This is a genomic window from Campylobacter sp. IFREMER_LSEM_CL1097 (genome assembly GCF_025772225.1).
Classification (GTDB): domain Bacteria; phylum Campylobacterota; class Campylobacteria; order Campylobacterales; family Campylobacteraceae; genus Campylobacter_D; species Campylobacter_D lari_D.
The window spans coordinates 57,672-114,220 of the sequence record NZ_JAKMRT010000002.1 but is presented as its reverse complement, the minus strand read 5'-3'; the positions used below and the strand labels follow the sequence as shown (position 1 = coordinate 114,220).

General features: G+C 30.0%; 63 protein-coding genes and 2 pseudogenes (2 of these 65 cut by a window edge). 53 read left to right on the top strand and 12 right to left on the bottom strand.

Going from position 1 to position 56,549, the window contains the following annotated elements:
* The 9 genes in view from L8W64_RS01400 to L8W64_RS01360 are tightly spaced (at most 24 nt apart) and all read left to right on the top strand, a layout consistent with a single transcriptional unit that may run on beyond the window.
* Window positions 1-483, top strand: partial view of an NADH-quinone oxidoreductase subunit G gene (locus L8W64_RS01400; RefSeq protein WP_263672682.1) — the end only. The gene continues 1,971 nt to the left of window position 1, outside the view; the window shows 483 of its 2,454 coding nt (coding positions 1,972-2,454); its start codon lies beyond the left edge, outside the window; it ends in the stop codon at window positions 481-483.
* A complete protein-coding gene (gene nuoH, locus L8W64_RS01395; RefSeq protein WP_133319476.1) occupies window positions 480-1,478 on the top strand; it encodes an NADH-quinone oxidoreductase subunit NuoH in 999 nt (332 codons plus the stop codon). The genes L8W64_RS01400 and nuoH overlap by 4 nt, the downstream gene beginning before the upstream one ends.
* 9 nt (window positions 1,479-1,487) lie before the next feature.
* Window positions 1,488-2,120, top strand: a complete 633-nt coding sequence (gene nuoI / locus L8W64_RS01390) for an NADH-quinone oxidoreductase subunit NuoI (protein WP_133319477.1) — start codon at window positions 1,488-1,490, stop codon at window positions 2,118-2,120.
* Window positions 2,113-2,619: an NADH-quinone oxidoreductase subunit J gene (locus L8W64_RS01385; protein ID WP_263662753.1), complete on the top strand. Its 507-nt coding sequence runs from the start codon at window positions 2,113-2,115 to the stop codon at window positions 2,617-2,619. The genes nuoI and L8W64_RS01385 overlap by 8 nt, the downstream gene beginning before the upstream one ends.
* Window positions 2,619-2,930, top strand: a complete 312-nt coding sequence (gene nuoK, locus L8W64_RS01380) for an NADH-quinone oxidoreductase subunit NuoK (RefSeq protein WP_087699810.1) — start codon at window positions 2,619-2,621, stop codon at window positions 2,928-2,930. The genes L8W64_RS01385 and nuoK overlap by 1 nt, the downstream gene beginning before the upstream one ends.
* On the top strand, window positions 2,918-4,720 hold the full coding sequence (gene nuoL / locus L8W64_RS01375; protein WP_263662754.1) for an NADH-quinone oxidoreductase subunit L: 1,803 nt from the start codon (window positions 2,918-2,920) through the stop codon (window positions 4,718-4,720). The genes nuoK and nuoL overlap by 13 nt, the downstream gene beginning before the upstream one ends.
* Window position 4,721: 1 nt before the next feature.
* Window positions 4,722-6,194 carry a complex I subunit 4 family protein gene (locus tag L8W64_RS01370; protein ID WP_263672681.1) on the top strand — a complete coding sequence of 491 codons (1,473 nt, stop codon included), beginning with the start codon at window positions 4,722-4,724 and terminating at the stop codon, window positions 6,192-6,194.
* On the top strand, window positions 6,194-7,591 hold the full coding sequence (locus tag L8W64_RS01365; RefSeq protein WP_263672679.1) for an NADH-quinone oxidoreductase subunit N: 1,398 nt from the start codon (window positions 6,194-6,196) through the stop codon (window positions 7,589-7,591). Before L8W64_RS01370 ends, L8W64_RS01365 begins: the two co-directional genes overlap by 1 nt.
* Window positions 7,592-7,615: 24 nt before the next feature.
* A complete protein-coding gene (locus L8W64_RS01360; protein WP_263672678.1) occupies window positions 7,616-9,979 on the top strand; it encodes a tetratricopeptide repeat protein in 2,364 nt (787 codons plus the stop codon).
* Here the strand turns inward: L8W64_RS01360 and miaA are convergent.
* Entirely contained in the window at window positions 9,970-10,845 is an 876-nt protein-coding gene (gene miaA, locus L8W64_RS01355) for a tRNA (adenosine(37)-N6)-dimethylallyltransferase MiaA (RefSeq protein ID WP_263662758.1), read from the bottom strand. The genes L8W64_RS01360 and miaA overlap by 10 nt on opposite strands.
* Before the next feature lie 69 nt (window positions 10,846-10,914).
* On the opposite strand from miaA, the gene mqnP reads away from it, so the two are divergent.
* The 19 genes from mqnP (at window position 10,915) to trxB (ending at window position 24,069) form a co-directional block, all read left to right on the top strand.
* Window positions 10,915-11,790 carry a menaquinone biosynthesis prenyltransferase MqnP gene (gene mqnP, locus L8W64_RS01350; RefSeq protein WP_263659527.1) on the top strand — a complete coding sequence of 292 codons (876 nt, stop codon included), beginning with the start codon at window positions 10,915-10,917 and terminating at the stop codon, window positions 11,788-11,790.
* A complete protein-coding gene (locus tag L8W64_RS01345) occupies window positions 11,787-12,284 on the top strand; it encodes a hypothetical protein (protein WP_263659526.1) in 498 nt (165 codons plus the stop codon). Before mqnP ends, L8W64_RS01345 begins: the two co-directional genes overlap by 4 nt.
* On the top strand, window positions 12,277-12,798 hold the full coding sequence (locus L8W64_RS01340; protein WP_133319486.1) for a DUF6115 domain-containing protein: 522 nt from the start codon (window positions 12,277-12,279) through the stop codon (window positions 12,796-12,798). Before L8W64_RS01345 ends, L8W64_RS01340 begins: the two co-directional genes overlap by 8 nt.
* Window positions 12,799-12,807: 9 nt before the next feature.
* Entirely contained in the window at window positions 12,808-13,776 is a 969-nt protein-coding gene (moaA, locus tag L8W64_RS01335; RefSeq protein WP_263670056.1) for a GTP 3',8-cyclase MoaA, read from the top strand.
* Complete coding sequence (locus L8W64_RS01330; RefSeq protein ID WP_263670058.1) at window positions 13,776-14,525, top strand: 7-carboxy-7-deazaguanine synthase QueE; 750 nt, start codon at window positions 13,776-13,778, stop codon at window positions 14,523-14,525. The genes moaA and L8W64_RS01330 overlap by 1 nt, the downstream gene beginning before the upstream one ends.
* On the top strand, window positions 14,522-15,106 hold the full coding sequence (locus L8W64_RS01325) for a 6-pyruvoyl trahydropterin synthase family protein (RefSeq protein WP_263661505.1): 585 nt from the start codon (window positions 14,522-14,524) through the stop codon (window positions 15,104-15,106). Before L8W64_RS01330 ends, L8W64_RS01325 begins: the two co-directional genes overlap by 4 nt.
* Window positions 15,106-15,306 carry a cytochrome C gene (locus tag L8W64_RS01320; protein WP_133319490.1) on the top strand — a complete coding sequence of 67 codons (201 nt, stop codon included), beginning with the start codon at window positions 15,106-15,108 and terminating at the stop codon, window positions 15,304-15,306. The genes L8W64_RS01325 and L8W64_RS01320 overlap by 1 nt, the downstream gene beginning before the upstream one ends.
* The gene (locus L8W64_RS01315) at window positions 15,306-15,716 is read left to right on the top strand and encodes a hypothetical protein (protein WP_220566545.1); all 411 of its coding nucleotides are present in this window, start codon (window positions 15,306-15,308) and stop codon (window positions 15,714-15,716) included. The genes L8W64_RS01320 and L8W64_RS01315 overlap by 1 nt, the downstream gene beginning before the upstream one ends.
* Window positions 15,716-16,378: a 16S rRNA (uracil(1498)-N(3))-methyltransferase gene (locus L8W64_RS01310; RefSeq protein WP_263672677.1), complete on the top strand. Its 663-nt coding sequence runs from the start codon at window positions 15,716-15,718 to the stop codon at window positions 16,376-16,378. Before L8W64_RS01315 ends, L8W64_RS01310 begins: the two co-directional genes overlap by 1 nt.
* A 77-nt stretch (window positions 16,379-16,455) precedes the next feature.
* Window positions 16,456-16,656 (top strand): 50S ribosomal protein L31, encoded by a 201-nt coding sequence (gene rpmE, locus L8W64_RS01305; protein ID WP_039664588.1) that lies wholly within the window; start codon window positions 16,456-16,458, stop codon window positions 16,654-16,656.
* A complete protein-coding gene (gene rsmI, locus L8W64_RS01300; RefSeq protein ID WP_263672675.1) occupies window positions 16,656-17,474 on the top strand; it encodes a 16S rRNA (cytidine(1402)-2'-O)-methyltransferase in 819 nt (272 codons plus the stop codon). The genes rpmE and rsmI overlap by 1 nt, the downstream gene beginning before the upstream one ends.
* Window positions 17,475-17,493: 19 nt before the next feature.
* Entirely contained in the window at window positions 17,494-18,174 is a 681-nt protein-coding gene (gene rlmB / locus L8W64_RS01295) for a 23S rRNA (guanosine(2251)-2'-O)-methyltransferase RlmB (protein ID WP_133319494.1), read from the top strand.
* A complete protein-coding gene (locus L8W64_RS01290; protein ID WP_133319495.1) occupies window positions 18,167-19,039 on the top strand; it encodes a hypothetical protein in 873 nt (290 codons plus the stop codon). The genes rlmB and L8W64_RS01290 overlap by 8 nt, the downstream gene beginning before the upstream one ends.
* Window positions 19,033-19,839 (top strand): hypothetical protein, encoded by an 807-nt coding sequence (locus L8W64_RS01285; RefSeq protein WP_263659525.1) that lies wholly within the window; start codon window positions 19,033-19,035, stop codon window positions 19,837-19,839. Before L8W64_RS01290 ends, L8W64_RS01285 begins: the two co-directional genes overlap by 7 nt.
* A 12-nt stretch (window positions 19,840-19,851) precedes the next feature.
* Entirely contained in the window at window positions 19,852-21,054 is a 1,203-nt protein-coding gene (locus tag L8W64_RS01280; protein ID WP_220566550.1) for an LL-diaminopimelate aminotransferase, read from the top strand.
* A 1-nt stretch (window position 21,055) separates the two neighbouring features.
* Complete coding sequence (locus L8W64_RS01275) at window positions 21,056-22,309, top strand: homoserine dehydrogenase (RefSeq protein WP_220566551.1); 1,254 nt, start codon at window positions 21,056-21,058, stop codon at window positions 22,307-22,309.
* Window positions 22,309-22,647: a YraN family protein gene (locus tag L8W64_RS01270; RefSeq protein ID WP_133319499.1), complete on the top strand. Its 339-nt coding sequence runs from the start codon at window positions 22,309-22,311 to the stop codon at window positions 22,645-22,647. The genes L8W64_RS01275 and L8W64_RS01270 overlap by 1 nt, the downstream gene beginning before the upstream one ends.
* Window positions 22,648-22,698: 51 nt before the next feature.
* Entirely contained in the window at window positions 22,699-23,013 is a 315-nt protein-coding gene (gene trxA / locus L8W64_RS01265) for a thioredoxin (protein ID WP_039619298.1), read from the top strand.
* A 117-nt stretch (window positions 23,014-23,130) separates the two neighbouring features.
* Window positions 23,131-24,069, top strand: coding sequence for a thioredoxin-disulfide reductase (gene trxB / locus L8W64_RS01260; protein WP_263659523.1), 939 nt, complete (start codon window positions 23,131-23,133; stop codon window positions 24,067-24,069).
* Window positions 24,070-24,088: 19 nt separating this feature from the next.
* Here the strand turns inward: trxB and L8W64_RS01255 are convergent, their stop codons facing one another.
* Window positions 24,089-25,870, bottom strand: coding sequence for a PhoX family protein (locus tag L8W64_RS01255; RefSeq protein WP_263661501.1), 1,782 nt, complete (start codon window positions 25,868-25,870; stop codon window positions 24,089-24,091).
* Between the two features lie 135 nt (window positions 25,871-26,005).
* Between L8W64_RS01255 and dapB the strand changes: the two genes are divergently transcribed.
* A complete protein-coding gene (gene dapB, locus L8W64_RS01250) occupies window positions 26,006-26,734 on the top strand; it encodes a 4-hydroxy-tetrahydrodipicolinate reductase (RefSeq protein WP_263661500.1) in 729 nt (242 codons plus the stop codon).
* Window positions 26,735-28,075, top strand: a complete 1,341-nt coding sequence (gene purF / locus L8W64_RS01245; protein ID WP_133319503.1) for an amidophosphoribosyltransferase — start codon at window positions 26,735-26,737, stop codon at window positions 28,073-28,075.
* 3 nt (window positions 28,076-28,078) lie between these two features.
* Here purF and L8W64_RS01240 read toward each other — a convergent pair whose 3' ends face one another.
* The 4 genes from L8W64_RS01240 to ilvE are packed head-to-tail and all read right to left on the bottom strand — an operon-like array spanning window position 28,079 to window position 31,160.
* Window positions 28,079-28,567, bottom strand: a complete 489-nt coding sequence (locus tag L8W64_RS01240) for a DUF2393 domain-containing protein (protein WP_263672699.1) — start codon at window positions 28,565-28,567, stop codon at window positions 28,079-28,081.
* Between the two features lie 41 nt (window positions 28,568-28,608).
* On the bottom strand, window positions 28,609-29,145 hold the full coding sequence (locus L8W64_RS01235; protein ID WP_263666598.1) for a DUF2393 domain-containing protein: 537 nt from the start codon (window positions 29,143-29,145) through the stop codon (window positions 28,609-28,611).
* Between the two features lie 17 nt (window positions 29,146-29,162).
* Window positions 29,163-30,233: a prohibitin family protein gene (locus L8W64_RS01230; protein ID WP_133319506.1), complete on the bottom strand. Its 1,071-nt coding sequence runs from the start codon at window positions 30,231-30,233 to the stop codon at window positions 29,163-29,165.
* A 12-nt stretch (window positions 30,234-30,245) separates the two neighbouring features.
* The gene (ilvE, locus tag L8W64_RS01225; RefSeq protein WP_133319507.1) at window positions 30,246-31,160 is read right to left on the bottom strand and encodes a branched-chain-amino-acid transaminase; all 915 of its coding nucleotides are present in this window, start codon (window positions 31,158-31,160) and stop codon (window positions 30,246-30,248) included.
* A 100-nt stretch (window positions 31,161-31,260) separates the two neighbouring features.
* Here ilvE and L8W64_RS01220 point away from each other — a divergent pair, with 100 nt between their 5' ends.
* The 17 genes and pseudogenes from L8W64_RS01220 to bioD all read left to right on the top strand — a co-directional run bounded on the left by L8W64_RS01220 (window position 31,261) and on the right by bioD (window position 47,047).
* Window positions 31,261-31,467: a tautomerase family protein gene (locus L8W64_RS01220; RefSeq protein ID WP_263672674.1), complete on the top strand. Its 207-nt coding sequence runs from the start codon at window positions 31,261-31,263 to the stop codon at window positions 31,465-31,467.
* Window positions 31,464-31,925: a thioredoxin-dependent thiol peroxidase gene (gene bcp, locus L8W64_RS01215; RefSeq protein WP_263659520.1), complete on the top strand. Its 462-nt coding sequence runs from the start codon at window positions 31,464-31,466 to the stop codon at window positions 31,923-31,925. The genes L8W64_RS01220 and bcp overlap by 4 nt, the downstream gene beginning before the upstream one ends.
* Window positions 31,919-32,992: an epoxyqueuosine reductase QueH gene (locus L8W64_RS01210; protein ID WP_263672672.1), complete on the top strand. Its 1,074-nt coding sequence runs from the start codon at window positions 31,919-31,921 to the stop codon at window positions 32,990-32,992. Before bcp ends, L8W64_RS01210 begins: the two co-directional genes overlap by 7 nt.
* Window positions 32,993-33,060: 68 nt before the next feature.
* Window positions 33,061-33,501 carry a 3-hydroxyacyl-ACP dehydratase FabZ gene (gene fabZ / locus L8W64_RS01205; RefSeq protein ID WP_039619275.1) on the top strand — a complete coding sequence of 147 codons (441 nt, stop codon included), beginning with the start codon at window positions 33,061-33,063 and terminating at the stop codon, window positions 33,499-33,501.
* On the top strand, window positions 33,501-34,292 hold the full coding sequence (lpxA, locus tag L8W64_RS01200; RefSeq protein WP_133319571.1) for an acyl-ACP--UDP-N-acetylglucosamine O-acyltransferase: 792 nt from the start codon (window positions 33,501-33,503) through the stop codon (window positions 34,290-34,292). The genes fabZ and lpxA overlap by 1 nt, the downstream gene beginning before the upstream one ends.
* The gene (clpX, locus tag L8W64_RS01195) at window positions 34,285-35,514 is read left to right on the top strand and encodes an ATP-dependent Clp protease ATP-binding subunit ClpX (RefSeq protein WP_039619273.1); all 1,230 of its coding nucleotides are present in this window, start codon (window positions 34,285-34,287) and stop codon (window positions 35,512-35,514) included. Before lpxA ends, clpX begins: the two co-directional genes overlap by 8 nt.
* Window positions 35,515-35,516: 2 nt before the next feature.
* Window positions 35,517-36,554 carry a rod shape-determining protein gene (locus L8W64_RS01190; protein WP_012662095.1) on the top strand — a complete coding sequence of 346 codons (1,038 nt, stop codon included), beginning with the start codon at window positions 35,517-35,519 and terminating at the stop codon, window positions 36,552-36,554.
* Complete coding sequence (gene mreC, locus L8W64_RS01185; RefSeq protein ID WP_133319511.1) at window positions 36,544-37,287, top strand: rod shape-determining protein MreC; 744 nt, start codon at window positions 36,544-36,546, stop codon at window positions 37,285-37,287. Before L8W64_RS01190 ends, mreC begins: the two co-directional genes overlap by 11 nt.
* A gap of 162 nt (window positions 37,288-37,449) precedes the next feature.
* A complete protein-coding gene (locus L8W64_RS01180; RefSeq protein WP_412175209.1) occupies window positions 37,450-38,349 on the top strand; it encodes a catalase in 900 nt (299 codons plus the stop codon).
* Between the two features lie 97 nt (window positions 38,350-38,446).
* Window positions 38,447-41,710, top strand: coding sequence for a carbamoyl-phosphate synthase large subunit (gene carB / locus L8W64_RS01175; protein ID WP_263672670.1), 3,264 nt, complete (start codon window positions 38,447-38,449; stop codon window positions 41,708-41,710).
* The gene (locus L8W64_RS01170; RefSeq protein WP_133319514.1) at window positions 41,707-42,129 is read left to right on the top strand and encodes a Sua5 YciO YrdC YwlC family protein; all 423 of its coding nucleotides are present in this window, start codon (window positions 41,707-41,709) and stop codon (window positions 42,127-42,129) included. Before carB ends, L8W64_RS01170 begins: the two co-directional genes overlap by 4 nt.
* A gap of 132 nt (window positions 42,130-42,261) precedes the next feature.
* The gene (locus tag L8W64_RS01165) at window positions 42,262-43,527 is read left to right on the top strand and encodes an MFS transporter (protein WP_263660464.1); all 1,266 of its coding nucleotides are present in this window, start codon (window positions 42,262-42,264) and stop codon (window positions 43,525-43,527) included.
* 225 nt (window positions 43,528-43,752) lie between these two features.
* Window positions 43,753-44,529: pseudogene (locus L8W64_RS08950) on the top strand (cache domain-containing protein); the annotation flags it as partial.
* Between the two features lie 21 nt (window positions 44,530-44,550).
* Window positions 44,551-45,744: a methyl-accepting chemotaxis protein gene (locus tag L8W64_RS08945; RefSeq protein ID WP_404842198.1), complete on the top strand. Its 1,194-nt coding sequence runs from the start codon at window positions 44,551-44,553 to the stop codon at window positions 45,742-45,744.
* A 61-nt stretch (window positions 45,745-45,805) separates the two neighbouring features.
* Complete coding sequence (locus tag L8W64_RS01150) at window positions 45,806-46,153, top strand: DMT family transporter (protein ID WP_263661498.1); 348 nt, start codon at window positions 45,806-45,808, stop codon at window positions 46,151-46,153.
* The gene (locus L8W64_RS01145; protein ID WP_220566562.1) at window positions 46,153-46,467 is read left to right on the top strand and encodes a DMT family transporter; all 315 of its coding nucleotides are present in this window, start codon (window positions 46,153-46,155) and stop codon (window positions 46,465-46,467) included. Before L8W64_RS01150 ends, L8W64_RS01145 begins: the two co-directional genes overlap by 1 nt.
* Before the next feature lie 7 nt (window positions 46,468-46,474).
* Window positions 46,475-47,047 (top strand): dethiobiotin synthase, encoded by a 573-nt coding sequence (bioD, locus tag L8W64_RS01140; RefSeq protein ID WP_263661497.1) that lies wholly within the window; start codon window positions 46,475-46,477, stop codon window positions 47,045-47,047.
* On the opposite strand, the gene L8W64_RS01135 is transcribed toward bioD, so the two are convergent.
* Window positions 47,021-48,289, bottom strand: coding sequence for an adenosylmethionine--8-amino-7-oxononanoate transaminase (locus tag L8W64_RS01135; RefSeq protein ID WP_263661496.1), 1,269 nt, complete (start codon window positions 48,287-48,289; stop codon window positions 47,021-47,023). The genes bioD and L8W64_RS01135 overlap by 27 nt on opposite strands.
* Before the next feature lie 128 nt (window positions 48,290-48,417).
* On the opposite strand from L8W64_RS01135, the gene L8W64_RS01130 reads away from it, so the two are divergent.
* From L8W64_RS01130 to L8W64_RS01115, 4 genes are read left to right on the top strand one after another with little or no spacing between them, the layout of a single operon-like run.
* Entirely contained in the window at window positions 48,418-49,038 is a 621-nt protein-coding gene (locus L8W64_RS01130; protein WP_039627081.1) for a TPR repeat protein, Sel1 subfamily, read from the top strand.
* On the top strand, window positions 49,038-50,162 hold the full coding sequence (locus L8W64_RS01125) for an aminotransferase class I/II-fold pyridoxal phosphate-dependent enzyme (RefSeq protein ID WP_263672669.1): 1,125 nt from the start codon (window positions 49,038-49,040) through the stop codon (window positions 50,160-50,162). The genes L8W64_RS01130 and L8W64_RS01125 overlap by 1 nt, the downstream gene beginning before the upstream one ends.
* Window positions 50,159-50,785 carry a pimeloyl-ACP methyl esterase BioG family protein gene (locus tag L8W64_RS01120; protein ID WP_263662775.1) on the top strand — a complete coding sequence of 209 codons (627 nt, stop codon included), beginning with the start codon at window positions 50,159-50,161 and terminating at the stop codon, window positions 50,783-50,785. Before L8W64_RS01125 ends, L8W64_RS01120 begins: the two co-directional genes overlap by 4 nt.
* On the top strand, window positions 50,770-51,468 hold the full coding sequence (locus tag L8W64_RS01115; protein WP_263659508.1) for a methyltransferase domain-containing protein: 699 nt from the start codon (window positions 50,770-50,772) through the stop codon (window positions 51,466-51,468). The genes L8W64_RS01120 and L8W64_RS01115 overlap by 16 nt, the downstream gene beginning before the upstream one ends.
* A 3-nt stretch (window positions 51,469-51,471) precedes the next feature.
* Here L8W64_RS01115 and L8W64_RS01110 read toward each other — a convergent pair whose 3' ends face one another.
* From L8W64_RS01110 to surE, 5 genes and pseudogenes are all read right to left on the bottom strand, one after another.
* Window positions 51,472-52,293, bottom strand: coding sequence for a CPBP family intramembrane glutamic endopeptidase (locus L8W64_RS01110; RefSeq protein WP_263661492.1), 822 nt, complete (start codon window positions 52,291-52,293; stop codon window positions 51,472-51,474).
* Window positions 52,294-52,306: 13 nt separating this feature from the next.
* Window positions 52,307-52,613 (bottom strand): annotated as a pseudogene (locus L8W64_RS01105) (hypothetical protein); the annotation flags it as partial.
* On the bottom strand, window positions 52,603-53,058 hold the full coding sequence (locus tag L8W64_RS01100; RefSeq protein WP_263661491.1) for a GNAT family N-acetyltransferase: 456 nt from the start codon (window positions 53,056-53,058) through the stop codon (window positions 52,603-52,605). The gene L8W64_RS01100 and the pseudogene L8W64_RS01105, both read right to left, overlap by 11 nt.
* The gene (locus L8W64_RS01095) at window positions 53,042-53,695 is read right to left on the bottom strand and encodes a ThiF family adenylyltransferase (protein WP_220566570.1); all 654 of its coding nucleotides are present in this window, start codon (window positions 53,693-53,695) and stop codon (window positions 53,042-53,044) included. Before L8W64_RS01095 ends, L8W64_RS01100 begins: the two co-directional genes overlap by 17 nt.
* Window positions 53,688-54,461: a 5'/3'-nucleotidase SurE gene (surE, locus tag L8W64_RS01090; protein WP_133319525.1), complete on the bottom strand. Its 774-nt coding sequence runs from the start codon at window positions 54,459-54,461 to the stop codon at window positions 53,688-53,690. The genes L8W64_RS01095 and surE overlap by 8 nt, the downstream gene beginning before the upstream one ends.
* A gap of 121 nt (window positions 54,462-54,582) precedes the next feature.
* Here surE and pepE point away from each other — a divergent pair, with 121 nt between their 5' ends.
* Window positions 54,583-55,287, top strand: a complete 705-nt coding sequence (gene pepE, locus L8W64_RS01085; protein ID WP_263672668.1) for a dipeptidase PepE — start codon at window positions 54,583-54,585, stop codon at window positions 55,285-55,287.
* A gap of 9 nt (window positions 55,288-55,296) precedes the next feature.
* A protein-coding gene (gene dcuC, locus L8W64_RS01080; RefSeq protein ID WP_263672667.1) for a C4-dicarboxylate transporter DcuC crosses the window boundary here: on the top strand, window positions 55,297-56,549 show its 5' portion. 40 nt of this gene lie beyond the right edge of the window; the window shows 1,253 of its 1,293 coding nt (coding positions 1-1,253); the start codon lies at window positions 55,297-55,299; its stop codon lies off the right edge, out of view.

Sequence of the window (56,549 nt, the reverse complement as noted above, 5' to 3'; positions counted from 1 at the left end):
ACAATCAACTATACTAAATTTTTACCACAAAATAAAGGCTTTAGGGTAATTGACTTTGATGAGTTAGAAAATCATTATGATAATGGTGGGGTAAATCATAGAGGTTATGAGCTCGATTTTTCCCATTTTGAGTTTGAAAAAACATTAAGTGTTCAAGAAGTTAAAGAGCAAAATGAAGGAAATTTAACTTTATATCATGCAAATAGCATTCATCAGTTTTCAAAGCTTAGTAATAGAGCTTTTAATGAGGTTGGAGCTTTATTTTTATCGTCTGATTTAATGCAAAAATTTGATTTAAACCAAGATGATAGTGTTATTTTAAAAAATGAAAAAACTCAAATTGCTATAAGTGTAAAATGTGATGAATCTTTAGAAAATGGTGCGTATTTAGGGGATTATGATAGTAAGATTGATTATAAATCTTTATTTGATAATACTCGATATGTAAAAGTTTGGCTTGAAAAAGCAGGAGCTAAAATATGAGTGATATTACTTTTTTTATTGTAGAAACAATTATAAAATGCGTGCTTGTTATAGCTATTTTTGCTACTTTAGCAGGCTTGGCAACTTATCTTGAAAGAAAGGCTTTGGCTTTATTTCATCGTCGTTTAGGGCCTGATATGGTAGGTCCTTTTGGATTGCTTCAAGTAGTTGCTGATATGATTAAACTTTTTACTAAAGAGGATATAGTGCCAACTTATGCTCAAAAAGTGGTATTTTTAATTGCTCCATTGATTGCAGCAATTTGTGCTTTTGTAGCAATTGCAGCTATACCTATTTTTCCTGAATTTACTTTATTTGGTAGAGTGATTCGTCCTATTATCGCTGATATTAATGTAGCCTTGCTTTTTGTTGTAGGTATGGGTGGAGTTAGTTTTTATGCGATTTTTTTAGGAGGTTTAGCAAGTAATAATAAATGGTCGCTGCTAGGCGGGGCAAGAGGGCTTGTTTCTATTATCTCTTATGAGAGCGTTGCAGGGCTTTCTTTGGTGTGTGTTGTAATGCTTGTTGGATCTTTGTCTTTAGTAGATATTAATAACTATCAAAGTGATGGCATACTTTCTTGGCTTATTTTTAAACAACCTTTAGCTTTTATTTTATTTGTGATAGCTATTTTTATAGAAACTAATAGAACTCCACTTTGTTTAAGTGAAAACGAAACTGAACTTGTTTCAGGTTATGGCACTGAATATAGCGGACTTAGATGGGGTATGTTTTTTATCGGAGAATATACAGCCATGATTACCGGAGCGATTATGATATCGCTTTTATTTTTGGGTGGATTTAATGATTTTTGGATTATACCAGGGGCTATTATGATGCTTTTGAAAGTGTCTTTTGTGTTCTTTTGGTATTTTTGGGCTAGAGGTGCTTTTCCGCAACTGCGTCCTGATCAAGTAATGAGAATGTGTTATTTGATTTTAATACCTTTAGCGGTTTTAAATTTATTAATTAGTGCTTTAGTGCTTGTGATATAGGAAAAAACAATGAAAAAAGGTTATTTTAAAGTAGATTTTGAGCGTAAAAATCCTCAAAATACTTATGAAAAATTCATACAAGTAATCAAGCGTTCTTTAAATACAGAGCTTTTTGTAGGTTTATTTGTCGTATTAAGAGAAATGTTTAAAAAAAACAATAGCGCAACGATTAAATATCCTATGGAAAAAGTTGCTTTAGATGATAGATATCGTGCAGTTCATCGTTTGATGCGTTTTATTGAAAGTGAAAATGAATGTTGTATTGGTTGTGGCTTGTGTGAAAAAATTTGCATTAGTAATTGTATAAGAATGGAAACGAGTTTAAGCGAAGATGGACGCAAAAAGGTCGAAAATTATAGTATTAATTTAGGGCGTTGTATTTATTGTGGATTTTGCGCTGATGTTTGTCCTGAACTTGCCATTGTGCATGGTAAAGAATATGAAAATGCCGCAGAGCAAAGATCTTATTTTGGTCAAAAGGAAGATTTTTTAACCCCTATCGATGAGCTTAAAAATCAAGTGGTGTTTGAAGGAAGTGGTAGTTTAAGAAAAGATGCTGATGATTTAGTAAAGAAAACTCCAAATTATTATGAGATAGATTTGCAAAGACAGCAAGATGCTCCAAAGGAAGAAAATGTTTGAAACGATAGCTTTTTGTTTATTAAGTGTTTTGGTGTTGGGATTTTTTTTAATTAGTGTTTTAAGCACTAGCGTGCTTTATGCTATCAGTTCTTTGGCTGTGGCTATGGTTTTTTTAAGTGGATTTTATTTTTTACTTAATGCTGAATTTATTGGAGCAATTCAAATAATTGTTTACAGTGGAGCTATTTTAGGTCTTTATAGTTTTGCTATGATGTTTTTTGATGCTTCTATAAAAGTAAAAGAAAGTTTAAAAGGTAAAAGAATCTTCATTTTTGCTGTGATTTTTAGTGCTGTTTTATTAGTTAGTATTATTATGGGATATGAGTTTGGTTTAAATGAAACTAGTGAAGTTTATAGTCTTGATTCTACTCAGCAAATAGGCTTTGCTCTATTTACAAAATATATGCTTGCTTTTGAATTTATGGCAATTTTACTTTTAATAGCTTTAATTTGTGCTATAGCACTTACTCAAAAAAATGTAAAAAAGGACGAACAATGATGTTAGAAAAATACTACATTGTGGCTATTTTGATGTTTATCATTGGTCTAATAGGTATCATAAAACGCCAAAATTTAATTATGCTTTTTATTTCAAGTGAAATTCTATTAAATGCTGCTAATTTGGCTTTAGTTACAGCAGGAGCTTCTCATAAAGACATAGAAGGTCAAATTTTTGCTTTATTTGTAATGGGAGTTGCAGCTTGTGAAGTAGCTGTTGGGATAGCGCTTTGTGTTTTATGGTATAGAAAAACAGGAACACTAGAGCTTAGCTCTTTAGCTGAAAAAGGAGAGATAAAATGCAAAATTTAGCTTTAATTGCACTTTTTTCTCCTTTGGCTTCAGCTGTTATTTTAGGTATTTTTGCTTTTAGTGCTAAGAAAATTATTTTAGGTTATTTAGCTTCTTTATTTATAGCTTTTTCAGCTCTTGCTTCAATTATTTTATTAAATAATGGAGTGCATTTTAATTTTGAACTTGGTACTTGGATATCTTTAGTAGATGTTAGTTTTGGTTTTAAAATAGACTCTATTACTTTGATTATGATGAATGTGGTAAGTATAGTAGCGACTTTTGTGCATTTATATAGTATATTTTATATGGAGCATGATGAAGGGTTTAATCGCTATTTTAGCTATTTGGGACTTTTTGTTTTTTCTATGATGTTTTTGATTATGAGTGATAATTTCTTAGGACTTTTTATAGGTTGGGAAGGTGTTGGACTTTGCTCATGGCTTTTGATAGGTTTTTGGTATCATAATGAAAAATACACTTTTGCTGCTAATGAAGCATTTATCATGAATAGAATTGCAGATTTGGCTTTGCTTTTAGGAATTTTCTTAATTTATATAGAATTTAACTCTTTAAAATATGATGAATTTTTTACCCTTTTATCTTTAGGGCATGAAAATGATGTGATTTTGATTTTAATAGCACTTTTACTTTTTGTAGGTGCTATGGGTAAATCAGCACAATTTCCTTTCCATACTTGGCTTGCTGATGCTATGGCAGGACCTACGCCAGTTTCAGCTCTAATCCATGCTGCTACTATGGTTACTGCGGGAGTTTATTTGGTAATTCGCGCAGGGGAGCTTTATTTACAAGTTCCTGAAGTAGGGTATTTTATCGCTATACTTGGAGCTTTTGTAGCGCTTTTTGCTGCTTCTATGGCTATGGTAGCTAAAGATTTAAAAAGAATTATTGCATATTCGACGCTTTCTCAACTTGGGTATATGTTTGTAGCAGCAGGTCTTGGAGCTTATGCAATAGCTTTATTTCATCTTGCAACTCATGCATTTTTTAAATCTTTATTATTCTTAGGTGCGGGTAATGTTATGCATGCTATGAATGATAAGCTTGACATTAGTAAAATGGGTGGACTTTATAAAAGTATGCGTTTTAGTGCTATTTTAATGCTTATAGGTTCTTTAGCTTTAGCAGGAATTTATCCTTTTGCAGGATTTTTCTCTAAAGATTTAATTTTAGGATTTTCTTTTATAAGCCATCATCATGGAATTTTTTTAGTACTTTTAATAGCAGCTTTTATGACAGCTTTTTATAGCTTTAGACTTTTAATGCTTGTATTTTTTACTCCAAAAAGACATGAAGAACATCCCCATGAAGCTAGTAAAATAGCTTTGCTTGCGATGAGTCCTTTGGCTTTACTTGCTATTATAGCAGGATTTTTTGAGCATAGCTTTATGGATTTTGTAAGTAAAAATTTAGCTTTTATTGATGGTCAAAATTCTTTAGTTATGATACTTGCAAGTGTTTCTGCGGTACTTGGAGTGCTTTTAGCTATCATAGCTTATTGGAAAAATTGGTTTAAACCATCACTTTCTAAAACAAGTATTTACAAACTTTTGTTTAATGAATACTACATACCAAAATTTTATCATCAATTTATTGTTAGTAAGTATGCTTTATTTTGTGAATTTTTAAGAAAAGCTGATAAAGAAATTTTAGATGCTTTGGTAGATAGTATTGCATTTTTCCTTAAAACATTTGCTAGGGTTCTTAGTATGGGTAAGGATTATTCTTTGGCTTTAAGAATTGTAGTTTTGGCTTTTGTGTGTTTATTTTGTTTAGCTTTGGCGGTGTAATATGCTTGGTTTATTAATGTTATTTCCATTTTTTGCGGCTTTTATAGCTTTATTTTTACAAAAAGAAGATAGCAAGTCCTTTGCTGTTTTAGTTAGTTTTTTGATTTTAGTTTTTAATGTTTTTTTGTTATTTAACTACGATGGTAGCATGGCTTATGAATTTAGTTTAAATTCTTTGATGGTTAATTTTCACATAGGTGTAGATGCTATAGCGCTTTATTTAATATTACTTTGTTCTATTATGATTTTTTTATCTTTTATATGTTTGGATATTCAAGATAAAAGTGTTGTAATAAGTATATTTTTATTACAATTTTGCATTGTAGGACTTTTTGCTTCATTGGATGCTTTATTGTTTTATGTATTTTGGGAGTTTTCTCTTATACCGCTTATTTATTTAATAGGTAGATATTCAGATAATTATAAGGCAGGGATTAAATTTTTCATTTATGCATTTTGCGGTTCTATGCTTATGCTTTTAGCTATTATTTATGTGGGATTTTTGTATTATCAAAGTTTTGGATATTGGAGTTTTGATTTGTTAGCTTGGTATAAGAGTGAATTTTTTATACCTGAGAATGCACAAAATCTAATATTTGTAGGATTTTTTATTGCTTTTGCGATTAAAAGTCCTTTATTTCCTTTTCATACTTGGGCTCCAAAGGTTTATACCAAAAGTCCGACTTTAGTATCTGTAATGCTTGTAAGCTTTAAAATGGCACCTTTTGGGTTTTTAAGATTTATTTTGCCTTTAGCGCCTGATACTTTGAATCATTATTATTCTTTACTTGCTATTTTATGTATAGTTGGAATTTTATATGCAGCCTTAATTGCTTTTAAAGCCAAGGATTTAAAAGAATTAATTGCTTATAGCTCAATTTCGCATTTGGGTGTGGTAATTTTAGGTATCGTAACTTTTACTTATAATGGGGTTAGTGGTTCTGTATTTTATATGTTTGCACATGGTATAGTAACAGGTGGCTTATTTTTAGCCGCTTATATGCTTTACAAAAGATATCAAACTTTTGATTTAGACTTTTATAAAAATTTAGTTAAAACAGCTCCATTATTTAGCTTTTTCTTTGCAGTATTGTTGTTTTCATCTATTTCATTACCTTTGACTATTTCCTTTGTAGGTGAGTTTTTGATCTTGCAAGGTGTGGCAAGTGTAAATTTATGGTATGCATTATTTGCGGGCGGTGTAATCGTTTTAGGAGCTATTTATATGCTAAATATTTATAGAAATATGTTTTTTGCTACTTGCGAAGAAGAAGTGTGCAGTAAATTTACGCTTAAAAAAGGTGAAATTTTTGTTTTAAGTATTTTAAGTGCATTAGTGATTTATTTAGGGGTAGTTCCAAGTGCTATGCTAGATCAAATTGCTTCTAATGTAAATAGTATTCTTGAAGTTATGCAAACAAGAAATATCGCTATAGAAAATCAAAAAATCATAGATAGTATAAGAGGTTTTTAATGAGTGGTTTTAGTTTAGAAAAATTAAATTTTGTATTATTATTTCCTGTGTTGTCATTGCTTTTTTGGGCTATTGCATTACTTTTATTGAGTGCATTTAAAAAACTTTCTAGAAATTTTTATATAGGAGCAAGTGTTATAGCTTTGCTTAGCACTTTGTGTTTTTTATTGCTTTATAATGGTTTTGTTTTAGATAATTCTCATGCTTTTTTTGGTTTATTTGTAAGCGATAATTATGCAATTTTTGCGCAAATAATTATTTTGTTTTTTTCTATACTTTATTTGCTTATAGACAAAGATGAACAAAGAGCAGAATTTTTTTCTTTATTTTTGTTTATGGTTGCTTCCTTAATATTAATGGTTTCAAGTACTAATTTGATTGTGATTTTCCTAGCTTTAGAAGGATCTTCTTTAGCTCTTTATACATTAATAGCATTAAGAGGAACTCATAATGCTATTAGTTCTAGCATAAAATATTTTGCCTTAGCTGCAGTAGGGGCTGGATTTTTTGTTTTTGCTTGTGCTTTTGTGTATTTAAAAACAAAGTCTTTGGATTTGGATAATTTATTGCATTCTGAATATATTTCAGATCCTGTATTATTATGTGCTGGAGTGATGTTTTTGGTTATTGTTGGAGTAAAACTTTCTATCGCTCCTTTTCATTTTTGGCTAAAAGATGTATATTGTGGAGTTCATACAAATTTTATAGCTTTCATATCTATTGTTCCAAAAATTGCTATGATAATAGTAGTTTTAAGAATTTTTTCTGCTTTAGGCGGTGGAGTAAAATTTGAATATATAGTCGCATCGTTAGCAATTTTTTCTATGCTTGCTGTAAGCATAGTAGCTTTAATTCAAAAAGACGCAAAAAAAATGCTTGCATATAGCTCTATTACTCATTCTTCTTTTATATTGGCTGTTATTGTTTCTAGTATGAGTGTGAGTTCTCAAGGAGATGGAACTTCTTACCTGCTTTCAATTTTTGCCTTGTTCGTTTATTGGGTTTCTTTTGCTTTTGCAAACTATGGAATTTTTTTAATCTTAAGTTTATTTCAAAAAAGCTCATTTGAAAGTTTTTCTGGCTTATTTGATCAAAGACCCGTATTATCTATAATATTAGCTATGTTTATTTTATGTATAGCAGGAATTCCACCTTTTGGGATTTTTTGGGGTAAAATTTTAATTTTAGCTTCTATTTTAAATTCAGGCTATTATGTGCTTGTATTTGCTATAGCTTTAAGTTCCATGATCATGCTTTATGCTTATTTGAAAATTTTAATTTATATCTTTTTTAAAAAAAGTCAATCTATAAAGAGTATAAATTTAGATATTAAGCAAAAGATTATTTTAAGTTTATGTTTTATCGGAAGCTTATCATGTGCGTTTTTGCTTTTGTGAAATAATATTGCTATAATCACGCTCATGATAAGGATTTTATTTTTATTATTATTAAGCATAAATTATATATTTTCTTTTGAGGTTATTGTTAATAAAGGGGAAGAACAAAATCGTCCCTTTACACTTTTGCATTTAAAAGATAATAAAGATTTTACTTGCAAGAGTATTTTTGAATTTGAAAAAACTCATTTTGAGTGTAATGTTTTGGGCGTTAGTAATATGCAATTTCAAAATAAAGAATTTGATGATTTTACAATTTATTTTGAAAAACACCAAACTTTTTTGACAATTAAAATATATCCTAAAATTTTAGCTAAAATGTTTAATTATTCTCAAGATATTTTTAATGCTAAAGAAATTCAAAGTCAAAATGGAGATACTTCTAAACATTTTGTGTTTATTTTTACTAAGGATTTAAGGTATTATAAACCTAGCGATGGACTTGATTTTGATATTTATTTTGATGATGCATTAATGCCTTATATTGGAGCATTGGATTTAAATTCTAATCCTATGGAAACTTCAAAAAGTGCAGATTTTAATGCTTATTTTAATATCAAACAAGAATATGAAGCCAAAAAATACGATCAAGTTTTACGAGATGCTGTTAATGCTATTAAGCGTTATCAAGGTAGTGTATTTATGAATGAATTTGAGCTTTATAAATTAAGAGCGCAAAATAAGCTTTACACTTATGAGCTTGATAAAGATCAGCAAATTTTAGAGCAAATGCTAGATGATGCTAAAAGATGGGTGAGAACTTATATTAATGATAAAGATTATACGGAAGTAATGTATATCATGATGAGAGTTTATATGGGCTTATCTCAAAGATCTAATGTCGATTATATTATTGATACTTTAAGCACTGAGCACAAAGACGATAAATATACCATAATAGCTTTACTTGATTATGCAGATTATTTATATCATTTGGGTAAAAAAAATATAGCAAATAATATTTATCAAGATGTGTATTATTCTACTCCGAATGCAGATTTAGCTAGTAGAGCTGCTTTATTTTTGTCTAAAAATTATTTAGAAGCGCAAAATACAAAAGAAGCCAAGGAGTTAGCAAGTAAAATTTTAGAATCAAATCCTGAATTTTTTATGAGTGATTTAGAAAATTCTTTATCCTTAGCTAAGGCTTTTAGTAATCATAGAATTTATGATTTAAGTTCTAAAATTTATGAGTATATTTTTACGCATTTGACTAAAGTCGATAAAGAATATGAAAGAGTATTAAAAGATCTTTCTTTGGCTTTGTTAAATGCAAATGAACATACTAAAGCTCAAAAGTATTTAGATCTTTACACGGAAGATTTTCCTTTGGGTGAATATGTGAGTTTAATAAAAGAAGCTCAAGATAAAAATTTCTTATATTTAAAAGATAATAATGCAAGTTTTTTACATCAAAGATATGAAGAGATCATGCAAAAGTATGCTGGAGAAATTTCTGGTATGGCTTTATTTGATAATGTGAGATTATATTTTCAAGAAAAAAATTATGAAAAAGTTGTAAGTTATCAAAAAGACATAGAAAAATATTCCAACAAAGAAATCAAAAATCTTTTAGAACAAGCTGCTATTTTAGTTTTAGAACAAAATTTAAAAAATGATGAGTGCTTAGCTGCTGTTAAAATATATGATGATTTTAAGGTCTATGATGTGGGAAATAAAATACAAAATAAAAAACAAATGCTTGAATGCTTTAAGCGTACTACTCGTATAGAAGAAGCTAAAAAATATATAGTTGAAAATGAAAATGATGATATTATTTTTTATAAACTTCAAAGTGCTGATTTAGCGCTTAAAGATAAGCGTTATCGTTTTGTTGTAAAAACAATTAATGATATTTTAAATACAAGAACTATTATTAGCGATGATGAAAAATTTGAAGCAAATTATATTAAATTTTTTGCTGAACTTAAATTGCAAGATTATAATGCTATGATAAGAACTTTGCAAAAACTAGAGCAATTTCCTATGAATTATCGTATGGTGGAATTATATTATGAGTTTTTGCGTTATTGTGAAAAAAATAATTTTCTAACAAGTATTTTAACTTATGCTCCAAAGGCTATTGATTATCAAAATTTAAAAGGAGTAAATCTTTTTAGTCCGGATTTAGAATTTATCTATATCAAAGCCTTAAAACAAAACAATCAAGCTCAACAAGCCTTAACTTTGTTTAAAGATTTGCTTGCTAATCCTTTAAAAGATGATGAGCGCGCAAGAGCTTTTTATATGCAAAGTAATATTTATGAAGATTTAAAAGATATGCAAAATCAAAAGCAAAGTTTGCAAAATTGTATAGATATTAACACAACAAGCAATTGGCAAAATTTATGTAAAGATAAATTAAATGTCTTAAACACTCAGCCTTGATGTTTTTTTAAAATATAAGCTTTTAAATTTTCATAAGCGTTTTGAAAATCTAAAATTTCTTTGTTGAATTTTTTATTAAAAGTTCTTTGTCTTTTGGCAAGTTGTCTTGTGTGAATGATGATGAGTTCTTCAAGCTCGTTTAAATTTATTTTTTTATCTAAAAAATCTTTACATTCTTTTAAGCCTATGGAATTTAGTGCTTTTAAATGATGATCGTAGTTACTATATAGCATTTTAGCTTCATCTATTAAACCCTCATCAAGCATATTTTTAGTGCGTTTAATAATGCGTTTTTCCAAAAGATCTTTTTGCCAAGAAATTTCAAAAATATCAAGTTTTTTAATTAAAGCTTCTTGTTTTGTTTCTTTTAAAACTTCGCTTGGGATTTTATTAGTTTGCTCATAAATTCCAAGCCATTTTTTTAAGCGATAGGTGTCGTTTTTTTCTATTTTGGTATGTGGATCAATTTTTATCATTAAATGATAAATTTCATCATTACTTAGCGTGCTTTGACTTTCTTTGAAATTTTCACTCAAGCCATCCATTAAAGCTTTTAAATAAAAACTAGTTCCACCTGTGATGATAAGCATTTGATTGTTTTTTTGAGCAAAGGCTTTTGCTTTTTTGTATTCTTCAAAAAACAAAGCGATATTAAAATGCTCATTAACATTTAATAAATTTATTCCAAAATAATCAAGCTCATCTAAGGTTTTTTGCTCTGTTTTGGCTGAAGCGATGTTGATTTGTTTATACACGCAAAGACTATCAAGGCTTAAAATACTTGCATTAAATTCATAAGCTAGTTTGTTAGCAAGTTCTGTTTTGCCACTTGCAGTAGTTCCAATGAGTGCAAATTCAAAAAACATCGTAAAAATATCCTAAATTTAAAATTATTTTAGTAAAATCATAACAAAAATATATTATAAAGAGAAAAAATGCCTTTATTAAAAGAAAAATTAAAAGATATTTTGGACTTGATTGTTTTTAAGCATTCTATTTTTGCTTTACCATTTTTGTTTGTTTCGATGATTGTAGCTTCTGTTATTTTAAATGATAGCACTTGGTTTGGTTTTAAAGCTTTGTTTTTGGGTGTTATTTGCGCGGTAAGTGCAAGAAATTTTGCAATGGCAATCAATCGTTTGATGGATGAGGACATTGATAGAAACAATCCAAGATGTGCAAATAGACCTAATATCGATGGTCGTATAGGTAAAACTAGCATTTTACTTTTTATTATTTTAAATGCTATTATTTTTGTTTTGGCAAGTTATTTTATCAACAAACTAGCCTTTGCTCTTTCTTTGCCGGTATTGTTTATTTTAGCTATTTATTCAGCCTTTAAAAGATTTTCATCCCTAGCGCATTTAGTATTAGGATTTTGCTTAGGACTTGCTCCTATTGCAGGCAGTATTGTGGTTTTGGGAAGTATTGAAATTTATAGTGTTATTTTGTGTTTGGGTGTTACTTTTTGGACAGCTGGTTTTGATTTACTTTATGCTTTGCAAGATATGGAGTATGATAAAAAGACAGGCTTGCACTCTATACCTGCTAAATTTGGGCTTGAAGCGACCTTGTTTATCTCAGCATTTTGTCATGTTTTAGCAGTGCTTTTTTGGTTTTTATTTGTTTGGGTAGCTCCAACAGGAAATATTGCATTTTTAGGTGTGATTGTTAGTGCTGTTATTTTATTTTTTGAGCACCGCATTGTTAGAAAGAATTTTGCAAAAATTGACAAAGCATTTTTTACTTTAAATGGGTATTTAAGTATAGTCTTTTTTATTTTTATATGGGTTGATCTTTTATGGAGATGAAATTTTTTAAAAGCTCTTTGGAATTAGAATTTGAAGAGAGCAAAGAAAGATATGAAGAGTTTTTGCAAGAATATGTTTCAAGTAATAATTATGTCAATTTAAGCAAATGGAAAAAGCTTGCTTCAAGGGTAGAATTTAGCGAGGGTGAGCAGTTGATTTTTGATTTGCTTATGGATTTAAAGCAAGAATTGTATTTGATAAAAAATGATATTAATAAAACAAAATTATTTGTTAATTTAAAATATAAATCTTTTGTGATTGGGGTAAATTTTACACATATTCAATTTAAAGATAGGTGTTTAATGCAAGATGAAGATTATTATGCTAGATTTAATTTAAATGGTCAAAAAATTAGTATTTTTTTTAAAGCATTAAATGAGAATGAAGCAAAAATCACGCAAATAAAAGCAGAAGATGAGCTTGTGTATGATAATTTTGTAGCAAATATGCAAAGAGCAATGATTAAAATTTTAAAGGAGCAAGAAAATGGATAGTGATTTATTATTGTGGCTAGTTGTAGCTTTATTAATTTTTGCTATGTTTGCTTATATGATGATTAAAGAAAAAGAAAGTATTGTTAAGATTAATGAGCTTGGTAAAATGATAGAAGATTTAAATAAACAATATCATTATTTAAAAAAAGAAAGTTTAGATGAGCAAGAGCAAGAAAAAGAAGAAATAGACACTGAAGCCATAAGAGAAGAATTAAAAGAAGAGCTTTTGCAGGTGCTAGAACAAAAAATCAATCAAAATATCATTCCTATTTTAAGCGCTTTAAAAGAAGTAGAAGAAGTTATTGAAGAATTTCAAAGTGAGCAAAAAAATCGTTTATTAAATTTAGAACAAAAAACTCAAAGTATTACAAAATTAAGCCCAAGCTATGATAATGAAGAGCAAAAAGTTATAGAACTTTTTAATCAAAAAAAATCCATAGAGCAAATTGCCAAAGATTTGCGTATAGGTATGGGCAGGGTTGAGCTTATTTTAAAATTTAATAAATTATTATAAAGGCCTTTGATGTTAGTAGATAGCTATGGAAGAGTGATTGATTATTTAAGAATTTCAGTAACACAAAGATGTAATTTTCGTTGCCTTTATTGTATGCCAAAAACTCCATTTGAATGGAGTGCTAAGGAAAATCTTTTATCATTTGAAGAACTTTTTATGTTTGTTAAAGTTTGCATTGATGAAGGAGTTAAGAAAATTCGTATTACAGGTGGTGAGCCTTTAGTAAGAAAAGATTTGCATAAATTTATTGCTATGATTAGTGAGTATAAGCAAGATATAGATCTAGCGCTTACTACTAATGCTTCTTTATTAAAACAACAAGCAAAGGATTTAAAACAAGCGGGCTTAAAAAGAATTAACATCTCTTTGGATACTTTAAAAGAAGAAGTGGCCTTTAAATTAGCTCAAAAAAACATACTCAAAGATGTGTTAAATGGTATTAATGAGGCTTTAGAATTAGGTTTTAATATTAAATTTAACACCGTAGCGCTTAAAGGAATTAATGATAGTGAATTTATCGATCTTTTAGAATTTGCCAAAGCACGCAAAAGCCAAATTCGCTTTATAGAATTTATGGAAAATTATCATGCTTATGGAGATTTAAAAGGCTTAAAATCAACAGAAATTTTAAATATCATTGCTCAAAAGTATTCTTTTAAACAAGGACAAAAAAGTCCAAATGCACCTGCGACTATTTATGAACTTGAAGATGGGTATGAGTTTGGCATTATTGATCCACATAGCCATGATTTTTGTGATAGTTGTAACCGTATAAGGCTTTCAGCCGAAGGGCTTTTAATACCTTGTTTATATTATGATGAGGCTTTAAGCATTAAAAAAGCTATACGCAATAAAGACATAGCAAGTGCTTGTGAAGTTTTAAAAACCGTGATAAAAAATAAATCAGAAAAAAATAGATGGGCAGGAAATGAAGCCAATCAAAGTTCCACAAGAGCCTTTTATCAAACAGGTGGATAATGGAAGTTGTTGAAACTTTTTTAAGCTTGCAAGGTGAGGGAAAATATAGTGGAAATTTGGCTATATTTGTAAGATTTGCCGGGTGTAATTTTAACTGCGCAGGCTTTGGAGTAAAAAAAGAAAAAGATTCTAAAATACTTTTGGGCTGTGATACTATAAGAGCTGTTTTTACTAAAGAATTTAAAACTTGTTATAAAACATATACTTCAGCAAAGCTTTTTGATGAGGTTTTGAAGCTAGCAAATTCACGCAAAGTTATAGTTGTAATTACGGGTGGTGAGCCTTTGTTAAATTATCAAAATAAAGATTTTTTGTGTTTTATAAATTTACTTTTAGAAAATGATTTTATGGTGCATTTTGAAACAAATGCAAGTATTGAAATTGATTTTGAAAAATATCCTTTGTATAAAAAATGTTATTTTGCTTTAGGAGTAAAGCTTAGCAATAGTGGTGTAAAAAAAGAAAAAAGAATTAATGAAAAAGCTTTGGAAGCTTTTAAAAATTATGCTAAGGAAAGTTTTTATAAATTTGTTTTGGATAAGGATTTTTTACAAGAAAATAAAGCCTTAAAAGAAATCAATGAAATTTTACAAGTTTGTAAAAATGATGTTTTTTGTATGCCTATGGGGTCAAATGAAGAAGAAATTTCTAAAAACGCCTTAAGTGTTGCTGAATTTTGTATAAAAAATGGATATAATTACTCCGATAGATTGCATATTAGAATTTGGGGAGATAAAGAAGGCGTATGATTATTAGAAAAATGTTTGAATTTGAAAATGCTCATATTGTTAGATTTTGTAGCTCCAAGCGATGTAAAACAAGCATACATGGCCACTCTTATAAGGTAGAAATTTTACTTGAGAGTAAATACCTTGATAATGCTGGAATGGTGTATGATTTTGGTTTGTTAAAAGATGAGATAAAACAAATTATTGATAGTTTTGATCATGCTATTACGCTTTTTAAAGATGATGATAAAGTTTATTTAGAAGATATGAAAAAACATTCACAAAGATGGGTAAGTTTACCTGTGAATGTAAGTGCAGAAAATTTTGTACGCATATTTTTTGTACTGATTGATACTTTGCTTTTAAAGACTAAGATGGTCAATGGTGAGCAAGGTGTTAGTTTAAAAAGCATTATTGTACATGAAACAAGAACAGGTTATGCACAAGGTTTTAGAGAAGATGCTTATAGTGAATTTTTACCAAAGATTGATTTGGCAGATATTGACTTTTCACAAGCTATAAGAGATGAATGGAAAGACAAAGATTTTTTTGAAAAACTTCAAGATGTAAATTTTGTTTTTATCAATCAAAAGGAGGTGTAATGAAAAAGATTTTATTGATTGTGCCAATATTGCTTTTTATGGCTTGTTCAAATCAAGAGAATAAAAATATAAAAAAAGAAATACAAACCGAGCAAGTTCAGATTGAACAAAGTGATTCTAATGTCATTATAGATGATGAAACACTTCCTATACCTGTTGATGATGATATACAAGATGAAAATAATACACAAGGACAATAATGGATCAAAGTTATGAATTTTTTTTAGCATTGCATGTGTATAGTTTATATACAAATGGTTTTTTAATGTTGTTTTATTTGTATTTGACTCAAAGTAACTTCTCACAAGAATTTATCTTTATAAAAAGAATTCGTCTATTTTTGCCAATTTATTATTTGTTTTTAGCAATTACACTTTTTACTGGAAGTTTGTTATGGGCTTTAAAGCATTTTGAATTTAATTTCTATGTGCTTTCTATGTGGTTTTGTTGGATTTTGATTTTTGCTTTGGCTATTTATCAATTTGTTTTATTTAAAAAAGCAAGATTGTTTAAACGCTATGCTAAATTTAGATTTTTAAGTTTTTTTATTTTGTGTTTGGGTATATTCTTGCTTTTTGTACCTTATTTGCTTAAGAGGTTTTATTTTTAATGCAATTTTTATATCACCCACAAAGTGGTGCTGTAAGTTTAGAGCTAGAAAATGAAGCCTTTTTACACTTAAAGGCTCGAAGAATTAAAGTGAGTGATAAAATTATATTAAAGAATTTGAAAGATTTTTATACTTACACTTATGAATGCATAGAGCTTTCTAGACGCTCTTGCGTATTAAATTTACTTGACAAAAAAGAAGAAAAACAAGAATTAAAAACATATATACATTTAGCTTTGGCGGTGATTGATCCAAAGGTTATAGAAAAAACTTTACCTTTTTTAAATGAACTTGGAGTAGCAAAACTTTCTTTTGTGTATATGGAATACTCGCAAAAAAATTTTAAATTAGATTTTAAAAGAATGGAAAAAATTCTTATAGAATCATCCCAGCAATGCGGTCGTGCTTCTTTAATGGAACTTGAAAGTTTTGATGATTTTAAAAAATTTCAGCAAGCTTATGAAAATATTGTTTTGATAGATTTTGAAGGTGAAGATTTGATGAATTTTGATCCCGGTAGGTATGTATTTTTGGTTGGGGCTGAAGGCGGATTTTCGCAAAAAGAAAGAGAAATAAATATAAAAAGAGCAAAATTACAAGCCAACTATATACTTAAAGCACAAACAGCACTTATAGGGGTTGCTTCAAAATTTATAATTTAAAAGCATGCTTAAATTTAGCTATTTTTTATATAAAAATCTATATAATTACGCCTTAATGTTTTGAAAAAGGATAAACAATGAAGAAAGAAATTCACCCAGAATATGTAGAGTGTAAAGTTAGTTGTGCTTGTGGAAATTCTTTTACTACTAAGTCAAATAAATCAGAAATTAAAGTTGATATTTGTTCAAGCTGCCACCCATTCTTTACAGGTAGTGAAAAAATCGTAGATGCTGCGGGTCGTGTAGAGAAATTTAAGAAAAAATACGCAATGCAATAATGTTATATTTTATTCCTACGCCCATAGGAAATTTAAACGATATTTCTTTTCATTCTTTAGAAATTTTACAAAAATGCAAGCTCTTTTTATGTGAAGATACAAGAGTTTGCAAATCTTTAATTCATCTTCTTAATGAAAAATTTAATTTAGAAATAAAGCCTGATAAATATATAGCTTTACATACTCATAATGAAAAAGATTTTTTAGCAAAAATAGATGAGGATTTTTTTAAACAAGATATTGCATATTTAAGTGATGCAGGTATGCCAGGTATTAGCGATCCGGGGCAATTTTTAATCGAATATGCTATTAAAAACAATATTGACTATGAAGTCTTAACAGGATCAAATGCTGCTTTGCTTGCATTGGTTTCAAGTGCATTTTGTAAAAAAGAATTTATTTTTATGGGTTTTTTGGCCAATAAAAATCCTCAAAGACAAAAAGATATTGAAAATTTAATGCTTAATCCTTATCCTAGTATAGTTTATGAAGCACCCACCAGAATACTTAATTTAGTAGAAGAAATTAGTAAAATTGATCCTTTAAGAGAAATTTTTATCATAAAAGAAGCAACAAAGAAATTTGAAGCTAAATTTAGAGCAGAAGCTTTAGAGGTTTTGGAAAAATTAAAAACAATGGATTTACGCGGTGAATGGTGTGCAGTGGTAAATGCTAAAGAAAAGCAATTTCATCAAAATACCTTGTGTGAGCAAGATATTTATGAGCTTGATTTATCTTTAAAGGCAAAGGCAAAACTTCTTTCGAAAATCAATGCAAAATCTCCAAAAGAAAATTATCAAAAACTGCTTTTAAGTTGAATTTGGTTATTATTTAAAAATGATAGTTTATGGTAAGCAAGTGTTTTTTTATATCTTAGAAAAGCATGAAGAAAAAATTAAAGAAATTTATTTAGCGAAAGAATGTGAAAAAGCTGATTTTTCAAAAATAACAAGGGCATCAAAAAAAATTAAAAAACTCGATTTTAAAGCCGCACAAAGCTTGGCAAGAGGTGGAAATCATCAAGGTTTTTTAATGGAAATTGATGAATTTGAATTTAGCTCTTTTGAGAGTTTAAAAGAAAAAGATTTTATAGTTATTTTATATAATATTAGCGATGTTGGAAATATAGGTGCTATCGTGCGTAGTGCTTATGCTTTAGGTGCTGATGGGGTTATTTTGGTAGCTAAAAGCGTGGCTATGGATGGAGTTATTCGTGCAAGTAGTGGAGCAGCTTTAGATATGAAAATAGTCTTAAATGATGATATTTTAAGCATGATAAATGAGTTAAAACAAAAAGGTTTTTATATCTATGCTAGTGCAAGCGGAGGTAGTGATATACATACTATCAAGGCCAAAGATAAAAAAGTTTTGATTATGGGAAGTGAAGGTTTTGGTATAGCGCCAAAGGTACTTAAAAAATGCGATGAGTGCGTAGGTATAAAAATGCACAATGATTTTGATAGTTTAAATGTTAGTGCAGCATTTGCAATACTTTGCGATAGGATGAAAAATGGATAGTTGGAAAAAATTAGAAGATTTAAATTTGTTAGAAGTTCAAAAAAGAACACAAATAGAAATAGCTTGTCTTGAATATATCATTAAGAAAGATTTTAAGTCTTTATCTCGCTTTAATGTAAATGGCTTTATTAAAATTTTACAAAGAGAGTATGAGCTTGACTTTTCTAATTTTTTAGAAGAATATCATGTCTATTTAGAAGAAAATGGTATTGAGAAAAAAAATCATGTGCATATTTCACCTAGAATGAACTCATATACCAAAGAAAGCTCAAGTGTATGGTATATTGTGATTATAGTAGTAGTACTTTTGATAGTAGCTTTGGCCTGGGGTGTTTCAAGATTTTTTCAAAGTTCTACTTTAGATGAAAATACTACCAATGTATTAAATCAAGAGCAGGTTGTTTTAGAAGAAAAAGTTGATGAAAATGAAACACCAGTTCTTAATTTTTTTGCTGATGATGCTATGGAAAATAATGAAACAAACGCGACTATTTTAGAACCAATAAGCGAGAACAATAATACAGAAAAAACATTAGAAGATAATGCTAGCTCAAATATGCCTGAAGAAAATATCATTTTACTCAATGAAAGCATTATAAAACCAAGTGCAGAGCTTTGGCTTGGTATGGTGGATTTAAAAACTTTTAGAAAGAGCTCTTTAACTATTAAAAATGATTATGTTTTACCTTTGGATAAAGATATGTTAATTACCACAGGCCACGCTGCTTTTAGCTTAAACGATGAAAATAATAATACTTTAGAGTTTAAAAACGGTGTGTCTAAATTTTTAATGATTAAAGATGGTAAAATCAAACAAATTACAAAAGCTGAATTTATCAAAGAAAATAGAGGAAAATTATGGTAAGAATTTTAATATTTTCCATTTTTTTTACTCTTAACGCTTTTGCACTAAGTGCTTTAGAAGTTGCAAAACATATTGTTAATGATAATTCTAAAGATGCAAAATTAGAGCTTTTGTTTGCAAGGAATGACTATAAAGATGAACGCGGAAATGTAGATATTTACACTATTTCTCAAATTTTAAAAACTAATTCTTTGGCAAATTTTATATTAAATGAGCCAAAAACTCTAACTTTTAGTTTTAAAGCTCAAGCTGATTCTGTTTTATTTTTTAAAACTATTAATGATACTTTAAACGAATTAGGCTATGTGTATTTTATACCAACTGAATTAACTTTAAGGGAAAATTATATTACCTATAAGTTAGCTGTAGATTCTCAATATATGCTTGATCCAGGAGTTTTCTATAAAGCCTTGTTATCAAGCTCTGTTTTTATTAAAGATATTTCTAAAATTTCAGAATTAAATTATGAGTATGAGCTAGATTTTTCAAAAGCAAAACCTAAAGTCAATACTCAAATTCCACTAAATACCATCACTCAATTAAATAAGCCTTTAAGGGAATATATTGTTGATTTACAAGGAGCAAAAAGCATAGAGCTTAGCGCGCACAATCTTGATTCTTGGTTTTGTAAAATTCAATTTTTAGATAAAAATTTAAATTTTATTCAAGGTATAGAAAACACACACAAACAAAATGAAATTAATATAAATATCCCATTGGGTGCAAAATATGCTATCATTGGCGATATGTTTAGCCTTGATAACATAAAAAGGGGTTTAAAAATTTACTTAAGACGCTAAAAAGGATGGAAAATGTTTGAAGAAATTCATTTTAATACCATAGAAAGACTTCCAAATTATGTTTTTGCTGAAGTTAATGCGATTAAAATGGCAGCAAGAAGAGCAGGGGAGGATATAATAGATTTTTCTATGGGAAATCCTGATGGTAAAACTCCTCAACACATTATAGATAAACTTTGTGAAAGTGCAAATAAAGAAAAAACTTCTGGTTATTCTGCTTCGAGTGGAATTTATAAACTAAGACTTGCAATTTGTAATTGGTATAAAAGAAAATACGATGTTGATTTAGATCCTGAAAGTGAAGTAGTTGCAACGATGGGTTCTAAAGAAGGCTTTGTAAATTTAGCAAGAGCCGTTATTAACCCAGGAGATGTAGCTATTGTACCTACACCCGCTTACCCTATACACACTCAAGCTTTTATCATAGCAGGTGGTAATGTAGCAACTATGAATTTTGATTTTAATGAAAATTATGAATTAAATGAAAATACTTTTTTTGAAAATTTACAAAAAACACTACATGAAAGTATTCCGCGTCCAAAATATGTAGTAGTAAATTTTCCGCACAATCCTACAACAGTCACTGTAGAAAGAAGTTTTTATGAGAGATTAGTTGCAATGGCAAAAAAAGAAAGATTTTATATTATTTCTGATATTGCTTATGCAGATTTGACTTTTGGTTCTTATAAAACCCCTTCTATTTTTGAAGTTGAAGGTGCTAAAGATGTAGCGGTAGAAACTTATACACTTTCAAAGTCTTACAATATGGCAGGTTGGCGTGTAGGTTTTGTAGTGGGTAATAAACGCTTAATTGCGGCTTTGAAAAAAATCAAGTCTTGGTTTGATTATGGTATGTATACTCCTATACAAGTTGCTGCTACTATAGCTTTAGATGGAGATCAAACTTGTGTTGAAGAGATTAAGGCAACTTATGCAAAAAGATTAGAAGTCTTGCTTGATTCATTTTTTCAGGCAGGATGGGAGCTGAAAAAACCAAATGCAAGTATGTTTGTTTGGGCAAAACTCCCTCAAAGTAAAGCTCACCTTGGAAGTATGGAATTTTCTAAACAGCTTTTGCAAAAAGCAAATGTAGCGGTAAGCCCTGGAGTTGGTTTTGGTGAAGCGGGTAATGAGTATGTTAGAATAGCTTTAATAGAAAATGAAAACCGCATTCGTCAAGCAGCAAGAAATATAAAAAAATATTTAAGAGAATAAAATGAAAATCGCAATTTTGGGATATGGTACGGTAGGAAGTGCTGTTGTAGAAACTTTGTTAAAAAATCAAGATTTAATCAAAGCAAGATGTGATGAAGAAATTATTCCAGTAATTGCTTTGGCAAGAAATCCAAAAACAAATGCGTTAATTCCTGTGGTAAATGATATTGATGAGGTTTTAGAGCGTGAAGATATTGATGTATTTGTGGAGTTAATGGGTGGTATTGATTTACCCTTTGAGATAATTTCAAAAATTTTAAAAAGAAAAAAAGCAGTGGTAACTGCTAATAAAGCTTTGCTTGCTTATCATCGTTATGAGCTTGAAAAATTAGCACAAGATACAGCTTTTGGTTATGAGGCGAGTGTGGCGGGTGGAATTCCTATTATTAAAATTTTAAAAGAGGGCTTGAGTGCTAATAATATTGTTTCTATTAAAGGCATTTTAAATGGCACAAGCAATTATATTTTAAGTAAAATGACCGAAGATAATACCAAATTCCAAGAGGTGTTAAAAAAAGCACAAGATTTAGGATATGCTGAAGCTAATCCCACTTTTGATATAGAGGGTTTTGATGCAGCGCATAAACTTTTGATTTTAGCAAATATTGCCTATGGATTAAGAGTGAAACCTGAAGATATTTTGATTGAGGGTATTAGCAAAGTAAGTAATGAGGATATTTATTTTGCAAAAGAATTTGAATATACCATAAAACACTTGGGTATTGCTAAGATTAAAGATGAAAAAATAGAATTAAGAGTTCATCCTACCATGCTTAGCAAAGATAAAATACTAGCAAAAGTTGATGGGGTAATGAATGCTATTAGTATTGATGGAGATGTATTGGGTGAAAGTTTATATTATGGCCCAGGAGCAGGTGGCAGGGCAACTGCAAGTGCTGTTATAGCTGATTTAATCGATATAGCAAGAAAAGAAAAAAATAGTGCTATTTTTGGGTATTTAAATGATACTTCTTATAAACTTTTAAGTAAAGATGAAATTTATACAAGATATTATTTAAGATTAAAGGTATTAGATAAAATAGGAGTTTTATCAAAAATCACACAATTAATGAGTGAACATCAAATTTCAATCGATACTTTCTTGCAAAAGCCTAAAAAAGAAAAGCAAGATTATAGCACTTTATTTTTCATCACTCATCAAACTTATGAAAAAAATATACAAATTTTAACTCAAAAGCTTAGAGAACAAGAATTTGTAAAAGATGATGTTTTTATGATGAGAATAGAAGAGTAATGGCATTATTTGAATATCTTTTTGGTAAAAAAGGAGAAGAGTTAGCGTGTGAATTTTTAAAAACACAAGGATTTGAAATTTTAAAAAGGAATTTTTATTCTAAATTTGGAGAAATTGATATTATTGCTAAAAAAGATAAAATTTTACATTTTATTGAAGTTAAAAGCACGCAAGGTGATTATGAGGTAGAATATAGATTGGATAATAAAAAATATAATAAAATTATTAAGACTATAGAATATTACTTTATGAAACATAAAAATGATGAAAATTATCAACTAGATTTACTTTGCGTATATAAAGATGATATAAAACTTTTAGAGAACATTAGTTATTAAGGGAATGTTTATTCTATTTTAATAGAATTTGAAAAAACAAAGGAGAAAAAAATGGGAAAATATATTGATTTAACTACAGAAAATTTTGCACAAGCAAAAGAAGGTGTAGCTTTAGTAGATTTTTGGGCTCCATGGTGCGGACCTTGCAGAATGCTTGCACCGGTAATTGATGAGCTTGCAAATGATTTTGATGGTAAAGCTAAAATTTGTAAAGTAAATACAGATGAGCAAGGTGATTTGGCTGCACAATTTGGTGTAAGATCTATCCCAACTATCATTTTCTTTAAAGATGGTGAAGTGGTTGATCAACTAGTTGGTGCTCAATCAAAACAAGCTTTAGCAGATAAACTAAACTCACTTTTATAATCTTAAGCCACTTTTTGTGGCTTTTCTTCATATTTTTTACTATTTAATAATTTTTATTATTTATAATTAAAGAAAAATTTGTATAATACTTATAAATAAAACTATAAGGAAAATATCATGTTAGATTTAGCTATTATAGGTGGTGGACCTGCAGGTTTGAGCGCAGGTTTATATGCTACAAGAGGTGGATTAAAAAATGTTGTAATGTTTGAAAAAGGTATGCCTGGTGGGCAGATTACTTCGAGTTCAGAGATAGAAAATTATCCTGGAGTTGCTCAAGTTTTAGATGGAATTTCTTTTATGGTTCCTTGGAATGAACAATGTATGCGTTTTGGTTTAAAACATGAGATGGTAGGTGTTGAACAAATTAGTAAAAATTCTGATGGAAGTTTTAATATAAAATTGGAAGGCGGTAAAAACGAACAAGCAAAAGCAGTTATTGTTTGCACAGGCTCTACTCCGCGTCGTGCTGGTTTTAAAGGCGAGGATGAATTTTTTGGTAAAGGTGTGAGTACTTGTGCAACTTGCGATGGCTTTTTTTATAAAAATAAAGAAGTGGCTGTTTTAGGTGGGGGAGATACTGCTTTAGAAGAAGCTTTGTATCTAGCTAATATTTGTTCAAAAGTGTATTTAATCCACAGAAGAGATGAGTTTAGAGCAGCACCTTCAACAGTTGAAAAAGTAAAAAATAATGACAAAATAGAATTAATCACAAATGCGGTTGTTGATGAGGTTTGCGGTGATAATATGGGTGTTAATAAAATTAAAATAGCATTTAATGATGGTTCTAAAAGAGAGCTTGATGTGCCTGGAATCTTTACCTTTGTTGGATTAAATGTAAGAAATGAAATCTTAAAACAAGACAATGGTGAATTTTTATGTGCTATGGAAGAAGGTGGTCAAGTTAGTGTTGATCTTAAAATGCAAACCAATATAGCAGGGTTATTTGCAGCAGGTGATTTAAGAAAAGATGCTCCAAAACAAGTAATATGTGCAGCAGGCGATGGAGCGGTTGCAGCGCTTAGCGCTTTAGCTTATATTGAAAATTTACACTAGAATTTCTAGTGTAAATTGATTAACTTCCAATAACTCCGCCATCAATTTTACTTATTGCTATTATACTTGATCTTGGTGTTTTGCCATAAGGAAATTGACTGCCTTTTAATTTCTCTCCTGGATGTTGAATTCCAACAAACATAGTTTTATAATCTTGACTAAAAGCAATTCCTGTTATTTCGCAAGCTATTGGTCCTGTTAAAAATCTTTTTATTTCCCCTGTTTTTGGATTAGCTGCTAACATACAATTATTTCCCATGCCTTCAAATTCTTCTTGATTAGAATAGTTTCCATCAGTTTGTATCCAAAGGCGACCATCTCTATCAAAACTTAATCCATCGGGGGAATTAAATTTATTATTACTTGTAATGTTGTTTGAGCCTTTATTTAAACTTGTTTGATTATCAGGGTTTCCTGCAAGTGCAAAAATTTCCCAAGTAAATTCATCATCTTTATGAGAATTTTTATGCTCCCATTTAATTATTTGTCCGTAAATATTTTTTGTTCTTGGGTTTGCTGGATTTGGGTTATTATTTTTTTTATTGTTTGTTAAGGTAGCAAATACTTCTTTTGAGTCACTTTCTTTATGGCTTGCTATCCATTCACATCTATCCATAGGAGTTGCATTTACAATAGTTCCAGCAATTCTAGCATTGATTAACACATCTGCTTGAGAGTTAAAACCATTTTCTTTATTAAGGTTATTTTTACCATATTCTAACTCAATCCATTTTCCACTCCCTCTAAAATCTCCTATTTCTCCATTAAATTGTGCTACATATAAGGTTCCTTCATCTAAAATTTTGCTAGTATCTAGACCTTTTTTATATTTATGTTTGCTTATAAATTTATAAATAAATTCATTGGCTTCATCATCTCCCATATAAATTACAACGGTTCCATCATCTTCTACAATTAATTCTGCATTTTCGTGTTTAAATCTTCCAAGAGCTGTTCTTTTTATAGGTATGCTGTTTGGATCAAATGGATCAATTTCTACAACCCATCCAAATTTATTTGCCTCGTTTGGATTTTTACTTAAATCAAATCTTTCATCAAATTTTTCCCATCCATATTGACTTTGAGTTTTAAATCCAAATCTAAGTTGCTCTTTTGAAAATTTAATTTTTTCATCTAAACTTCCAAAAAAATCATTTATATTTTCTTCGCAAGTAAGATAAGTCCCCCAAGGTGTTTTTCCATTGGCACAATTATTTAAAGTTCCATATATAAAATTTTCATTTTGAAGTACTTGTTGTTTTGCTGGACCACTAATGCTCATTTTTGTATTTGCATCGATTCTGCGATTGTATTTAGAATCAAGCACCACAGACCATTGATCTTTTTCTTTTTTTATTTCAAAAATACTCACTCCTAAATTTGCTTGTTCATATAAAATATCATCTAAGCTAAGATTTTTACCTTGATGTTTAAACATAATTTCAGGATTTATATATTCATTATTAATAGCTAGTATAGCCCTATCTTTTGAAAGAGGAAAAAAACTCATACCATCGTTATTGTCTCCAAAAGTTAATTTAGCATTTTCCACAGCTTTTTTATCGATATTTTTTTCTTCATCATAAATAGATGCTTTGCTAAAAAGAGGATCGCCCCATGAGATTAAAATATCTGCTTTGTAGCCATCTGGTACGATAACTTTATCTTCTGTGCTAGCAGGTATTTCTTTAAAATTTAGCAAATCTTTATCTTTTAATAAACTCGCATTTAAATTTGAGCTAGCAAAAAATGCTACCATAGAACCCAAAGCTGAGCCTTTCAAAAATGTTCTTCTTTTCATAAAACTCCTTTTAAAAATGTGTTATAAATTTAAAGTTTTTTGGAAACTTTTTGGAAACTTTTGCTCATGGTATGTAATATTGTATTAATTAACTTAGTGATACAATTTCTCACTGCAAATATAAAGGATAAATTTATGATATGTATAGGAATTCATGGGAGCAATGGTCGCATGGGTAAACAAATTGAAAATTGTTTACAAGATCAAAAAGATGTTAAAGCAAGTGCATTTTTTTATCAAGGATCAAGCTATGAAGAATTTTTTAACAAATGCGATGTAATAATTGATTTTTCTTCCCCGAAAGGTTGTGAGGATTTGTTGTTATACGCAAGAAGCAATCCTAAACCTTTAGTGATAGGTACTACAGGATTAGATGCTAAGCAAAATGAGTTAATGCAAAGTGCAAGCATTACTATGCCAATTCTTTATGCTACCAATATGTCTTTGGGTGTAGCTATTTTAAAAAAACTTTCATGTTTAGCAAGTGAAGCTTTAAGGGATTTTGATATAGAAATACTTGAAATGCACCACAATAAGAAAAAAGACGCTCCAAGTGGTACAGCTATGACTTTAGCACAAAATGTCGCTAAGGCTAGGAATTTAGATTTAGAAAAGGTTAGAGTAAGTGGTAGAGATGGGATTATTGGTCAAAGAAGTAAAGATGAAATCGCAGTGATGAGCTTAAGAGGTGGTGATATAGTGGGTTCTCATAGAGTTGGATTTTATAATGATGGTGAATTTATAGAATTAAATCATAGTGCTACTTCAAGAGCTACTTTTGCTATGGGGGCTATTAGATGTGCTAAATGGCTGGTTTCTCAAGAAAATGGCTTATATGATATAGACGATTGTTTAGGAATTTAAATGTGTGCGGTAGTTGGAGTAATTAATTCAAAAAATGCAAGCACGGTGGCTTATTATGCTTTATTTGCTATGCAACATCGTGGCCAAGAAGCAAGTGGAATTAGTGTAAGTGATGGTTTAAATATCAAAACTCATAAAGCTAAAGGTGAAGTAGGACAAATTTTTAATACTCAAATTTTAGCAGATTTAAAAGGTAGTATAGCTGTAGGCCATAATCGTTATTCTACCGCTGGAAATTCTTCTTTGCATGATGCACAGCCTGTTGCAGCTACTTGTTCTTTGGGTGATATTTCTTTAGTGCATAATGGAAATTTGATTAATAAAGAAGAAGTTAGAAAAGAGTTAATTGACAATGGGGCTATTTTTCATTCTAATATGGACACAGAAAATGTTGTGCATTTAATAGCAAAAAGCAAAAAAGAAACTTTAAAAGATAGATTTATAGAAAGTCTAATGCAAAGTAAGGGTGCATATTGCTTTATGTTAGCTAGTAAAAATCAACTTTTTGTGGTAAGAGATCCTTATGGGGTTAGACCTTTATCTTTGGGAAAATTAAAAGATGGTGGATATATTGTAGCGAGTGAAACTTGTGCTTTTGATTTGATAGAAGCTGAATTTATCCGCGATATAAAGCCCGGTGAAATGCTAGTTTTTACTCAAGGTAGTGATGAGTTTGAAAGCATTCAAGTTTTTGATAAAACAGATCCAAGAATTTGTGCATTTGAATATATTTATTTTGCTAGACCTGATAGTATTATAGAAGGTAAAAGTGTATATGAAGTGCGTAAAAAAATGGGTGAAGCCTTGGCTAAAAAATTTAAAGAAAAAGTAGATTTTGTAGTGCCTGTTCCTGATAGTGGAGTAAGTGCTGCTATAGGTTTTGCACAATATTTAAAAATTCCACTTGAAATGGCCATAGTTAGAAATCACTATGTTGGAAGAACTTTCATAGAGCCAACTCAAGAAATGAGAAATTTAAAAGTAAAACTGAAATTAAATCCTATGAAGAAAGTTTTAGAAGGTAAAGATATAGTGGTGATTGATGATAGTGTAGTAAGAGGAACAACTTCTAAAAAAATCATCACACTTTTAAGACAAGCAGGTGCTAGAAAAATTCATTTGGCTATAGCTTGTCCAGAAATCAAATTCCCTGATATTTATGGTATAGACACTCCAACTTTTGAAGAGTTAATTTCAGCTAATAAGAGTATTGAAGAGGTTAGAGAATATACAGGTGCAGATAGTTTGACTTTTTTAGATATTAATGAGCTAGTTTCAAGCATAGGCAATGAAAGAAAATATTCTTTGATTAGTTTTGATGGGGATTATTTTATTAAATAATCCTTATCTGCATTTTAATTGTTTAAAAATTTTATAACTTTGAAAATGAGGCGGCAATCCCACTTCAAAAGAAAAGTCTTTGTAGGTATGACCTGATAATTGATTTGCAATGTTAATATTATACGAAACATCTCTTTGTTGTTGATTTGCTTTTTTTATACTATCAAAATTTTGTTGATTAAAAATTTCTCCACTGATTTCATGCTTTTTATTATTATCAATAATTCTAAGTTCTAAAAAGCATTCTGAAATTTTAAAATTAGTATCGTTGGTTACTCTACCTTTTATAATAATACTTTCTGTAGCTAAGCGTCTGTAGGTTGAAAAATTACTCAAACTAGCTTTTTTTGTGTATTGATCTATAGTTAATAGTAAAGAAATAGTTAAGATTAAGGCTAATATAAAACTTATTATGCAAAAAATTATCATATATTTTTTGTTTTGTATTTTTAAATAGAATAAAATCCAAGTAAGGAATGTTGAAGCTAGCATAATAAAAATGATGAGAATATGAAAAAAAGTAAAATATCCCATTAAAAACACTTTGAATTAATTTTAATGTCAAAATCTTGACCTTCATTAAAATCGGAAAATTTGGTTTTTAGATTAATAGTTTGGTTGGGACTTATTGTTTTTTCGATAGTGGTAGATTTACTTCTTAATGGTTTTAATAAATGTATTAAATTTTTAAAAGTATTATTTCCATCGCTTTTTCTAAATACTTCTACTTTTATTTTGCAAAATTTAAAACTTTTTTTAGAAGTATTTGTCAAGCTATAATCAACACTTAAAGAATTATCATATACAAAAAATTGAGCATTATCTAAGCTAGCTATTCTGGATCTAACTTTAGTATCAATTAAAAAATATCCCAAATACGCAATACTAAGTGAACATAAAATTCCTAAAAAAATTATAATAAAAGCAAAAGTAGGTTTGTTTCTAACAATCAAAGCAATAAATAAAGTGATAATGAAAAAGAATACAACTAAAGCCATTAACAAAAAATCGATCAAGTGCAAATGAGCTGTATAAAAGATCATTTGCTCTCGGATATGTTGAACATTCATTATCACTTCTTTATTTTTTAATTTGCTACTGAACTTGTTCTTTTATTATCTTTGCTATCAACCCAAATATTTGGCACGGCTCCGCCTGGTGTTAAGAAAATTTTAGCATCTTTATTGACTTTAAGTGCTTCATTAAATTGCTTTTGGGTTTCAATTTGTTTTAAATCAAGTAAAGGATTATTTAAACTTTTTGCTATTTCTCTATTTGAATATGCTTGTGCATCAGCTTCAATTTTTACGGCACTTGCTCTACCTTTAGCACTAATAATAGTTGCATTTGCCTCCCCTTCAGCTAAAGCCGCTTTTTTAAGTGCTTCTTGGTTAGCTCTTTCAACTTCATATTTAGTTCTTTCAGCTTCTTGTTTAGCAATTTGTACTCTTTCGATTTGTTCTTTTACTTTTATAGGTAAGATAATTTCTCTAAGCTGAACTGCTTGAAGCTCTGCTGGCTCATTTGGTTGGCTTTCAATAGTTTTTCTAATACCCTGATCAATTTGCACCGCTATAGTATTACGATTTGTTGGAAGCTCTTCTGCAGTGTATTGACCTACAACATTTCTTACGACATCTCTTACTACTGGATCTATGATTTTATTTTCCCAATTAAGCCCCCATGTCGCGATAGTTTGAGGAACTTGTAAAGGATTTAATCTGTATTGAACGGTTACATCAATAGATACAGGCAAGCCTCTTGAATCAAGCACCGAAATACTATTTTTATTAACAACACCTGATCCTATTTGTAAATTTTCATTTATTCCTTCGATTGAAGCATAGTTGATTTGTCTTACTCTAGTATCTACGATAGTGATTTTTTGTAGTATAGGCATAAAAAAATGAAGTCCTGGTTCAAGTGGGGTAGGGCTGTATTTACCTGTAGTGGATTTGATCCCCATTTCCCCTGAATTTACTATTGCAAAAGGTTTAAAAAGTGCAAAAACTAAAATAATCGCAATTGCACTATAAATTAATGGAGAAAATTTCCCAAAACCTTTGAAATTAAATTCTGGTGTTTTGAAGTTTAAATTTTGCTTATTGTTGTTTTGATTGTTTTTTTTATTAAAATAATCATTCAAATCAGCTGGCATTTAGTTCCTTTGTTAAATATAAGTTAGCATAGAAGCGTATTTTTCATTGCGTCCATAAACTATATCAAAATACGCATTTTGAAGCTTTGTCGTTAGCTCACCTCTTTTTCCATCTCCTATAATTCTTGCATCAATATTATTTATCGGAGTTATTTCTGCTGCAGTTCCTGTGAAAAATGCTTCATCAGCTACATAAACTTCATCTCTTGAAATTCTTTGACGCACTACACTTATGCCCAAATCATGTGCAATTTTTAAAACAGTATCTTGAGTGATACTTTTTAATGAAAAATCATTTGGTGGTGTGATTAGCTTATTATCTTTAATCATAAAAAAACACTCACCTGTTCCTTCTGCTACAAAACCTTCTTCATCGAGCATTAAGGCTTCCTCATATCCTGCTTCTATAGCTTCATATTTAGCCATTTGAGAATTTAAATAATTTGCACTTGCTTTTGCTTTACCTAAGCTAGATTTTACACTATTTCTAGCAAAAGAAGAAATTTTAACCTTAATACCTTTTTCTAAGCCTTCTTCGCCTAAATAAGCACCCCATTCCCAAGCAGCAATAGCTACCCTAACAGGAGCTTTAGCATGATAAACTCCCATAGTACCATCACCTAAAAAGATTAATGGTCGCAAATAGGTGTTATTTTGAAAATCATTTGCTCTTAAAAGTTCAACTTGTGCATTTTCAAGTTCTTCTTGAGAAAAAGGAGAATTAATTAAAGTAATTTTTGCAGACTCTAAAAGTCTTTTGGTGTGTTCTTTTAATCTAAAAATTGCTAAACCATTTTGTGTTTTATAAGCTCTTGTTCCTTCAAAAACTGCATTTGCATAATGTAATGAATGTGTTAAAACATGAATTTTTGCATCATCAAAATCAATGATTTTTCCATCCATCCAAATTTTTTTTGCCCTAATCATAACTAAGCCTTTTTGTTGAAAATAAAACTAATTTTATCAAAAATATACTAATAATTACTAGAATATAGTAAAATTGTTATATTTGAAACAAGGAAAAATCATGCCAATTATAAATATCAAATTAGCTAAACCAGAATTTAGCAAAACACAAAAAGAAGATTTAATAGCAGATATTACAGAACTTTTACATACAAAATACAACAAGCCAAAGCAAAATATAGTGATCATGTTAGAAGATATTGAGCCATATAATATTGCTTTTGGTGGCGAAAGTGTAGAAAAATTAAGATTGAAAGATAAAAAATGAAAGAATTGCAAATTGGTGATAAAGCTCCTGTGTTTGAACTTTTAAATCAAGATGGAGTTAAAATTTCTTTAAGTGATTTCTTGGGTAAAAAAATTATTTTGTATTTTTATCCAAAAGATAACACCCCAGGTTGTACCACACAAGCTTGTGAATTTAGTCAAAGTTATGAGGATTTTTTAGAGCAAAATGCTGTGATTATAGGTATTAGTCCAGATAGTGTTAAATCGCATGAAAATTTCATAAAAAAATATGATTTAAAACACACTTTATTAAGCGATAGTGAAAAAGAAATTTGTAAACTTTATGGTGCTTGGGGTTTAAAGAAAAATTATGGTAAAGAGTATGAGGGGCTTATAAGATCTACTTTTGTGATTGATGAAAATGGAAAAATCTCAAAAATTTATAAAAATGTAAAAGCTAAAGACCATGCTTTTAAGGTATTAAAAGAATTATGCTAGTGCATATTTGCTGTAGTGTGGATAGTCATTATTTTATACAAGAATTAAGCAAAACTTATCCTGATGAGAAAATTATAGGTTTTTTTTATGATCCAAATATTCATCCTTATAGTGAGCATGAACTTAGATTTTTAGATGTTAAGCGTAGTTGTGATAAATTGGGTGTTAAGCTTTATAAAGGTGAATATGAGTATGAAAAATGGCTTGAGAGTGTAAAGGGTTATGAAGACGAGCCTGAAAAAGGCGCAAGATGTCAAATTTGTTTTGATTTTAGAATGCATAAAAGTGTTGAATTTGCTCAAAAAATTGGTGAAAAAAAACTTACAACAACCCTTTTAACATCCCCTAAAAAAGACTTAGAGCAGCTAAAATTAGCTTTACAAAAAGAATGCGATAAATTTGGTATAGAGTTTTTGGCACCTGATTTTAGAAAAAATGGAGGCACGCAAAGACAATTTGCCTTAGCTAAGCAAGATATGCTTTATCATCAAAATTATTGTGGGTGTATTTATGCACTTTCTAAACAAAAAGGCCAAAAAGCTTTTATAGATGAGCTTATGAGTCCTGTAAATAAACAAATATTACCTTCAAGCATAGAAGAAAAGATAAAATTTTACAATCAAGTAAAAAAATTAGAAAAAAAGGGTGTTAAATTTGAAATTCAAAGAGAGAAATTTTTAAATTATCGCTTACTAAGAGCTTTGATAAAAGAAAACAAAAAAGCCATAAAAACTCATGTTTTATTTTATTCTCATTTTAAAAATTCTTACACTAAATTTAGCATTTTAGAAGAGGATTTAAAGTGCTATAAAAGTGCAAAGGATGAGATTAATTTATGGAGTTTTGATTATTTAAATAATTTGTGCAAAATGCGATTTAAAAATTTTGAAGATTTTTTACAAAATCCTTTAAAAATAGAGCAAGAAATCAAAATAAGGCAAAAGTATTTTGGTGCTTATGATCTTTCGCCGGTGGTTATTGTTGAAAATATTATTAAAGGCGCTTATGAATTTATAGCAAAAAGTGAAATTTATTTTGATAGTAAAGAAAAGATTGTGAAGTTATAAAACTTAACTAGTTTGTTAATATTTTTTTTGTAAAATCTGAATTTTGAATATATTTTAAGGCTAAATTTATGATAGATGTAATGCAAATTCAAAAAATTTTACCACATAGGTATCCATTTTTACTTGTAGATAAAATCGTAGAATTAAAAAATAAAGAAGTTGTTAGAGGTTATAAAAATATTAGTATAAGCGACCATGTCTTTATGGGGCATTTTCCAGATCATCCAATTTACCCGGGTGTGTTAATTTTAGAAGGTATGGCACAAACTGGAGGGGTTTTAGCATTTGAAAGCATGGATGATAAGGTAGATCCAAGCACTAAAGTAGTATATTTTACAGGCATTGATAATGCTAAATTTAGAAATCCAGTGCGTCCAGGTGATAGGCTTGATTATGAGATGAGTGTGGTAAAAAATCGTGGAAATATGTGGATTTTTCAAGGAAAAGCTTTTGTTGATGGACAATTGGTTGCAGAAGCTGAACTTAAAGCTATGATAGTAGATAAATGATGAGCAAAATTCATCCAAGTGCTGTTATAGAAGATGGAGCTATCATAGCAGATAGTGTTGTAGTAGAAGCCTATGCTTATGTTGGAAAAAATGCCAATATAGGTGCAAATACTATCATCAAACAAGGTGCAAGAATTTTACCTAATGTAAGCATAGGTGAAAATTCTAAAGTTTTTTCTTATGCCATAGTTGGAGATATTCCACAAGATATATCTTATAAAGATGAGATAAATTCAGGTGTTATTATAGGAAAAAATGCAGTTATTAGAGAATTTGTTACTATAAATTCAGGTACAGCTAAGGGCGATGGTTTTACAAGAATAGGTGATAATGCTTTTATAATGGCTTATTCTCATATTGCACATGATTGTTTGCTTGGAGATAATATTATTTTAGCAAATAATGCTACTTTAGCAGGTCATGTGGAACTTGGAGATTATACTGTGGTAGGTGGACTTACTCCAATACATCAGTTTGTTAAGGTAGGTGAGGGGTGTATGATAGCAGGTGCTAGTGCGCTTTCTCAAGATGTGGTGCCATTTTGCTTAGCTGAAGGAAATCGAGCAAGCATTAGAAGTTTAAATTTAGTAGGCATTAGAAGACGCTTTGATAAAGAAGAGGTGGATGTTTTAAGCAAGGCTTTTAAATTTTTATTCAGACAAGGAAGTTTAAAAGATAATGCTTTAAGTTTGCTAGAAAATACTTCTAGTGAAAATGTGAAAAAAATGTGTAATTTTATCTTAGAAACAAAAAGAGGAATTCCTATATATAAGGAAAAAAATCATGGTTAAAAGATGTAGTTTTTGCAATGAAATAGAAACAAGTGAAAGAAGAATTTTAGTAAATGATTATAATAATGCCTTTATATGTGAGTATTGTGCCGAAAGTGCTTGCAATATTTTCTTTGGAGAGGAAAAAGAATTAAAAAATAAAGAAGTTGATAAAGAAAATTTTAAAGATATTACTCCTAAGGAATTAAAAGCATATTTAGATAAATATGTTATCGGGCAAGATAGAGCTAAAAAAATCTTTAGTGTAGGGGTATATAATCACTACAAAAGGCTTTTTAGATCTGACTTAGAAGATGATGATACAGAATTAGCAAAATCAAATATTTTATTAGTAGGCCCAACGGGAAGTGGAAAAACTTTACTAGCACAGACTTTAGCTAGATTTTTAGATGTTCCTATCGCAATTTGTGATGCGACTTCTTTAACTGAAGCAGGTTATGTGGGAGAAGATGTTGAAAATATCCTTACTCGTCTTTTACAAGCTGCTGATGGAGATGTGCAAAGAGCACAAAAAGGGATTATATTTATCGATGAGATAGATAAAATCGCAAGAATGGGTGAAAATCGCTCCATTACAAGAGATGTAAGTGGTGAGGGCGTGCAACAAGCCTTACTCAAAATTATCGAAGGATCTTTGGTAAATATCCCACCAAAAGGCGGTAGAAAACACCCAAATCAAGACTTCATACAAATAGATACAACTAATATTTTATTTGTGTGTGGCGGGGCTTTTGATGGTATTAGTGATATTATTAAAAGAAAATTAGGCGATAATGTCATGGGCTTTTTTACTGATGATAAAAAAGATGAAAAAGAAGCTTTACTTCAAAGACTAGAGCCTGATGATTTGGTGCATTTTGGGCTTATTCCTGAACTTATAGGAAGATTGCATGTACTTGCTTCTTTAGAAGAGCTTGATGAAGAAAGCATGGTGCGTATTTTAACTGAGCCAAAAAATGCCATTATTAAGCAATATCAAAAACTTTTTGCAATTGACAATGTGGAATTAAAATTTGAAGATGAAGCGTTAAGAGAGATTGCTAAGCTTTCGCTAGAGCGTAAAACAGGCGCTAGAGGTTTAAGAAGTATTATTGAAGAAATGATGGTAGATTTGATGTTTGATTTGCCAGAGTATAATGGATATAGCATAGTAATTACTAAAGAAGTGATCAAAGAAGGTGCAAAACCTTTATTTATAAAAAATAAAAAAGTTAAAGGCTGAGAATGATTTTAGATCAAATAATTGGATTTTTTTCAAGCGATATGGGGATTGACTTAGGTACTGCAAATACTTTAGTTTTGGTAAAAGATAAAGGTATAGTGATTGATGAACCTTCGGTTGTTGCAGTAGAGCGTGAAAGATATGGTAGGGTTAAAATTTTAGCTGTTGGAAAAGAAGCTAAGGAAATGGTAGGAAAAACCCCAGGTAATATCGAAGCAATCCGTCCTATGAAAGATGGTGTGATTGCTGATTTTGATATGACTGAAAAAATGATCCGTTATTTTATAGAAAAAACTCATAGAAGAAAATCTTTTTTAAGACCTAGAATTATCATTTCGGTTCCTTATGGATTAACCCAAGTAGAAAGAAAAGCGGTTAGAGAAAGTGCGTTAAGTGCGGGTGCTAGAGAAGTATTTTTGATAGAAGAACCTATGGCAGCAGCTATTGGTGCAAATTTACCAATTAGAGAGCCTCAAGGGAGCTTGGTGGTAGATATTGGCGGTGGTACTACTGAAATTGGTGTTACTTCTTTAGGCGGTCTTGTGATTTCAAAATCTATCCGAACAGCTGGTGATAAGCTTGATACTAGTATAGTAAATTATGTAAAAGAAAAATACAATCTTGTCATAGGTGAAAGAACGGGCGAGGAAATCAAAATCGCAATAGGCTCAGCAGTTCAGCTTCCAAAAGAGCTTTCTATGGTAGTTAAAGGACGCGATCAAGTAACAGGATTGTTAAATAGAATAGAGTTAACAAGTGAAGATGTAAGAGAGGCTATGCGTGAGCATTTAAAAGAAATTGCTGATGCATTAAAAATCGTTCTTGAAATGATGCCGCCTGATCTTGCAGCTGATATTGTTGAAAATGGTGTTGTTTTAACAGGAGGCGGAGCTTTAATACGCGGTCTTGATAAATATTTATCTGAAATTGTAAAACTTCCAGTATATGTAGCTGATGAGCCACTTTTAGCAGTGGCAAAAGGCACAGGTAAAGCTTTGGAAGAAATTTCTTTATTGCACCAACTAACGAATGAAGAGTAAAATTCTTAGTGTTTTAATTTTATCTTTTTTAGTGTTTGTTTCGTTTTATTATGGAGATATAATAAAACGAAATGTTTTAGATTTAAATATTGCTATTGTTAATCAGTTTTCTCAAAGCATTAATCTTTTAAAAGATAAATTTAATGAGCATTTTAATCAAGCTCAAGAAATTAAAAAATTAAGAGAAAGAAATGCTGAACTTGAAAAAAACAATATCTATATGAAAAACTTTGCCAATGAATTAAACAATATTTTAAGTGATAAAAATTCAAGTTTTTATTATCCTAATGTTAGTTTAGTTAAGGCAACTTCTTATGCTCAAATTAGCGATTATCATAAGGTTTGGCTTGATGTGGATTATAAAGGAAAAATTAAAGGCTTAATTTATAATGGCTATACAGCAGGCATAGTTATAGAAAAAAATGGTAGAGCTTTGGGACTTTTACAAGGTGATGAAGAGTGTATTTTTTCCGTATATATAGGTAAGGAACAAGCACCAGGTATAGCTCATGGTAGAAATGATTATGTTTTAGTTAAATATATTCCTAAATGGCTTGAACTTAAAATGGGTGATAAGGTTTATACAAGTGGCTTAGATGAGATTTTCTTTTCAGGAATTCCAGTGGGCGAAATTTTTAAAATAGAAGAAGAAGGCGCCTATCAAAATGCATATGTTAAACCTTATGTAAAAATGAAAGTACCAAGTTATTTTTATATGGTAGAAAATTTTTAATAAAAAGTTATTTATTTTAGTTGATATAAATTATTATTTACTATTAAATATTAGAATTATCTCCGAATTTTAAAAATTTAGGAGATTAAATGAAAAAATATATCAGTAGTTGTTTAGCTTTTTGCTGTTTAAGTGGTGCTATTTATGCAAATGAAGTGGAATATGATGCACAAAAAAATAGCAGATATTTTTTATCAACTTAATGCTGATCCTAAAAATCCAAAAGCAAAAGTTAATCATGCAAAAGGCTTTTGTGCTATGGGAACTTTTGAGCCAGCTTTGTCTATTAATAAAGAAGTTGATGTGCCTTTGTTAACACAAAAAAGTTTGCCAATCCAAGTAAGATATTCTTTGGGTGGAGCTTTTAAAGATGATAAAAGCAAAACAAGAGGTATGGCTATTAGAATTACTGATCCTAAAGATTCTGCTTCTTGGACTATGGTTATGCTAAATACAGAAATAAATTTCGCAAAAAATCCTAAAGAATTCGGTCAGTTTTTTGAAATGAGACTTCCTGTAAATGGTAAAGTCGATCAAGAAAAAATAAGCAAGATGATGCAAGAGGTTGATTCTTATAGAAATTTTGCTGCATATACTGATAAAATTGGCATTAGTAAAAGTGTAGCAAATACTCCATTTTTTAGTATTCATACTTTTTATTTTAAACAAGCAAACGGAGAAAACTATTTACCAGCAAGATGGAAATTAGTTCCAAGTGAAGGTGTGGCATATTTAAATGAAGCACAAATGAAAAGTGCGAGTAGTGATTTTTTAAAAGAAGATTTCCAAAATCGTGTAAAAGCTAATAAGCCGGTTGAGTATAAAATGTATTTAGTATATGCAAATAAAAATGATATTACCAATGAAACAACGGCTTTATGGAGTGGTAAGCACAAAGAAAGTTTAGTTGGGACTTTTAAGGTTAATGCCTTGAGCGATGAAGATTGTAATTTTGATGTATATTTTCCTTCGGATGTACCTCAAGGGGTTAATCCACCACAAGATCCTTTATTTGATGTAAGAAATGAAGCTTATGCTATAACTTTTGGTAAGCGTCAATAAAATTTAGCTCTTTAAGAGCTAAATTCTTTGTTAAATTCAACTTCTAAAAAACTTATATTTGTTATAATTTGGCTAAAAATTCAGCTTAGGAAAATACATGCCAAAAAGAACAGATATAAAAAATATATTATTAATAGGCAGTGGGCCTATCATTATAGGTCAAGCTTGTGAGTTTGATTACTCAGGAACTCAAGCGGCAAAAACTTTAAAAGAGCTAGGTTATAGAGTAGTTTTGATCAATTCTAATCCGGCTACGATTATGACAGATCCTGAATTTGCTGATGCAACTTATATAGAACCAATTACCAAAGAAAGTATTCTAAGTATTATCAAAAAAGAAAAAATCGATGCGATTTTACCTACTATGGGTGGCCAAGTTGCTTTGAATGTTGCTATGGAAGTTTATGAAAGTGGCGAGCTTGCAGATGTAAAATTTTTAGGTGCAAATCCTGAAGCGATTAAAAAAGGCGAAGACAGACAAGTTTTTAAAGAATGCATGAAAAAAATTGGCATGGATTTACCAAAATCTATGTATGCGTATAATTATGAAGAAGCTTTAAAAGCTGTTGATGAGATTGGTTTTCCTTTGATGATTAGAGCTTCTTTTACCTTAGGTGGTGCAGGAAGTGGCGTGGTGTATAATATGGATGAGTTTGCAGAACTTGCAAATACTGCTTTAGCGCTAAGCCCTATCCATGAAATTTTAATCGAAGAAAGCTTACTTGGTTGGAAAGAATACGAAATGGAGGTCATTAGAGATAAAAATGACAATTGTATTATCGTTTGCTCTATTGAAAATGTCGATCCTATGGGGGTTCATACAGGCGATTCTATTACTATAGCTCCTGCTTTAACACTTACTGATAAAGAATACCAAGCGATGCGTAATGCTTCTTTTGCTATTTTAAGAGAAATTGGAGTAGATACAGGTGGATCAAATGTGCAATTTGCTATCAATCCAACTAATGGTAGAATGATAGTTATTGAAATGAATCCTAGGGTTTCAAGATCTTCAGCCCTAGCTAGTAAAGCTACGGGCTATCCTATAGCTAAGGTAGCTACGCTTTTAGCAGTTGGATTTAGTTTAGATGAGATTAAAAATGATATCACAGGAACTCCTGCTTCATTTGAACCGGTAATTGATTATATCGTAACTAAAATTCCTCGTTTTACTTTTGAAAAATTCCCAAATGCAAGCACAGAGCTTGGCACTGCTATGAAAAGCGTGGGTGAGGTTATGGCTATAGGGAGAACTTTTAAAGAAAGCATTCAAAAAGCACTTTGCTCACTTGAGAGAAATTTAAGTGGGTTTGATACTATAGAATGTGATAAAAATGAGCTTTTAGCAAAAATTCGCCAAGCTAATGAAAAACGCTTACTTTATATAGCACAAGCTTTTAGAGAAGGTTTTAGCACACAAGAGCTTTTTGAGCTTTGCAAAATAGATCCTTGGTTTTTAAATCAAATCAAAGAAATAGTGGAATTTGAAAATCAAATAGATATGGATATTTTAAGTAATAAGCAACTATTAAGAAAAGCTAAAACCTTAGGTTTTTCAGATAAAAAAATTGCTAGCTTAATTAATCAAAAAGATAATCTTGAGTTAAGCCAAAATGATATTTATTATGCAAGAATTAAACACAAAATCATCGCTCAATATAGTGAAGTAGATACTTGTGCAGGAGAATTTGAAGCACTAACCCCGTATTTATACTCAAGTATTAATACAAATGAAGCTACGCAAGTAAAAGAAAGTAAAGATAAAAAAGATAAAAAAGTGATGATTATAGGTGGTGGACCAAACCGCATAGGACAAGGCATTGAGTTTGATTATGCTTGCGTGCATGCTTCTTTTGCTCTAAAAGATATGGGTGTAAAAACTATAATGTATAATTGTAACCCAGAAACGGTTTCAACAGATTATGATACAAGCGATATTTTGTATTTTGAGCCAATTGATTTTGAGCATTTAAGAGCGGTTATTGATAGAGAAAGACCCGATGGAGTGATAGTGCATTTTGGTGGTCAAACCCCGCTTAAATTTGCAAAACGCCTTAGTGCTTTTGGAGCAAAGATTATAGGAACAAGTGCAAGGGTAATAGATTTAGCTGAAGATAGAAAGAAATTTGCTAAATTTATTGAAGATCTAGGTATAAATCAACCTAAAAATGGCACAGCCATAAGTGTAGAAGAAGCGATTATAAAAGCAAATGAGATAGGTTATCCTGTGCTTGTTAGACCAAGTTATGTTTTGGGTGGTCGTGCAATGCGTGTAGTGCATGATGAGAGTGAGCTTAGACTTTATATGCAAGAAGCAGTAGATGTGAGTGATAAATCTCCGGTATTAATCGATCAATTTTTAGATAATGCAACTGAGCTTGATGTAGATGCGATAAGTGATGGAAAAGAAGTTTATGTAGCAGGTATTATGGAGCATATTGAAGAAGCAGGAATTCACTCAGGTGATAGTGCTTGCTCTTTGCCTGCTGTAAATATTGATGAAGCTATGCTTGAAATGATTGAGCAAAAAACAAAAAATATTGCTTTAAATTTAGGTGTAGTAGGGCTTTTAAATATACAATTTGCTATTTATGATAATAAACTTTATATGATAGAAGTAAATCCAAGAGCTAGTAGAACTGTGCCTTTTGTGAGCAAAGCTACAGGAATTCCTTTAGCTAAGGTTGCAACGCGCGTGATGTGGCAAGGAAATTTAAGAGAAAGCTTGAAATTTTATGACACCTTTAAAGTAGTAGAGGAAAAAAACGGAATTTTAAGAGCTAAAAAGTCAAAACATATTAGTGTAAAATCAGTGGTATTTCCTTTTGCTAAACTTAGCGGAAGCGATCTTGAGCTTGGACCTGAAATGCGCTCAACCGGTGAAGTTATGGGAGTAAGTAAAGATTTTGATAACTCTTATGCAAAAAGCCAACTTGCTTCTTCAAATTTCTTACCAGAAAGTGGTAATGTGTTTTTATCACTAAGAGAGCAAGATAAAAAATATGCAGTAGATTTAGCTAATGAGTATATTAAGCTAGGATTTAAAATCATTGCTACGAGTGGAACTTATAAAGTTTTACAAGAAGCGGGCTTGGAGTGTGAGTTTGTGCATAAAATTTCTGAAGGACGCCCGAATGTAGAGGATAAATTAAAAAATTCTCAAATTCAACTTGCTATAAATACTAGCGATGAGCATAGTTTTAAAGGCGACACTAAAAAAATTAGAGCAAATATTTTACGCTTTAAAATCCCATATTTTACAAATCTAAGAGCAGCTTATGCGGGGATTAAAGCTATCAAAGCTATACAAAATAAATCATGTCTTGAAGTAAAGAGCTTACAAGAATACTTAAAAACATGATTTATCTTGCTCAAACTGATACAACAGCAGGGTTTTTAAGTAAGGACTTAAAAGCCCTTAATACTTTAAAAAAAAGGCCCTTAAAGCAAGATTGTTTAATTACTACGGCTAAATTTAGTGAGCTTAAAAAACTTACAAGAGTGCCAAATTATTTTAAAAATACTATTAGAAAATCCAAAAAAACTACTTTTTTATATCCTAATTCTAAAGCAATACGCGTTGTGAAAGATTGCACTCATGAGGAATTTTTAAAAAAGTTTGATTGGCTTTATTCTACTTCTGCAAACATTCATGGAAAAAAATTTGATCTAAATTGGGCTATGCAAAATGCAGATAAAATAGTAGATGAAAAGTTTTTTGAAAGTGGAGCCTCAAAGATTTTTAAACTTCGAGGCATTAAAAAAGTTAAACTGCGTTAATCATTATTCTATTCATTTATTATTTTGTAACATTTTTTTTCAAATTAGTCAAAAAATATAATTAGGTGGTTTATTTAAGCTTTAAATTTATTTTTTGATTTTATTATAAATAAAAGATTGAAAAGGATATAAATGAAAAATGATGTTTTAACAAAAGCGCAAAAAATTCGTTCTATTATAGCCGCAAGTAGTGGAAATTTAGTTGAATGGTTTGATTTTTATATTTATGCTTTTACTGCCACTTACTTTGCTCACGCTTTTTCCACATCTACAAATCCTATAATTCAACAAGTCAATGCTTTTGCAGTTTTTGCAATTGGATTTTTTATGCGTCCTATTGGTTCTTGGATTTTTGGATCTTTAGCAGATAAAATTGGCCGTAAAAGTTCTATGATTTTTTCTGTAGTTTTAATGGCTTTGGGATCTTTTATGATAGCGGTTTTACCAAGTAAAGATAGTGTCGGAGATTTTGCCATTATATTACTTTTAATTGCAAGGTTGATTCAAGGTTTAAGTGTTGGTGGAGAATATGGTATAGTAGCTACCTATCTTTCAGAGCTTGCTAGCGAGGGAAAAAAAGGGTTTTATTCTTCTTTTCAATATGTTACTCTTATAGGAGGGCAGTTATTAGCTGTTGCAAGTATTAGTATAATGTTTTGTTTTTTTAGTGTTGATGATATGAAAGAATATGCATGGAGAATTCTTTTTGTTGTAGGCGGTATATTAGCTCTTGGTTCTCTTTTTGTGAGAAAAATTATGAACGAGAGTTCTAGCACACTAAAAAAACACGAAGATAGAGGCTCATTCAAGGCACTACTAAAATCATGGAAGTCTTTTTTAATTGTTATTGGAATTACTTCCGGCGGTTCTTTGGCATTTTATACTATTACAACTTACACTAAGATATTTATGGAAAATTCAGGGATGGATAAAATTTTAGTCAATAATATTTTTCTTATAGCTTTATTTATTTTAATGGCGATACAACCAGTTTTTGGAATATTAGGAGATAAATATGGACATAAAACATCTTTAGTGATATTTTGTATTTTAGCTTTTTTTGGGATATATCCTATTTTTATGATTATTCAAGATCAAGCACAGAATAATACTTATTTAGTCTTTGTTTTGGTTGTAGCGTTGTTTATTATTTTAAGTTTTTACACTTCTGTTGCAGGAATTTTTAAAGCCAAACTTTTTCCAGAGCATGTAAGAGCTTTAGGAGTTGGTTTTGGGTATGCTATTTCTAATGCGATTTTTGGAGGTTCTGCAAATTGGGTTGCTTTGCAATTTAAAGATGCTAATATAGAAAATGGTTTTTTTATTTATATAGCAGTGCTTATCGCAGTGATGTTTATAGCCACTTTGTGTTTGCCAAAAAAATCAACTTTGGATTAAGGTTATAAGAATAATTTTTTAGTTAGTTTTATTGTGATAGGTTTTTTATGCTTTATTGTTCAATTGATACTAAAAAAAATAGATGTTATTTATTTTTATTTATACAAATGAGTATTTTTAGGACAAAAATTCTACTTTTTATTTTTATAGGTGTTATTTTTGAAAAATTTTTTAGAAATTAATTAAAATATTTTTATATTTATTACAAAATTAGGAGGTATTTTAATGTTTAAAACTATTGTAGCTAAGAAAATATCATTTTTCACAGCTTTGATTTTGGTTGTTGGATTTGGTATTTTTGTTGGACTAAATTATTATTCGTCTAAAACGGATATTCTTCAAAGTATTGTAAGTGGAAAGCAAGAAAGTGTTAAAAATGGAAAAAATTTTTCAGATTTATACTTCAATACCAAGATAGAGAATATTAAAAAAATCGCTGCAAATATTATTGAACATAAAAATGTAAGTGAGGAATATATTGGTTCTTTTTTAGAAAAGATGTTTGGTTTTTATTCTTTTAATGCTATTTATGTTGGGTATGAAAAAGATGGTAGCTTGATTGATGTAGATATTAATTCTAAAGGAAAACATTTTATTTTAAATCAAGAAAAAGATGGTTTTGATGCTAGAGAACGCGTGTGGTATCAAAATGCAAAAAATAAAAATAAGGTAAGCATTTCAGAACCTTTTTTAGATGTCGTAACTAAAAAAATAGCTTTGTCAGTGTCAATTCCGATTGTTATTGATGGGAAATTTTATGGAGTTTTAGCAGGTGAGTTTTTTCTAGATGATATACGCAATGCTTTTGGAAGATTAAAAACTACTGCAAGTAATAATGTGTTTTTAATCAATGAAAGAAAGGAAATGATAGCTCATTCTTCTGCTAATATAGATTTTTACGAAGACAATGAAGTTAAAGAAGTGTTAAAAAATTTTGTTAATGTTGCAAGTGTAACTCCAAATGAAACTACTGATTTGATTTTGTATAAACTTAAAGGTCAAGAACGCTTAGCTGTGTGTATTATGGGAGAAAATTCTTTAACTTTGTGTTCTTCTAATGCTTTGAGTGATTATGATGAGGTTTTAAACGGACTTTTAATTACCCAAGTTATATTTGGTGTGATTTTTGTCCTTGTTATTATCGTTATTTTGGGTGGTATGATAGAGCATTTTCTTAAGAAAATTATATTTATTAAAGAAGCTTTAGAAGATTTTTTTGAAAGTTTAAACTACAAAGGCGATATGAAAGATATAGATTTAAATATCAAAGGAAATGATGAATTTGCTATTATTGGTAAAGAAATCAATAATGGTATAAAAAATATCCAAAAGAATTTAAAGCAAGACAAGAAGGCTGTGTTTGAAAGTGTTCAAAAGTTGAAAGAGATAGAGCTTGGAGATTTATCTGTTAGAATTGATAATGATCCTATAAATCCTCAACTAATAGAGTTAAAAAATGTATTAAATGAATTGCTTGATATTTTAGAAGAGAAAATAGGATCAAACATCAACGAGCTTGATAGAGTGCTTGAAAGTTATAAGGCTTTAGATTTTTCAACACAGGTTGAAAATGCAAAAGGAAGTGTAGAAATAACAACAAATGTTTTAGGTTCAGAAATCAAAAAGATGTTGATTTCTTCTTCTAAATTTGCACATAAACTAACTATACAATGTGAAAAACTAGAAGAATTTATGCAAAAACTTGTTGATGGAACTTATTCTCAATCAAATTCTTTGGAAAAATCCATAAAAGCAGTAGAGCAAATAAACATTTCTATGCAAAATGTTGGAGGTAAAACTACAGAGGTTGTTTCTCAAGCTGAAAATATTAAAGAAGTAGTAAATGTGATCAAGGACATAGCAGAACAAACAAATTTATTAGCATTAAATGCTGCCATAGAAGCTGCTCGTGCGGGCGAACATGGCAGAGGTTTTGCTGTGGTTGCTGATGAGGTGCGTCATTTGGCTGAAAAGACAGAAAGAAGTTTAGGTGAGATAGAAGCTAATGTAAATATTTTAGTTCAAAGTGTTAATGATGTTTCTATATCAATGCATGAACAAACTCAAAGTATTTCACAAATCAATGATGCGATAATTCAACTAGAAGATGTCACAAAAGAAAATGTAAAAATAGCTAATTTTACTAATGAAACTACTAAAGAAGTAGGGGATATTTCTCAAGATATATTAAAAGAGGTAGAAAGTAAGAAAATTTAATACCAAGGAGCTTATTATTTTGTAATTTTGGTTATAATTTGCACTTTTAAAAAGGTAGATTATGATTGAAAGAACAAAAATAAGCTCTAATTTTGGTTGGTTTATGGTAGTTTTAGGTGGTTTGGTTGAGTGTTTTTGGGTAAGTGGTTTAAAATACTCTACTGAAATTTGGCATTATGCTTTAACAGCCATTGGAGTTTGTATATCTTTTACATGTTTTTTAAAAGCTTGTGAAAGACTTGAAGTAAGTATTGCTTATAGTGTTTTTGTAGGTATTGGCACGGTTGGAGTGGTGCTTAATGAGATGTTTATTTTCAATGAGCCAAGCTCTATTACCAAGCTTACTTTAATAGCCATTTTACTTTTAAGTATCATAGGCCTTAAAATCATTAGCAAGGAAGCTAAATAATGGAATGGTTTTTTTTATTTTTAGCGACCGCTTTTGAAATTTTTGGTGTGATTATCATGAAACAACTTGTAAGCACTAAAAATAAGCTTTATCTTTTAGCTTTGATAGTGTGTTTTGCTTTTTCATTTGGATTTTTAAGCCTTAGCATGCAAAGTATTGCTATGAGTGTGGCTTATTCTATATGGACAGGAGCTGGAACTGCAGGCGGGGTTATCATAGGGGTGCTTTTTTATAAAGAAAGCAAAAGCTTTTTAAAGCTTCTTTTGATTGCTCTTATCATTGCTTGCACCGTGGGTTTAAAAATACTTTCATAGGTTTAAAATGAAAATATACATTAGTGGTATAGACACAGATGTTGGTAAAACTTATCTAAGTGCTAGAATTTGTAAAGAATTGGGTTTTGATTATTTTAAGCTTATTCAAGCAGGTATGCCAAAAGATAGCGAGGTAGTAGCTGAGTTTAGCCCAAAAACTAAGATTTTCAAAGAAGGTGTGTTTTTAAAAACCCCTGCTTCCCCGCACAAAGGTAGGATTTTAGAGAATTTAAATTATAAAGCTTTTGATATACAAATTCCACAAAGTGAAAAACTCATTATCGAGCTAGCTGGCGGGCTTTTTTCGCCCCTTGATGATGAAAAAACAATGATTGATTATATGAGTGCGTTTAAGCACCCTACGATTTTAGTCGCAAAAGACTATCTAGGAAGTATCAATCACACGCTTTTAAGCATAGAAGCACTAAAACAAAGAGATATTAAAATCCTTGCTTTAATCTTAAAAACTCAAGATACTTTTAGCAAGGATTTTATAAGCAATTACGCTAAAATTCCTATCATAGAATTTGATGATAAAGTGTGTAAAAAACTTTCAAAAATCCTTGAAAATTTCTCTTAAAGACTGCACTATATAAGCAATTTCATCTTCATTTATAACATATGGTGGCATGAAATAAATTGTATTTCCAAGTGGTCTTAAAAGCAAGCCTTTTTCTAAGGCTCTTTGAAAGACTTCAAGTCCTGCTCTTTGGTATTTGCTTTTTTGTATATCAAATGCACTTACCATGCCTAAATTTCTAAAATTTCCTAAAAAGTCAAATTCTTTTAAACTCTCCCATTGAGTTTTTATAAAAGCACTTTTGATTTTATTTTTTGCGATGATATTTTCTTTTTCAAAAATATCCAAAGTCGCATTAGCCGCCGCACAAGCTAAGGCATTACCTGTGTAAGAGTGAGAGTGTAAAAAGGCCTTTTGGCTCTCATAGCTATCATAAAATTTCTCATAAATTTCATCTTTAGTAAGCACCACTGAAAGTGGTAAATACCCACCCGTAATAGCTTTAGAAAGACATATATAATCAATGCTTTGTGAGCAATAATCAAGCGCAAACATTTCCCCTGTGCGTCCAAAACCTGTGGCTATCTCATCAAATATCACTTGCACACCATAATCTTTAGCAAGTTTAACTGCCTCATCTAAATACCCAAGCTCGTACATATGCATATTGCCTGCACATTGAAGTAAAGGCTCGAGTATAAAAGAACAAATTTCATGATGATGATTTTTTAAAATACTTTCTAAAATTTCAAGTTCTTTTGTATAGTCCTTGCTTGTTGGCACAGGTGTTGTGATACTTTTTAAAAGTAAAGGCTCGTAGGTTTTTTTATAAAGTGCTACATCGCCAACGCTTAATGCGCCTAAGGTTTCTCCGTGGTAAGAATTGCTAAGCGATAAGAATTTATCCTTTTTAGAGCCATTGTTTAAGTGGTATTGAAAGCTCATTTTTAAAGCCACTTCTATGGCTGAACTACCATTGTCTGCAAAAAAGCATTTATCAAAAGGTAAAAGCTTACAAAGTCTTTGCGAAAGCTTTATGATAGGCTCATGTGAAAAGCCTGCAAGCAAGACATGCTCTAAATTTTGAAGTTGATCTTTGATTTTTTCATTGATGTATTCATTACAATGACCAAAGATATTTACCCACCAAGAGCTAATGCAGTCTATGTAGGATTTTTCATCAAAATCATACAAATACACTCCCTTAGCCTTTTTTATAGGTATTAAAGGTAAAAACTCATGATCGCTCATTTGCGTGCAAGGGTGCCAAATGTGTTTTAAGTCTAGTTCTTTTAAATTCATTTTTACTTCTTTGATTTTTATTACTAATGATACTATAATTTTTACTCAAATTTATGCTTTAAAATGAAAAAGGATTATTTAGAAAATATTTATATAATTAGCTTTTATCTTAAATTTAGAGGTAAAGTATGAAAAAAGTATTGATTATCTTGGCGATTTTATTTTTAAATTTTGCATACTCGCAAGAGGATTTATTTGTAAAAGGATTTAAAGCTTATGAGAGTGGTGATTATATAAATGCTATGAAGTATTACAAACAAGCTTGTGATTTAAATGATGGTTTTGGTTGTGGTAATGTTGGTGCTATGTATAAATTTGGTGAAGGGGTAAAAAAAGATAATTTTAAAGCGGTAGAATTTTATAAAAAAGCTTGCGACTTGAACGATAGTTTAAGTTGCTCTGATCTTGGAGTTATGTATATAGACGGATTTGGAGTAAAAAAAGATAATTTTAAGGCAATGGAATTATTTCAGCAAGCTTGTGGTTTAAATAATGGTTTGGGTTGTTCTAATCTTGGAGCTATGTATGCAAATGGGTATGGCGTAAAAAAGGATAATTTTAAAGCAGTGGAGCTTTATAGAAAAGCATGTAGTTTAAATAGTGGAGATGGCTGTTCTAATCTTGGAGCTATGTATGCAAATGGAAAAGGTGTTAGAAAGGATCTTTCTAAAGCTTTAGAATATTTTGGCAAGGCTTGTGATTTAAAAAGCGATGAGGGTTGTCAAAACTACGCAAGGCTTAAACAATAATGCAAATTGCACAAATTTTAAATGCATTAAAACAACAAGATAATTTTAGAATTCTACGCTCATTAAAACATGAGGAAAAATATGTTATTTATAATGAGCAAAAATTGCTAAATTTAGCAAGCAATGATTATTTAAATTTAAGCAATGAAAAAGCATTAAAGCAAGATTTTTTAACACATTTAAAAGAATTTAAATTTTCTAGTTCAAGTTCAAGAAGCTTGAGTGGAAATTATGCGATTTTTGATGAATTTGAAAGCTTTTTAGAAGCTAAGTTAGGCAGAAAAATCTTGCATTTTAACAATGGCTATGCCTTAAATGTTAGCTGTTTGCAAGCTTTAGCAAGCATTAAAAATACTTTGTTTTTAGCAGATAAGCAAGTGCATGCAAGTATTATTGATGGTTTAAGGCTTGGCGGGGCTAAATTTATAAGATTTAAACACAATGATATAAAGCATTTACAAAGCTTAGTGCAAAAGCATTATAAAGAATTTGAAAATATTATCATCATAAGTGAAGCGCTATTTAGTATGGATGGAGATTTTGCGCCTATAAAAGAATTCATAAATTTAAAAAAAGAATTTAAAAATATCAAAATTTATATTGATGAAGCTCATAGCATAGGTTGTTTTGGAGATGATGGTTTGGGTTATGTGAAATTTTTAGGCTTAGAAAAGGAAGTGGATTTTTTAGTTTTTACCTTTGGTAAGGCCATAGCTTCCATGGGAGCTTGCATGATAAGTGATGAAAAAGATTTTTTTATCAACAAAGCAAGGGCCTTTATATACTCAACTGCCATTGCGCCTATCAATGTAGCTTGGACTTTGCATGTTTTTAAGCATTTGCATGAATTTAATGCTCAAAGAAAAGAGCTTTTAGAGTTAAGCACTTGGTTTAAAAATGCTTTAGCAAGTAAAGGTGCAGTTTTAGGCGAGGCTTATGTGATATCTTTTATTTTAGGGCAAAATGCACTAGCTAGTGAAATTTCACAAAAGCTTTTAGAAAATGGTATTTTTGCACCTGCTATTAAAGAGCCAACCGTGGCTAAAAATACAGCTAGAATTCGCTTTTCTTTGCATGCTGGTTTAGTGAAAAAAGACTTAGAAAAGGTTTTGGAGGTACTTTGAAAACTCATTTTTTACATGAAAATGCAAATTCATCTGAGTTGATTTTATTTTTTTCAGGATTTTGCTCGCATTTTAGCCATTTTACGCATTTAAAAAGTGATGTAAATGTTTTAATGGCGTATGATTATACGAGTTTTGATTGGGAATTTGATCTTCATAAATTTGAAAAAATCACTCTTGTTGGCTTTTCTATGGGAGTTTGCATAGCGAGTAAAATTTTAAAAGATATGAAATTTGATAAAAAAATAGCCATAAATGGCACAAATTTACCTATAAATGATGAATTTGGGATTAAAAAAGCCATTTTTAAACTTACGATAAAAAGATTTGCTTTAGAGGATTTTAAAGCAAATTTGCTTGAAAAAAGAATGAATTTAAGTGATGAATTTTACTTTGAAAAAAATGAGTATTTAAAAGAAGAACTTTTAAGTTTATATGAGTTTTGCACTAAAAACTTAAATGAAAATTTCACTTGGGATAAAGCCATAATCAGTAAAGATGATAAGATCTTTCCACCAAAACATGTTTTAAATTTTTTCAAAGAAAAGGCAGTGTTTATCGATGAGCCACATTTTGCATTTTTTAAATACCACACTTGGGAAGAGCTTTGCAAACTTTCATAAGAGCAAAAGATACTTATAGCGCAAATACACCAGTGCAAAAAGACATGGTTAAAGAGCTTTGTAAAATGCTTAGTGAGAATGATTTGAGCGATTTTAAAGCGGTATTTGAGTTTGGCTGTGGAGTAGGGGTTTTTAGTAAGGCTTTGCAAGAGTGTATTAAATTTAAGCATTATTTTTTAAATGATATTTATCCTTTTGAAAATCCTTGTAAGTTTGATGAATTTGGTGTTTTTGATATGAATGAACTTAAAAATCATCATTTTTATACGAAAAAATTTGATCTTATAGCTTCCAATGCTTGTATGCAGTGGCTAAAGATAGATGAGCTTTTAGAAAATTTTGCAAGCATGCTAAATAAAAATGGGATTTTGCTTTTTTCTACTTTTGGAGAAAAAAATTTCACTCAAATAAAACAAAGCACTAATTTATCACTTGAGTATTTAACTTTAGAGCAAATTAGGCAAAAGCTTTCTAAAAATTTTAAGATCATAAAAACAAAAGAAGAGTTAAAAGAGTTAAAATTTGATCATACTTTGGAACTTTTTAGGCATTTGAAATTAAGCGGAGTAAATGCTTTGAGTGATAAATTTTTTATAAGCAAGGCATTTTTAAAAAACTATGAAAAAGAATTTCAAAATACCTTGACTTATCATCCTTTATTTTTTCTAGTTAGAAAACTATAATCGCTAATGTTTTAAGTAAAATGGATAGGTAAAAAATATCAAATGGATTAAATTTAATCCATAGTGAAACAATACGCTCATCCATAAGCTTTTTGAGTGTTTATAAGCTAAGCCATAAATCACGCCTGCAACACTAGCAAATACAATCATCAAAACACCGCTTTTATAATGCACTAATCCAAAAGCTATGCTTGCGATTAATAAAGCAAGATTGGGGTGAATAAATTGTGTAAGTCTTTGTTGGAGATAACCTCTAAAAAAAGCTTCTTCTACTAAAGCAACTAACAAAAGATTTGAAAATAAAAAATATAAAATCCATGATGGTATGCTTATTTCTAGTTTGATAACACCCAAATACCAAGGCACGCACAGCAAAAGAATAGGAGATAAAAGCAATAAGCTCCATTTTAGCACTGAAGCTTTGGTGTAGTTTGTGTTTTTAAATAAAATAGGAAAAAGTATAAAAAGTATAAAAACCCCTAGTGGCTTGTCAATACTAAAGTAAAGATTAAAAGGTGCGCTATTTGTGCTTGCATAAACTTGATCTAAAACTTTGATGTTATTTACACCAGGGATAAAATGAAGAAATAAAGCTAAAGCATAGATAAATAATGCTATTTCTAATATGAAAATTTTTTTATACTGATACAATATAGCCGTTATAAAAACTAATACATTAATCACTATAAAAGTTATATCTATAATTTTAAATACATATCCCAACAAGACTGAAAAGAGTAAAAAAATATACGAAATTTTGACTTTATCAAATGAAAGTAATATCAAAGAAATAGCCAAAAAAAGATGAGTGCTTAAAGCTAACATATAAAATCCTTGTTTATAATTGATCTAGATATAGTTTTACTACTTCTTCTCTTAGGTAAAGCTTTTTTAATCATTTACATTTATATATTTAAGACAAAAGCGTAAATTTTGTTACTTTTTATAAAACCTACAATTTGTCTATATTGTTTTAAATTCCAGTTTGTGTTTTTACTTAGCTTGATGATATTTATAATTTTTATCTTTGTAGTGAAAAATTTATTATTATCTTTTATAATACCTTTATTGAGTGTAATTAAGACATTAAAAATTTTAAAGTAGAAGCAGATAAAATGCATTTTGTTTGCTTTTTTAAAATCGTTTTATTTTCTTTTTCATGAAAAAATTTTTTAATTCTTGTTGATCTCTTATAGCAATGTTTTCTTTGATGATTTTAAATCCTGCTTTTAAAAAGAAATTTTTAGCACTAAGGCTAGCAAAAGTATAAATTTCACTATAAGGGTAGTTTTTAAGAGCAAATTCTAATAAAGCTTTACCATAACCTTGATGAGCATAGTTTGCATGAGTAAAGCAAAGATCGAGTGTTTTTTCTTCTAAATTTATACTTATAAAAGATACAATTTGGCCTTTTTCTTCATAAATAAAACCTAGTTGATTTTGAAATTTTTCTTCCCAAGCTTTTTGGTTTATATTAATCCAAGCACGAATTTGTTCTTTTGTATAATCATTTTTACAAAGAATGGATACGCTTTGCTTAAAAAGCTTGATACAAGGAGCTAAGTCTTTTATATCAAGCTTTCTTATCAAGCACTTTCCTTAAAGCCAAAGAAGCTAGAGCAAGTCCAAAAGAAGCTGTTACACCCATAAATGAGCCAAGATCTTTACAATGGGCTTCTTCATCTGAAAATACCACATCAAAATCCCCTTTAAAGCCCGATTTTCTAAGCTCATAGCGGAATTTTTTAGCTAAAGCATCGCCATGTGTTTTAAATATGCTTGTCGTTTTAATACGCGTTGGATCAAGCTTTCTAGCTCCACCGGTTGATGAGATAAAAATTTGCTTTTTCAAATCAAGTAAATTAGCCAAAGCAACCTTAGCAGGTATATCATCAATCGCATCGATGATAAGATCAAATTCACTCAAATTAAAACTTTTCAAAAACTCATCATCGATTTTACTGACTATACCTTTAGCATTGTAAATACGCTCAAAAACCTTAGCTTTTTCTTCGCCTATATTTTCACTATGAAGCTGGCGGTTTTGATTAGTAGTTTCAAATTTATCCGCATCAATTAAAGTTAGATTACTAAAGCCACTTCTAAAAAGTGCATCAACACAAATTCCACCAACTCCACCAAGCCCACAAACTAAAACTTTAGTGTTTTGAATTTTGATAAAATTTTCTTCATTAATAAGCCATTTTATACGCGTGTATCTATCCATTTTTCATCCATTTTTTGAGATTTTTCATTTGTTTATAAGCTGTTAGATCAAGCATTATAGGGGTTATTGTGGCGTAGCCTTGTTTTAAAAGTGCTATGTCTGAATCTTTTTCATTTTCATGATCAAGATTAGCAGCAGCTAGCCAGTAGTATTCTACACCTCTTGGATTTGTATTTGAGTGTGCTTTATAGCTATAAATTCTTTTACCTGCTTTGCAAATTTTTAAGCCTTGAAAGGCTGTTTTGCTAGAAGGAAAGTTGATATTTAAAAATTCTTTTTTATCTAAAGGAAAGCCTTTTTCAAAGATATTTTTGACTATTTTTTTAGTAAGTTTTAAAGCAAGTTTATAATCAAGCTCTTTTTGATTATCTTTGTAAAATTGCGATAAAGCAATGGCGGGAATTCCATGAAGTACTGCTTCCATAGCACCTGCGCAAGTTCCTGAGTAGGTTATATCCTCGCCTACATTAGCACCTTTGTTAATTCCACTTATGACAAGATCAGGCAAACGCTTTTTATATAAAGCATGTAAAGCTAGATAAATACAATCTGCAGGCGTGCCATCATCAAGCTTGTAAAATCTTTTACCAACCTTATGAAATCTTAAAGGCTTAGTTAGTGTTATAGAGTGTGAGCATGCTGATTTTTCACTAGCAGGAGCTACTATGGTAATTTTAGCTTTAAAATGCTTTCTTAGCATTTTTATAAGCTTTTTTAAACCCTCACTTTCATAGCCATCATCGTTTGTTATTAAAATTTCTTTCATGTTTTTTCCTTTTTTTTAAATTCTAACACAAGTAATACAATATTTTTTTATTACTAAATTGTTTTTTCATTTTTTAAATATTAAAATTACAGTTTTGATTAATTTTTTAAAGGAAAGAATGATGTCAAAACTTTTACTTTTTAGTGCTTCTGGCTATAAAGATAGTGCTTATTTAAGTCATACTAGAGAATTTATAGATGATTTTTTAAAAGAAAATTCCATGAAAGATGAAGAAAATCTTTTTATACCTTATGCGGGTGTTAGAAGGACTTATGATGCTTATGAAGCTAGAGTAAAAGAAGGCTTGAAAAAAGATAATATCAAATCTTTACACCATTTTGAAAATTTAAAAGAAGCGATTTTAAATGCAAGGGTTTTTTTAGTAGGTGGTGGCAATAGTTTTATGCTTTTGCATAAATTATATGAAAATGATTTGCTTGAAGTGTTAAAAGAGCGTATTGAAAAAGGGGCTTGTTATATAGGTTGGAGTGCAGGCTCAAACATAGCAGGTCTTAGCATAAAAACAACTAATGATATGCCTATTGTTATGCCAAAAAGTTTTGATAGTTTAGGGGTTTTTCCTTATCAAATCAACCCACATTTTATTGGCGGGAAAATTCCTGGACACAACGGAGAAAGTAGAGAGGAGCGTTTGGAAGAGTTTTTATTAACTAATCCAAAAGACATTGTTTATGCTATACCGGAGGGTTCTGCACTAAAAGTGCAAGATGATAGCTTAAAAATCATAGGTCATCATGATGTGTTAAAACTAAGCTATCCATTTAATGTAGAATATTTAAAAGTCAATCAAATAACTAAAATCTAAAGGAGAAAAATGCAAACTTTTTATCTTTTAGCTGCGATTTTTGGTATTGTGGCTGTGGTTTATTTGCTTATTAAAAAAGTAGAAACAAAAACAGCTTTAATTAGTGTTGGTTTTATTTTATGTTTGATTTCACTTAAGCCCATTGAAGCTTTGAGTGCTTTTACACATGCTATGGTGCAACCTGCTTTGATTAAGGCAATTTGTGCAAGCATGGGCTTTGCTTTTGTGATGAAAGTGACTAAATGCGATAAACATTTGGTTAAATTACTTACAACACCTTTGAAAAATGTAGGGTTTTTCTTAATCCCGCTTGCTTTTATGGTGACTTTTTTTATCGCTATAGCTATACCTTCAGCGGCAGGATGTTCAGCTGCAGTTGGTGCGACTTTAATACCGCTTTTAATGGCTTCGGGTATAAAACCTGCCATGGCAGCAGCAACAGTGCTTTGTGGAACTATAGGAGGAATTTTAAGTCCAGGTGTTTCTCATACGGCTTTGATTTCTGAAATTTCAGGGAAAAATATACAAGAAATTGTTTTAACTCAAACTCCAAATGCATTAACAGCAGGAGTGATAGTGATGATTTCTTTGATGATTATGGCAGTGATTTTTAAAGATTATCAAAAAGGGCAAGTTTTTGAAGTGGCTAATCAAAACAAGACTGAAGATAATATTGAAAAAGTAAATGTATTTTATGCGCTTATGCCTTTAGTGCCTTTGATTGTACTAATCATAGGCGCAAGTCCTTTAAATGATTATGAGTTTTTAACATGGACAAAACAAGTTGGAGTTGCTGAAGCCATGCTTTTAGGGGCGATTATAGCTTTGGTGGTAACTGTGAGTAAGCCTGATAATATTTTTAAAGAGTTTTTCAATGGCATGGGAAAATCTTATGCAGAGATTATAGGGATTATCATAGCTGCTAGTGTTTTTGTTGCGGGTTTAAAAGCATGCGGTGTAATTGATATTATCATAGAATGGCTTAAAAATGAACAGCATTATGTGCGTTTTGGTGGAACTTTTATACCATTTTTAATGGCTATGATTACAGGTAGCGGTGATGCTGCTGCTATGGCATTTAACAAGGCTGTAACTATTCATGCTCAAGATCTTGGTTTTGATCAAGTTAAACTTGGTACTGCAGTGGCAATGTCAGCAGTGCTTGGAAGATACCTTTCGCCTATTTTAGGAGCTTGTATTATCGTTTCAGCTATAGCCGGGGTTAGTCCTTTAGAAATTGTTAAAAGAACTGCTTTAGGTTG

Coding starts and splice junctions, on each gene's coding strand:
- nuoH (WP_133319476.1), top strand. CDS start 480: ATGAGTGATATTACTTTTTTTATTGTAGAAACAATTATAAAATGCGTG.
- nuoI (WP_133319477.1), top strand. CDS start 1,488: ATGAAAAAAGGTTATTTTAAAGTAGATTTTGAGCGTAAAAATCCTCAA.
- L8W64_RS01385 (WP_263662753.1), top strand. CDS start 2,113: ATGTTTGAAACGATAGCTTTTTGTTTATTAAGTGTTTTGGTGTTGGGA.
- nuoK (WP_087699810.1), top strand. CDS start 2,619: ATGTTAGAAAAATACTACATTGTGGCTATTTTGATGTTTATCATTGGT.
- nuoL (WP_263662754.1), top strand. CDS start 2,918: ATGCAAAATTTAGCTTTAATTGCACTTTTTTCTCCTTTGGCTTCAGCT.
- L8W64_RS01370 (WP_263672681.1), top strand. CDS start 4,722: ATGCTTGGTTTATTAATGTTATTTCCATTTTTTGCGGCTTTTATAGCT.
- L8W64_RS01365 (WP_263672679.1), top strand. CDS start 6,194: ATGAGTGGTTTTAGTTTAGAAAAATTAAATTTTGTATTATTATTTCCT.
- L8W64_RS01360 (WP_263672678.1), top strand. CDS start 7,616: ATGATAAGGATTTTATTTTTATTATTATTAAGCATAAATTATATATTT.
- miaA (WP_263662758.1), bottom strand. CDS start 10,845: ATGTTTTTTGAATTTGCACTCATTGGAACTACTGCAAGTGGCAAAACA.
- mqnP (WP_263659527.1), top strand. CDS start 10,915: ATGCCTTTATTAAAAGAAAAATTAAAAGATATTTTGGACTTGATTGTT.
- L8W64_RS01345 (WP_263659526.1), top strand. CDS start 11,787: ATGAAATTTTTTAAAAGCTCTTTGGAATTAGAATTTGAAGAGAGCAAA.
- L8W64_RS01340 (WP_133319486.1), top strand. CDS start 12,277: ATGGATAGTGATTTATTATTGTGGCTAGTTGTAGCTTTATTAATTTTT.
- moaA (WP_263670056.1), top strand. CDS start 12,808: ATGTTAGTAGATAGCTATGGAAGAGTGATTGATTATTTAAGAATTTCA.
- L8W64_RS01330 (WP_263670058.1), top strand. CDS start 13,776: ATGGAAGTTGTTGAAACTTTTTTAAGCTTGCAAGGTGAGGGAAAATAT.
- L8W64_RS01325 (WP_263661505.1), top strand. CDS start 14,522: ATGATTATTAGAAAAATGTTTGAATTTGAAAATGCTCATATTGTTAGA.
- L8W64_RS01320 (WP_133319490.1), top strand. CDS start 15,106: ATGAAAAAGATTTTATTGATTGTGCCAATATTGCTTTTTATGGCTTGT.
- L8W64_RS01315 (WP_220566545.1), top strand. CDS start 15,306: ATGGATCAAAGTTATGAATTTTTTTTAGCATTGCATGTGTATAGTTTA.
- L8W64_RS01310 (WP_263672677.1), top strand. CDS start 15,716: ATGCAATTTTTATATCACCCACAAAGTGGTGCTGTAAGTTTAGAGCTA.
- rpmE (WP_039664588.1), top strand. CDS start 16,456: ATGAAGAAAGAAATTCACCCAGAATATGTAGAGTGTAAAGTTAGTTGT.
- rsmI (WP_263672675.1), top strand. CDS start 16,656: ATGTTATATTTTATTCCTACGCCCATAGGAAATTTAAACGATATTTCT.
- rlmB (WP_133319494.1), top strand. CDS start 17,494: ATGATAGTTTATGGTAAGCAAGTGTTTTTTTATATCTTAGAAAAGCAT.
- L8W64_RS01290 (WP_133319495.1), top strand. CDS start 18,167: ATGGATAGTTGGAAAAAATTAGAAGATTTAAATTTGTTAGAAGTTCAA.
- L8W64_RS01285 (WP_263659525.1), top strand. CDS start 19,033: ATGGTAAGAATTTTAATATTTTCCATTTTTTTTACTCTTAACGCTTTT.
- L8W64_RS01280 (WP_220566550.1), top strand. CDS start 19,852: ATGTTTGAAGAAATTCATTTTAATACCATAGAAAGACTTCCAAATTAT.
- L8W64_RS01275 (WP_220566551.1), top strand. CDS start 21,056: ATGAAAATCGCAATTTTGGGATATGGTACGGTAGGAAGTGCTGTTGTA.
- L8W64_RS01270 (WP_133319499.1), top strand. CDS start 22,309: ATGGCATTATTTGAATATCTTTTTGGTAAAAAAGGAGAAGAGTTAGCG.
- trxA (WP_039619298.1), top strand. CDS start 22,699: ATGGGAAAATATATTGATTTAACTACAGAAAATTTTGCACAAGCAAAA.
- trxB (WP_263659523.1), top strand. CDS start 23,131: ATGTTAGATTTAGCTATTATAGGTGGTGGACCTGCAGGTTTGAGCGCA.
- L8W64_RS01255 (WP_263661501.1), bottom strand. CDS start 25,870: ATGAAAAGAAGAACATTTTTGAAAGGCTCAGCTTTGGGTTCTATGGTA.
- dapB (WP_263661500.1), top strand. CDS start 26,006: ATGATATGTATAGGAATTCATGGGAGCAATGGTCGCATGGGTAAACAA.
- purF (WP_133319503.1), top strand. CDS start 26,735: ATGTGTGCGGTAGTTGGAGTAATTAATTCAAAAAATGCAAGCACGGTG.
- L8W64_RS01240 (WP_263672699.1), bottom strand. CDS start 28,567: ATGCTAGCTTCAACATTCCTTACTTGGATTTTATTCTATTTAAAAATA.
- L8W64_RS01235 (WP_263666598.1), bottom strand. CDS start 29,145: ATGAATGTTCAACATATCCGAGAGCAAATGATCTTTTATACAGCTCAT.
- L8W64_RS01230 (WP_133319506.1), bottom strand. CDS start 30,233: ATGCCAGCTGATTTGAATGATTATTTTAATAAAAAAAACAATCAAAAC.
- ilvE (WP_133319507.1), bottom strand. CDS start 31,160: ATGATTAGGGCAAAAAAAATTTGGATGGATGGAAAAATCATTGATTTT.
- L8W64_RS01220 (WP_263672674.1), top strand. CDS start 31,261: ATGCCAATTATAAATATCAAATTAGCTAAACCAGAATTTAGCAAAACA.
- bcp (WP_263659520.1), top strand. CDS start 31,464: ATGAAAGAATTGCAAATTGGTGATAAAGCTCCTGTGTTTGAACTTTTA.
- L8W64_RS01210 (WP_263672672.1), top strand. CDS start 31,919: ATGCTAGTGCATATTTGCTGTAGTGTGGATAGTCATTATTTTATACAA.
- fabZ (WP_039619275.1), top strand. CDS start 33,061: ATGATAGATGTAATGCAAATTCAAAAAATTTTACCACATAGGTATCCA.
- lpxA (WP_133319571.1), top strand. CDS start 33,501: ATGAGCAAAATTCATCCAAGTGCTGTTATAGAAGATGGAGCTATCATA.
- clpX (WP_039619273.1), top strand. CDS start 34,285: ATGGTTAAAAGATGTAGTTTTTGCAATGAAATAGAAACAAGTGAAAGA.
- L8W64_RS01190 (WP_012662095.1), top strand. CDS start 35,517: ATGATTTTAGATCAAATAATTGGATTTTTTTCAAGCGATATGGGGATT.
- mreC (WP_133319511.1), top strand. CDS start 36,544: ATGAAGAGTAAAATTCTTAGTGTTTTAATTTTATCTTTTTTAGTGTTT.
- L8W64_RS01180 (WP_412175209.1), top strand. CDS start 37,450: ATGATGCACAAAAAAATAGCAGATATTTTTTATCAACTTAATGCTGAT.
- carB (WP_263672670.1), top strand. CDS start 38,447: ATGCCAAAAAGAACAGATATAAAAAATATATTATTAATAGGCAGTGGG.
- L8W64_RS01170 (WP_133319514.1), top strand. CDS start 41,707: ATGATTTATCTTGCTCAAACTGATACAACAGCAGGGTTTTTAAGTAAG.
- L8W64_RS01165 (WP_263660464.1), top strand. CDS start 42,262: ATGAAAAATGATGTTTTAACAAAAGCGCAAAAAATTCGTTCTATTATA.
- L8W64_RS08945 (WP_404842198.1), top strand. CDS start 44,551: ATGGGAGAAAATTCTTTAACTTTGTGTTCTTCTAATGCTTTGAGTGAT.
- L8W64_RS01150 (WP_263661498.1), top strand. CDS start 45,806: ATGATTGAAAGAACAAAAATAAGCTCTAATTTTGGTTGGTTTATGGTA.
- L8W64_RS01145 (WP_220566562.1), top strand. CDS start 46,153: ATGGAATGGTTTTTTTTATTTTTAGCGACCGCTTTTGAAATTTTTGGT.
- bioD (WP_263661497.1), top strand. CDS start 46,475: ATGAAAATATACATTAGTGGTATAGACACAGATGTTGGTAAAACTTAT.
- L8W64_RS01135 (WP_263661496.1), bottom strand. CDS start 48,289: ATGAATTTAAAAGAACTAGACTTAAAACACATTTGGCACCCTTGCACG.
- L8W64_RS01130 (WP_039627081.1), top strand. CDS start 48,418: ATGAAAAAAGTATTGATTATCTTGGCGATTTTATTTTTAAATTTTGCA.
- L8W64_RS01125 (WP_263672669.1), top strand. CDS start 49,038: ATGCAAATTGCACAAATTTTAAATGCATTAAAACAACAAGATAATTTT.
- L8W64_RS01110 (WP_263661492.1), bottom strand. CDS start 52,293: ATGTTAGCTTTAAGCACTCATCTTTTTTTGGCTATTTCTTTGATATTA.
- L8W64_RS01095 (WP_220566570.1), bottom strand. CDS start 53,695: ATGGATAGATACACGCGTATAAAATGGCTTATTAATGAAGAAAATTTT.
- surE (WP_133319525.1), bottom strand. CDS start 54,461: ATGAAAGAAATTTTAATAACAAACGATGATGGCTATGAAAGTGAGGGT.
- pepE (WP_263672668.1), top strand. CDS start 54,583: ATGTCAAAACTTTTACTTTTTAGTGCTTCTGGCTATAAAGATAGTGCT.